The sequence below is a fragment of the Kitasatospora sp. NPDC043950 genome (assembly GCF_056435345.1).
Genome location: NZ_JBWKER010000013.1, coordinates 46,641 through 101,260, shown reverse-complemented (window position 1 = coordinate 101,260; position 54,620 = coordinate 46,641). Strand labels below are relative to the sequence as shown.

Annotated in this window: 56 protein-coding genes and 4 pseudogenes; 40 read left to right on the top strand and 20 right to left on the bottom strand. The window is 70.9% G+C overall.

Features of this window, described 5'->3' with window-relative positions; all coding sequences use genetic code 11:
• Positions 1–32 precede the first annotated feature (32 nt).
• A complete protein-coding gene (locus AC07BF_RS11905) occupies positions 33–662 on the top strand; it encodes a dienelactone hydrolase family protein (protein WP_363582902.1) in 630 nt (209 codons plus the stop codon).
• Between the two features lie 32 nt (positions 663–694).
• Here AC07BF_RS11905 and AC07BF_RS11900 read toward each other — a convergent pair whose 3' ends face one another.
• The 3 genes from AC07BF_RS11900 to AC07BF_RS11890 form a co-directional block, all read right to left on the bottom strand.
• Positions 695–1,387, bottom strand: a complete 693-nt coding sequence (locus AC07BF_RS11900; protein WP_363582900.1) for a response regulator transcription factor — start codon at positions 1,385–1,387, stop codon at positions 695–697.
• Positions 1,384–2,619 (bottom strand): sensor histidine kinase, encoded by a 1,236-nt coding sequence (locus tag AC07BF_RS11895; RefSeq protein ID WP_363582898.1) that lies wholly within the window; start codon positions 2,617–2,619, stop codon positions 1,384–1,386. The genes AC07BF_RS11900 and AC07BF_RS11895 overlap by 4 nt, the downstream gene beginning before the upstream one ends.
• Positions 2,620–2,734: 115 nt before the next feature.
• Complete coding sequence (locus AC07BF_RS11890; RefSeq protein WP_363582896.1) at positions 2,735–3,262, bottom strand: GNAT family N-acetyltransferase; 528 nt, start codon at positions 3,260–3,262, stop codon at positions 2,735–2,737.
• 148 nt (positions 3,263–3,410) lie between these two features.
• Here AC07BF_RS11890 and AC07BF_RS11885 point away from each other — a divergent pair, with 148 nt between their 5' ends.
• The 7 genes from AC07BF_RS11885 to AC07BF_RS11855 all read left to right on the top strand — a co-directional run bounded on the left by AC07BF_RS11885 (position 3,411) and on the right by AC07BF_RS11855 (position 9,106).
• A complete protein-coding gene (locus AC07BF_RS11885) occupies positions 3,411–4,181 on the top strand; it encodes an HAD family hydrolase (protein WP_363582894.1) in 771 nt (256 codons plus the stop codon).
• 124 nt (positions 4,182–4,305) lie between these two features.
• Complete coding sequence (locus AC07BF_RS11880) at positions 4,306–4,770, top strand: MarR family transcriptional regulator (RefSeq protein ID WP_363582892.1); 465 nt, start codon at positions 4,306–4,308, stop codon at positions 4,768–4,770.
• Between the two features lie 119 nt (positions 4,771–4,889).
• A complete protein-coding gene (locus AC07BF_RS11875) occupies positions 4,890–5,450 on the top strand; it encodes an RNA polymerase sigma factor (protein ID WP_350884320.1) in 561 nt (186 codons plus the stop codon).
• Positions 5,447–6,274, top strand: coding sequence for a zf-HC2 domain-containing protein (locus AC07BF_RS11870; protein ID WP_478316923.1), 828 nt, complete (start codon positions 5,447–5,449; stop codon positions 6,272–6,274). Before AC07BF_RS11875 ends, AC07BF_RS11870 begins: the two co-directional genes overlap by 4 nt.
• Before the next feature lie 32 nt (positions 6,275–6,306).
• Positions 6,307–7,119 carry an ABC transporter ATP-binding protein gene (locus tag AC07BF_RS11865; protein ID WP_350884316.1) on the top strand — a complete coding sequence of 271 codons (813 nt, stop codon included), beginning with the start codon at positions 6,307–6,309 and terminating at the stop codon, positions 7,117–7,119.
• Entirely contained in the window at positions 7,116–8,516 is a 1,401-nt protein-coding gene (locus AC07BF_RS11860) for a hypothetical protein (RefSeq protein ID WP_363582888.1), read from the top strand. Before AC07BF_RS11865 ends, AC07BF_RS11860 begins: the two co-directional genes overlap by 4 nt.
• Positions 8,513–9,106, top strand: coding sequence for a hypothetical protein (locus AC07BF_RS11855; protein ID WP_363582886.1), 594 nt, complete (start codon positions 8,513–8,515; stop codon positions 9,104–9,106). The genes AC07BF_RS11860 and AC07BF_RS11855 overlap by 4 nt, the downstream gene beginning before the upstream one ends.
• Positions 9,107–9,179: 73 nt before the next feature.
• On the opposite strand, the gene AC07BF_RS11850 is transcribed toward AC07BF_RS11855, so the two are convergent.
• Positions 9,180–10,136, bottom strand: coding sequence for an SDR family NAD(P)-dependent oxidoreductase (locus AC07BF_RS11850; RefSeq protein WP_363582884.1), 957 nt, complete (start codon positions 10,134–10,136; stop codon positions 9,180–9,182).
• Between the two features lie 138 nt (positions 10,137–10,274).
• Between AC07BF_RS11850 and AC07BF_RS11845 the strand changes: the two genes are divergently transcribed.
• Positions 10,275–10,868, top strand: coding sequence for a TetR/AcrR family transcriptional regulator (locus AC07BF_RS11845; RefSeq protein WP_363582882.1), 594 nt, complete (start codon positions 10,275–10,277; stop codon positions 10,866–10,868).
• An 86-nt stretch (positions 10,869–10,954) separates the two neighbouring features.
• Here AC07BF_RS11845 and AC07BF_RS11840 read toward each other — a convergent pair whose 3' ends face one another.
• On the bottom strand, positions 10,955–12,961 hold the full coding sequence (locus AC07BF_RS11840; RefSeq protein WP_363628761.1) for a ricin-type beta-trefoil lectin domain protein: 2,007 nt from the start codon (positions 12,959–12,961) through the stop codon (positions 10,955–10,957).
• A gap of 305 nt (positions 12,962–13,266) precedes the next feature.
• Here AC07BF_RS11840 and AC07BF_RS11835 point away from each other — a divergent pair, with 305 nt between their 5' ends.
• Positions 13,267–13,515, top strand: a complete 249-nt coding sequence (locus AC07BF_RS11835; protein ID WP_363582878.1) for a hypothetical protein — start codon at positions 13,267–13,269, stop codon at positions 13,513–13,515.
• Positions 13,516–13,549: 34 nt separating this feature from the next.
• Here AC07BF_RS11835 and AC07BF_RS11830 read toward each other — a convergent pair whose 3' ends face one another.
• Positions 13,550–14,602 carry a HEAT repeat domain-containing protein gene (locus AC07BF_RS11830; protein ID WP_363582876.1) on the bottom strand — a complete coding sequence of 351 codons (1,053 nt, stop codon included), beginning with the start codon at positions 14,600–14,602 and terminating at the stop codon, positions 13,550–13,552.
• A gap of 428 nt (positions 14,603–15,030) precedes the next feature.
• On the opposite strand from AC07BF_RS11830, the gene AC07BF_RS11825 reads away from it, so the two are divergent.
• Positions 15,031–15,753: a hypothetical protein gene (locus AC07BF_RS11825; protein WP_400805684.1), complete on the top strand. Its 723-nt coding sequence runs from the start codon at positions 15,031–15,033 to the stop codon at positions 15,751–15,753.
• 75 nt (positions 15,754–15,828) lie between these two features.
• Complete coding sequence (locus tag AC07BF_RS11820; protein WP_478316926.1) at positions 15,829–16,818, top strand: sterol desaturase family protein; 990 nt, start codon at positions 15,829–15,831, stop codon at positions 16,816–16,818.
• A 386-nt stretch (positions 16,819–17,204) separates the two neighbouring features.
• Here AC07BF_RS11820 and AC07BF_RS11815 read toward each other — a convergent pair whose 3' ends face one another.
• Positions 17,205–18,056: a LysR family transcriptional regulator gene (locus AC07BF_RS11815; RefSeq protein WP_363618904.1), complete on the bottom strand. Its 852-nt coding sequence runs from the start codon at positions 18,054–18,056 to the stop codon at positions 17,205–17,207.
• 94 nt (positions 18,057–18,150) lie between these two features.
• Here AC07BF_RS11815 and AC07BF_RS11810 point away from each other — a divergent pair, with 94 nt between their 5' ends.
• Positions 18,151–18,882: an SDR family NAD(P)-dependent oxidoreductase gene (locus AC07BF_RS11810; protein ID WP_363582868.1), complete on the top strand. Its 732-nt coding sequence runs from the start codon at positions 18,151–18,153 to the stop codon at positions 18,880–18,882.
• 103 nt (positions 18,883–18,985) lie between these two features.
• Here AC07BF_RS11810 and AC07BF_RS11805 read toward each other — a convergent pair.
• Positions 18,986–19,524: pseudogene (locus tag AC07BF_RS11805) on the bottom strand (hypothetical protein); the annotation flags it as partial.
• A 135-nt stretch (positions 19,525–19,659) separates the two neighbouring features.
• Between AC07BF_RS11805 and AC07BF_RS11800 the strand changes: the two are divergent.
• A complete protein-coding gene (locus AC07BF_RS11800; RefSeq protein ID WP_363582866.1) occupies positions 19,660–20,115 on the top strand; it encodes a hypothetical protein in 456 nt (151 codons plus the stop codon).
• 53 nt (positions 20,116–20,168) lie between these two features.
• Here the strand turns inward: AC07BF_RS11800 and AC07BF_RS11795 are convergent, their stop codons facing one another.
• On the bottom strand, positions 20,169–20,360 hold the full coding sequence (locus AC07BF_RS11795) for a DUF397 domain-containing protein (RefSeq protein ID WP_363628755.1): 192 nt from the start codon (positions 20,358–20,360) through the stop codon (positions 20,169–20,171).
• A gap of 150 nt (positions 20,361–20,510) precedes the next feature.
• On the opposite strand from AC07BF_RS11795, the gene AC07BF_RS11790 reads away from it, so the two are divergent.
• The gene (locus AC07BF_RS11790) at positions 20,511–20,888 is read left to right on the top strand and encodes a nuclear transport factor 2 family protein (protein ID WP_363582862.1); all 378 of its coding nucleotides are present in this window, start codon (positions 20,511–20,513) and stop codon (positions 20,886–20,888) included.
• A 72-nt stretch (positions 20,889–20,960) separates the two neighbouring features.
• Here the strand turns inward: AC07BF_RS11790 and AC07BF_RS11785 are convergent.
• Positions 20,961–21,110, bottom strand: a pseudogene (locus tag AC07BF_RS11785) (IS630 family transposase); the annotation flags it as partial.
• A 76-nt stretch (positions 21,111–21,186) separates the two neighbouring features.
• Here AC07BF_RS11785 and AC07BF_RS11780 point away from each other — a divergent pair.
• A pseudogene (locus tag AC07BF_RS11780) lies at positions 21,187–21,276 on the top strand (transposase); the annotation flags it as partial.
• Between the two features lie 296 nt (positions 21,277–21,572).
• Positions 21,573–22,079, top strand: coding sequence for a DUF6624 domain-containing protein (locus tag AC07BF_RS11775; protein WP_363582861.1), 507 nt, complete (start codon positions 21,573–21,575; stop codon positions 22,077–22,079).
• 53 nt (positions 22,080–22,132) lie between these two features.
• Here the strand turns inward: AC07BF_RS11775 and AC07BF_RS11770 are convergent, their stop codons facing one another.
• From AC07BF_RS11770 to AC07BF_RS11760, 3 genes are all read right to left on the bottom strand, one after another.
• Positions 22,133–22,324 (bottom strand): DUF397 domain-containing protein, encoded by a 192-nt coding sequence (locus tag AC07BF_RS11770; protein WP_363582859.1) that lies wholly within the window; start codon positions 22,322–22,324, stop codon positions 22,133–22,135.
• Between the two features lie 65 nt (positions 22,325–22,389).
• Positions 22,390–22,581, bottom strand: a complete 192-nt coding sequence (locus AC07BF_RS11765; protein WP_363582857.1) for a DUF397 domain-containing protein — start codon at positions 22,579–22,581, stop codon at positions 22,390–22,392.
• Positions 22,574–23,437 (bottom strand): helix-turn-helix domain-containing protein, encoded by an 864-nt coding sequence (locus AC07BF_RS11760; RefSeq protein ID WP_363582855.1) that lies wholly within the window; start codon positions 23,435–23,437, stop codon positions 22,574–22,576. The genes AC07BF_RS11765 and AC07BF_RS11760 overlap by 8 nt, the downstream gene beginning before the upstream one ends.
• A gap of 221 nt (positions 23,438–23,658) precedes the next feature.
• Here AC07BF_RS11760 and AC07BF_RS11755 point away from each other — a divergent pair, with 221 nt between their 5' ends.
• The 4 genes from AC07BF_RS11755 to dnaE all read left to right on the top strand — a co-directional run bounded on the left by AC07BF_RS11755 (position 23,659) and on the right by dnaE (position 29,098).
• A complete protein-coding gene (locus tag AC07BF_RS11755; RefSeq protein WP_363582853.1) occupies positions 23,659–24,018 on the top strand; it encodes an ATP-binding protein in 360 nt (119 codons plus the stop codon).
• Entirely contained in the window at positions 24,018–24,284 is a 267-nt protein-coding gene (locus tag AC07BF_RS11750) for a hypothetical protein (RefSeq protein ID WP_159398403.1), read from the top strand. Before AC07BF_RS11755 ends, AC07BF_RS11750 begins: the two co-directional genes overlap by 1 nt.
• Before the next feature lie 160 nt (positions 24,285–24,444).
• Complete coding sequence (locus tag AC07BF_RS11745; protein WP_363582851.1) at positions 24,445–25,425, top strand: hypothetical protein; 981 nt, start codon at positions 24,445–24,447, stop codon at positions 25,423–25,425.
• 139 nt (positions 25,426–25,564) lie between these two features.
• Positions 25,565–29,098: a DNA polymerase III subunit alpha gene (gene dnaE, locus AC07BF_RS11740; RefSeq protein ID WP_363582849.1), complete on the top strand. Its 3,534-nt coding sequence runs from the start codon at positions 25,565–25,567 to the stop codon at positions 29,096–29,098.
• 39 nt (positions 29,099–29,137) lie between these two features.
• Here the strand turns inward: dnaE and AC07BF_RS11735 are convergent, their stop codons facing one another.
• Positions 29,138–30,025, bottom strand: coding sequence for a LysR family transcriptional regulator (locus AC07BF_RS11735; RefSeq protein WP_350885762.1), 888 nt, complete (start codon positions 30,023–30,025; stop codon positions 29,138–29,140).
• A 72-nt stretch (positions 30,026–30,097) separates the two neighbouring features.
• Here AC07BF_RS11735 and AC07BF_RS11730 point away from each other — a divergent pair, with 72 nt between their 5' ends.
• The 6 genes from AC07BF_RS11730 to AC07BF_RS11705 all read left to right on the top strand — a co-directional run bounded on the left by AC07BF_RS11730 (position 30,098) and on the right by AC07BF_RS11705 (position 36,771).
• Positions 30,098–30,988, top strand: coding sequence for a dihydrodipicolinate synthase family protein (locus tag AC07BF_RS11730; protein ID WP_363582847.1), 891 nt, complete (start codon positions 30,098–30,100; stop codon positions 30,986–30,988).
• A gap of 101 nt (positions 30,989–31,089) precedes the next feature.
• A complete protein-coding gene (locus tag AC07BF_RS11725; protein WP_363582845.1) occupies positions 31,090–32,136 on the top strand; it encodes an aspartate-semialdehyde dehydrogenase in 1,047 nt (348 codons plus the stop codon).
• A 296-nt stretch (positions 32,137–32,432) separates the two neighbouring features.
• Positions 32,433–33,908 (top strand): NYN domain-containing protein, encoded by a 1,476-nt coding sequence (locus AC07BF_RS11720; protein WP_478333307.1) that lies wholly within the window; start codon positions 32,433–32,435, stop codon positions 33,906–33,908.
• A 112-nt stretch (positions 33,909–34,020) separates the two neighbouring features.
• Entirely contained in the window at positions 34,021–35,019 is a 999-nt protein-coding gene (locus AC07BF_RS11715; RefSeq protein WP_400811967.1) for an ABC transporter ATP-binding protein, read from the top strand.
• Complete coding sequence (locus tag AC07BF_RS11710) at positions 35,016–35,831, top strand: ABC transporter permease (protein ID WP_363582839.1); 816 nt, start codon at positions 35,016–35,018, stop codon at positions 35,829–35,831. Before AC07BF_RS11715 ends, AC07BF_RS11710 begins: the two co-directional genes overlap by 4 nt.
• A gap of 154 nt (positions 35,832–35,985) precedes the next feature.
• Positions 35,986–36,771, top strand: coding sequence for a hypothetical protein (locus AC07BF_RS11705; RefSeq protein ID WP_478333306.1), 786 nt, complete (start codon positions 35,986–35,988; stop codon positions 36,769–36,771).
• Between the two features lie 86 nt (positions 36,772–36,857).
• Here the strand turns inward: AC07BF_RS11705 and ybaK are convergent, their stop codons facing one another.
• The 3 genes from ybaK to AC07BF_RS11690 form a co-directional block, all read right to left on the bottom strand.
• Positions 36,858–37,352, bottom strand: coding sequence for a Cys-tRNA(Pro) deacylase (gene ybaK, locus AC07BF_RS11700; RefSeq protein ID WP_063347187.1), 495 nt, complete (start codon positions 37,350–37,352; stop codon positions 36,858–36,860).
• A 77-nt stretch (positions 37,353–37,429) separates the two neighbouring features.
• Positions 37,430–38,158 (bottom strand): LON peptidase substrate-binding domain-containing protein, encoded by a 729-nt coding sequence (locus AC07BF_RS11695; RefSeq protein WP_363582835.1) that lies wholly within the window; start codon positions 38,156–38,158, stop codon positions 37,430–37,432.
• A 72-nt stretch (positions 38,159–38,230) separates the two neighbouring features.
• A complete protein-coding gene (locus tag AC07BF_RS11690; protein WP_400811971.1) occupies positions 38,231–39,808 on the bottom strand; it encodes an oxidoreductase in 1,578 nt (525 codons plus the stop codon).
• A gap of 91 nt (positions 39,809–39,899) precedes the next feature.
• Here AC07BF_RS11690 and hisD point away from each other — a divergent pair, with 91 nt between their 5' ends.
• From hisD to hisF, 8 genes are read left to right on the top strand one after another with little or no spacing between them, the layout of a single operon-like run.
• The gene (gene hisD, locus AC07BF_RS11685) at positions 39,900–41,207 is read left to right on the top strand and encodes a histidinol dehydrogenase (RefSeq protein WP_363582831.1); all 1,308 of its coding nucleotides are present in this window, start codon (positions 39,900–39,902) and stop codon (positions 41,205–41,207) included.
• Positions 41,208–41,248: 41 nt separating this feature from the next.
• Positions 41,249–42,349, top strand: coding sequence for a histidinol-phosphate transaminase (locus AC07BF_RS11680; protein ID WP_478333305.1), 1,101 nt, complete (start codon positions 41,249–41,251; stop codon positions 42,347–42,349).
• A gap of 5 nt (positions 42,350–42,354) precedes the next feature.
• Complete coding sequence (hisB, locus tag AC07BF_RS11675) at positions 42,355–42,948, top strand: imidazoleglycerol-phosphate dehydratase HisB (RefSeq protein WP_063347182.1); 594 nt, start codon at positions 42,355–42,357, stop codon at positions 42,946–42,948.
• Complete coding sequence (locus AC07BF_RS11670) at positions 42,945–43,097, top strand: hypothetical protein (protein ID WP_350885740.1); 153 nt, start codon at positions 42,945–42,947, stop codon at positions 43,095–43,097. Before hisB ends, AC07BF_RS11670 begins: the two co-directional genes overlap by 4 nt.
• 30 nt (positions 43,098–43,127) lie before the next feature.
• A complete protein-coding gene (gene hisH, locus AC07BF_RS11665) occupies positions 43,128–43,763 on the top strand; it encodes an imidazole glycerol phosphate synthase subunit HisH (protein ID WP_063347181.1) in 636 nt (211 codons plus the stop codon).
• A gap of 19 nt (positions 43,764–43,782) precedes the next feature.
• Positions 43,783–44,508 carry a bifunctional 1-(5-phosphoribosyl)-5-((5-phosphoribosylamino)methylideneamino)imidazole-4-carboxamide isomerase/phosphoribosylanthranilate isomerase PriA gene (priA, locus tag AC07BF_RS11660; protein WP_350885736.1) on the top strand — a complete coding sequence of 242 codons (726 nt, stop codon included), beginning with the start codon at positions 43,783–43,785 and terminating at the stop codon, positions 44,506–44,508.
• Entirely contained in the window at positions 44,505–44,936 is a 432-nt protein-coding gene (locus AC07BF_RS11655) for a RidA family protein (protein ID WP_363582826.1), read from the top strand. The genes priA and AC07BF_RS11655 overlap by 4 nt, the downstream gene beginning before the upstream one ends.
• On the top strand, positions 44,933–45,703 hold the full coding sequence (gene hisF / locus AC07BF_RS11650; RefSeq protein WP_363582824.1) for an imidazole glycerol phosphate synthase subunit HisF: 771 nt from the start codon (positions 44,933–44,935) through the stop codon (positions 45,701–45,703). Before AC07BF_RS11655 ends, hisF begins: the two co-directional genes overlap by 4 nt.
• Positions 45,704–45,763: 60 nt before the next feature.
• Here the strand turns inward: hisF and AC07BF_RS11645 are convergent, their stop codons facing one another.
• Both AC07BF_RS11645 and AC07BF_RS11640 read right to left on the bottom strand, forming a co-directional pair.
• Positions 45,764–46,549 (bottom strand): VOC family protein, encoded by a 786-nt coding sequence (locus AC07BF_RS11645; protein WP_478333304.1) that lies wholly within the window; start codon positions 46,547–46,549, stop codon positions 45,764–45,766.
• A 132-nt stretch (positions 46,550–46,681) separates the two neighbouring features.
• Positions 46,682–47,491, bottom strand: a complete 810-nt coding sequence (locus AC07BF_RS11640) for a protein kinase family protein (RefSeq protein ID WP_478333303.1) — start codon at positions 47,489–47,491, stop codon at positions 46,682–46,684.
• Between the two features lie 604 nt (positions 47,492–48,095).
• On the opposite strand from AC07BF_RS11640, the pseudogene AC07BF_RS11635 reads away from it, so the two are divergent.
• Both AC07BF_RS11635 and AC07BF_RS11630 read left to right on the top strand, forming a co-directional pair.
• A pseudogene (locus AC07BF_RS11635) lies at positions 48,096–48,458 on the top strand (transposase); the annotation flags it as partial.
• 329 nt (positions 48,459–48,787) lie between these two features.
• Positions 48,788–49,033, top strand: a complete 246-nt coding sequence (locus AC07BF_RS11630; protein ID WP_478333302.1) for a hypothetical protein — start codon at positions 48,788–48,790, stop codon at positions 49,031–49,033.
• Between the two features lie 21 nt (positions 49,034–49,054).
• Here the strand turns inward: AC07BF_RS11630 and AC07BF_RS11625 are convergent, their stop codons facing one another.
• On the bottom strand, positions 49,055–50,293 hold the full coding sequence (locus AC07BF_RS11625) for an IS701 family transposase (RefSeq protein WP_478333317.1): 1,239 nt from the start codon (positions 50,291–50,293) through the stop codon (positions 49,055–49,057).
• A gap of 84 nt (positions 50,294–50,377) precedes the next feature.
• Between AC07BF_RS11625 and AC07BF_RS11620 the strand changes: the two genes are divergently transcribed.
• The 3 genes from AC07BF_RS11620 (at position 50,378) to AC07BF_RS11610 (ending at position 54,407) form a co-directional block, all read left to right on the top strand.
• The gene (locus tag AC07BF_RS11620) at positions 50,378–50,989 is read left to right on the top strand and encodes a hypothetical protein (RefSeq protein ID WP_478333301.1); all 612 of its coding nucleotides are present in this window, start codon (positions 50,378–50,380) and stop codon (positions 50,987–50,989) included.
• A 248-nt stretch (positions 50,990–51,237) separates the two neighbouring features.
• Positions 51,238–51,651: a hypothetical protein gene (locus AC07BF_RS11615; RefSeq protein WP_478333300.1), complete on the top strand. Its 414-nt coding sequence runs from the start codon at positions 51,238–51,240 to the stop codon at positions 51,649–51,651.
• A gap of 38 nt (positions 51,652–51,689) precedes the next feature.
• On the top strand, positions 51,690–54,407 hold the full coding sequence (locus AC07BF_RS11610; RefSeq protein ID WP_478333299.1) for a KGGVGR-motif variant AAA ATPase: 2,718 nt from the start codon (positions 51,690–51,692) through the stop codon (positions 54,405–54,407).
• Positions 54,408–54,620: the final 213 nt, after the last annotated feature.

The following is a 54,620-nucleotide window of genomic DNA, read 5'->3' as shown; positions in this document are numbered from 1 at the left end:
CGGGCCGGCCGGGGAAGTCGGGTCGCCGGATCATGCGGGATCATGGGGGAGTACCCGCCCTCAGCTGCCGAAGGACCCCGACCGTGGCCCAGATCGTCCTCTTCCACTCCGCCCTCGGGCTGCGCCCCGCCGTCCACGCCGCCGCCGACCGGCTGCGCGCCGCCGGGCACACCGTGCACACCCCGGACCTGTACGACGGGCGGACCTTCGACGACATCGAGGCCGGACTGGCGTACCAGGAGGAGGTCGGCGGCAGCGAGGAACTGCTGCGCCGGGCCGTCACCGCCGCCGCTCCGCTGTCGGACGGCGGCCTGGTCTACGCGGGCTTCTCGCTCGGCGGCTCGCTCGCGCAGAACCTCGCCCTCGCCGACGACAAGGCCCGCGGCCTGCTGCTCCTGCACGGCACCTCCGACCTGCGCGAGGACGCGGCCACCGAGATCCCGGTGCAACTGCACGTCGCCGAGCCGGACCCGTTCGAGACCGAGGACTGGCTGAACGCCTGGTACCTGGGGATGCGGCGGGCCGGGGCCGACGTCGAGGTTCACCGCTACCGGGGCGCCGGGCACCTGTTCACCGACACCGAGCTGGCCGACTGCGACGCCGAGGCGGCGGAGCGGGCCTGGGCCATCGCGCTGGACTTCCTCGGCGAGCTGGATTCCTGACCGGGAGGTGAGGGGGTCGTCGGGGCGGCCGGTCAGCCGGCGAGCCCCGGCACCACCAGGCCGGACTCGTACGCGATCACCACGGCGTGGGTCCGGTTCTGCGCGCCGAGCTTGGTCAGCACGTTCCCGACGTGCGTCTTCACCGTCTCCAGGCTCACCCTGAGCGACTCCGCGATCTCCGGGTTGGACTGGCCCGTGGCCATCGACCGCAGCACCTCCTCCTCCCGCACCGTCAACGCCGCCCGGGGCAGCGCCTCGGCGGAGTCCAGCGGGCGGGCGGAGACCATCCGGCGCAGCGCCGCCGGGAAGAGGATCGCCTCCCCGGCCGCCGCCACCCGCACCGCCTCCGCGATCTGCCGTACCGGAAGCCGCTTCAGCACGAACCCGCTCGCCCCCGCGCTGAGCGCGGCGGTGACGTAGCCGTCGTTCTCGAAGGTGGTGATCACCACGACCTTCGGCGGCGCGGCCGACTCGGCCAGCAGCTGCCGGGTGGCCTCGATCCCGTTGCGGCGCGGCATCCGTACGTCCATCAGGACCACGTCCGGCCGCAGCCGCTGCGCCTGGTCGACCGCGTCGACGCCGTCGGACGCCTCCCCGACCACCGTGATCCCCGGCTGCACCGCGAGCAGGGTGCGCAGGCCGCTGCGGGTCACCTCGTCGTCGTCCGCGATCAGGAGGGTGACGGGGGCGTTGCCCGGGGCGTCGGTGGGGTCCGGGCCGGTCATGCCGACAACCGCACGGGCAACTGCACGGCCAGCCGCCAGGCCTGGGGCCCGTCCGGCCCGGCCTCGATCTCGCCGTGCAGCAGCCGGACCCGCTCGGCCAGGCCCGGCAGGCCGTGGCCGGACGTCGGGAAGGCGCCCTGGCGCGGACCCGTCCCGGTCCGGTTGACCACGCTGAGCTCCAGGGTGTCCGGCCCGGCCGCCACCCGGACCTCGATCGGGCCGCCGGCTCCGTGCCGCAGCGCGTTCGTCAGCCCCTCCTGGAGGATCCGGTACGCCGCTCGGGAGAGCGTCCCCTGCACCTGCGCCAGCTCGCCGGACAGCTCCGGCTCCACCACCGCGCCGGCGTGCCGCAACCGGTCCAGCAGCTCGGGCAGGTCGGCCAAGGTCCGGGCCGGGGCCGCCCCCGATTCCTCCTCGCGCAGCGCACCCAGCACGTAGTCCAGGTCCTCCAGGGCGGCCCGGGTCGACTCCTCGATGCTGCGCATGGCGGCCCGCGCCGCCACCGGGTCGGCGGAGAGCACCTCGCCCGCCACCGCCGCCTGGATCGTGGCCGCCGTCAGGGTGTGCCCGATCGAGTCGTGCAACTCGTGCGCCAGCCGGTTGCGTTCGGCCAGCCGGCGCTCCCGCTCCGCCGCCATCGCCAGCCGCTCGGCCGCCGACGGCCCCAGCAGCTTCGGGGCCAGACCGCGCAGGGCGCTCGCCACCGCCGCGCACACCACCGGCGCCAGCAGCAGGCAGGCCGCCGCCACCACCCAGCTCCAGACGCCCGTCACCTGCACCGACCGGTCGGGCCAGCTCAGCCGGGCATCACCGGAGACCCAGCCGCCCGGCAGGGCCACGGCCGCGCCGAGCAGGACGAGGCTCACCAGGCCCCCCACCCAGCCCAGCGCCACGTGCAGCAGCAGCCACAGCGGGGTGCGCCAGCGGTCGGTGCCGGGGGTGTCCGCCGCCCGGGTGTCGGACACCGGATCCGGCAGCGGCACCCGCAGCAGCCGGCGGGCGCCGCCGATCAGCACCCGCCGGGTGGTGCGGGCCAGCCCGACCACGGCGAGCAGCGCCGCCCAGGCCAGCAGGGTGAGCACCGCCCGTGCGAGGTAGGGGCCGGACGGCCAGGCCATCATCGGCAGCATCGCGAACGGCAGCAGCGGCAGGCTCGCCAGCGCGCCGAGGAAGGCGAACAGCACACCCGAGTACGTGGAGCCGCGCAGCAGCGGCCGGATTCCCCTGATCATGATCACCAGTATTGCGGCGCAGCTCGTGGGGGTCCTCCCCCGATCGGGGGAGCGTTCGTTCCGGCCTTCCGGCCTCGGTCCTTCCGGCCTCGGCGTTTCTGCTCCGGCGGGAAAGCTACGGCGAGGCGGCCCCGGAGGCATCGGCGCGGCCCCGGGTGAGCAGGCGGGTCGTGCTGCCGTCGTCCTCCGTGATGTCGCGGACGTGCCGGAAGCCGATCCTGCCCAGCAACGCCAGCGAAGCGAGGTTGGCGTCGGCGACCGTCGCGTGCACCTCGGCCAGCCCCAGGGCGGTGAAGCCGTAGTCGACGATCGCGGCCGCCAGTTCGGTGCCCAGGCCGCGGCCCCACGCCTCCGGGGCCAGCGCGTAGACGATCTCGAAGCCCTCGACCACGGTGGTGGGCTTGATCTCGGCGTGCCCGACGAGGCGGCCGTCGTGCCGCACGGCCCAGACGTCGAACCGGTTCGAGGCGTAGACCTGGGTGAAGACGCGGCCGAACAGGGCCCGGTCCTCGGCCTCGGACTGCGGGCCGTCGCCCATCCACCGGGACACCTGCCGGTTCTGGAACAGCGCCACGAAGTCCTCTTCGTCCGCGAGGACGTAGGGGTCGAGCAGCAGGCGCTCGGTACGCAGGGTCGGGGTCATGTCGGGCGACGGTACGGGGGCCGTCGCCCGCCCGGCAAGCGGCTTTCGGGAGGTTGGAGCACCGGTGGCGATCGCGGTCGAACGGGTGTCGGGGGCGGCGTCGTGGGGATCACATCGCGGGCTCCGAACGGACGGATATCATCCGGGAATGGTCAACCTTCGCACCCGCACGGTGGTTTTCGATCTCGACGGCACGCTCTGCTTCGACGGGCGGACGATCGACGGTCGGATCCTGACGGCGATCGGGGAGTGCGAGCGGGCCGGGTACCGGGTGGTCTTCGCGTCGGCCAGGCCGGTTCGGGACATGCTGCCGGTGCTCGACGGCGCCTTCCCGGCCGCGATGCTGATCGGCGGGAACGGGAGCCTGGTGTCGGTCGACGGGCAGGTGCGGGCCCGGGCCGTGTTCGAACCGGCGGTGCTGGGCGGGCTGATGGCGGCGGTCGCGCGCTACGAGGCGGGCTATCTCGCGGACGGGCCCTGGGACTACGCGTACACCGGGCCGGTGGACCACCCGATCCGGGGCCGCGTCGACCAGGGCGGCCTGGCGAGCCGGGTGGAGCTGGCCGAGCTGCCCGAGGTGGTGAAGTTCCTGGTCGTCGAGGCGTCGGACATGGCGGAACTCGCCGAGGCCGGCCGGGGGCTCGGGCTGATGGTGAACCACCACCTCGACGAGGCGATCATCGACTTCGCGCCCGGTTCCACGACGAAGTGGGAGGCCCTGACGTCGATGGGCATCGGCGCGTACGCGGCCTTCGGCAACGACATCAACGACTTCGACCTGTTGCGCAACGCCGAGCGGGCGGTGCGGGTCGGCACGCATTCCGGGCTGGACGGCGTCGCCCACGTCAGCGTCGCGGCCGAACCGGAGGCGGTGGCGGCCGAGATCGCGCTGCTGGCGCGGACGGCCGAGGACCGGTAGGGCGCCGGGGTGCCTGCCGCCACAGGTGCCTGATCCGGGCGGCCGCCTTCTGAACCAGCCTTGATCTCAAGGGCGGTTGAGGTTCTACGGTGGCCGTGTTCCGGTGATCGCTCGAAGGGGGCGAATGGACATGGCAGTCCGGGAGTACTCGCAGGAGGAGCTGGCCGCCCAGCCCATCGGCGCGTGGAGCGGTGAGGCGTGCCGGCGGGTGGTCGGGGCCCTCCGTGCGCAGTTGGCGGTGGAGGACCTCACGCAGCCGCACTGGTGGACGCTCAACCACGTGGCCGGAGATCCGGGCCGGTGGACCCGGGCGGCGTTGGTCGAGCGGCTGGCGAGGTACGAGGACCTCGGGATCGACTTCGGCGGCGTCTTCGACGACCTCGTCGCCCGGGGGTGGCTGACGGAGGAGGCGGGGGCCATGACGCTGACCGAGGCGGGGGAGGCCGGCCGCCTCCGGGCGCGGGAGCGCAATCTGCGGGTGCACCGGCAGACGCACGAGGGCATCGGCGCGGCCGAGTTCGCGACCACGATCGACGTCCTGCGTCGGATGGTCGCCAACCTGGGGGGCGACGGGAACCTGCCCGACTGAAGGGTGTCGAGGTGGCCGCAGCGCGGGAAGTCGGGTAGGTCGACTTCCTGCGCTGCTCTCATGTGACGCAGGTCACGTCGAACGCAGAACCTGCGCGCGGTCGCGGGCGTCTGGCTGGTGTGAGATCACGCAGGAGAGCACTGGACGAGCTGGACGAGGAACGCCTCGTCCGGCTGATCGCCAGAAGTGACCGCGCGGCGTTCGACGAGCTGTACCGGCGCACGTCGCCGTGGCTGGCGGTGCGGTTGCGCCGTCGCTGCGCGGACGAGCAGATCGTCGCCGAGGTCATGCAGGAGACCTATCTGGCGGTGTGGCGCGCGGCCGGCGCGTTCGCCGGGAGCGCCGTCGGCGGGACGGCCGTCGGGTGGCTGTGGACGATCGCGGCGCGCCGCCTCGTCGACGCCTTCCGCCGTCGTGCCCACCACGCCGAACCGCCGGCCGCCGCCGCCGAGCGGGCCGTGGTGCCCGCGGCGGAGGAGGAGGCGCTCGCCGGGACCGTCGGCGGCGACGTGGGCGACGCCCTGCGGCGGCTGGCGCCGGAACTCCGAGACGTACTACAGGCGACGGTGCTCGACGGGCTCTCCGTCCGGGAGACCGCCGTCCTGCTCAGACTGCCCGAAGGCACGGTCAAGACCCGTGCCCGCCGGGCCCGGATCGCGATGCGGGAGGCGCTGGCATGAACGCGGAACACGCGTCGAGGCGGCTGATCGACGACTACGCGCGTGGTGACACGGCGATGGCCGCGGACACGGTGTGGGCGCTGGAGGCCCACCTGGAGACGTGCGCGCCGTGCCGGAGCCTGCTGGCGGCCTCCGTGGCCACCGAGGCGCCCGGCGTCGCCGCGCTCGTCGACACCGTCCGGGCCGGTCTGGACGCGCAGTTGGGCGTGTCCGTCGGGGCGCCCCGGCGGCGGCACCGCCCGACGTGGGTGTCGGCCTGGCTGACACCGGCCATGACCCCGTGGCTGGCGATGACCGCCGTCGTCACCCTGGTGGCGCTGCTGCTGGACGTGGCCGCGCCGGCGAAGGTCTTCGGCGGCGCCTCGATGGTGGCGCTGATCGCGCCCGTGCTGCCGCTGTGCGGTGTCGCCGCATCGTGGTCGCGCGGTCTGGACCCGGCGTACGAACTGACCGCCTCGACCGCCCGGGCCGGCCTGGCCCTGCTGCTCAGGCGCACCACCGCGGTCCTCGTGGTGGTCGTGCCCGGGCTCCTGCTGGGGGGATGGCTGACCGGGAACACGACGGTCGCGCAGTGGCTGCTGCCCTCTCTGGCCTTCACCTCCACCGCCCTGGCGCTGGGCAGCGTGGTCGGCGTGACCCGCGCCGCCGTGGGGCTGGTGGCCGCGTGGGGCGCCGCCGTCGTGGTGCCCGCGTTCGTCACCGGCCGCATCCCCGCCGTCCTCGAACTCGCCCTGCACCGCGACCAGTTGCCCGTGTGGGGGCTGCTCCTCGCGCTCGGCATCTGCGCCGTGATCACCCGCAGGGACGCGTACTCAACGCTGTGAAACCCATGTCCACCCTGGAAAGGGACCATCGCATGACGTATACGGCGAGCGCGGCCGACACCGCGCCGAAGACCTACGCCTGGGAGATCCGGGCCAGCGGCCTGAGGGTGCGCGTCGGACGGAGCAAGATGGCCGTCGACGGGCTCGACCTGTCCCTGGGCATCGGCGCCCACGGGCTCCTCGGGCCCAACGGGGCGGGCAAGACCACCCTGATCCGGACGCTGGCCACCGTGCTGCGCCCCACCGAGGGCGAACTGGAGATGCTCGGCACCTCCCTGGGGGGCAGGGTGGGCGACCACCGGGCCCTGCGCCGCCAGATCGGCTACCTGCCGCAGGACTTCGGCTACTACAAGCGCTTCACGGTGCGCGAGTTCGTCGAGTACATGGCCTGGCTGAAGGAGGTGCCGAAGGCGGACATCCCCGGGGCCGTGCAACGGGCCGTGGAACGGGTGGGCCTGGCGGACCGCGCCGACCACCGGATGAAGACCCTGTCCGGCGGCATGGTGCGGCGGGCCGGCATCGCCCAGGCCATCGTCAACTCCCCCGCGGTGCTGCTGCTGGACGAGCCGACGGCCGGCCTGGACCCGGCGCAGCGGCTGCGCTTCCGCGAGCTGTTGCAGGACCTGGGCCGCGACACCTGCGTGGTCGTCTCCACCCACCTGGTCGAGGACGTCGCGGCCGCCTGCTCCGACGTGGTGCTGTTCGCCGACGGCCGCCTCGTCTTCCAGGGCACGCCGGACGAGTTGGGTGCGGCAGGCAGCCCCGACCACCCGGGCGACAGCCCCCTGGAGCGCGGCTACTCGGCGCTGCTCCGCAACTCCGGGCAGCAGGGGAGCGCCTGGTGAACGGACGTGTGCTGCGAACCGAACTGAAGCGCTCCGCCGCCCCGTGGGCCGGAGTCGTCGTCCTGGGCGGCAGCCTGGCGGTCTTCTTCCCGTTCGACGCGTTCTGGTGGCACGGCACCGCGGGGTGGACGGCCCAGTGGACCACCATGGCCATGTGGACCCGGTCCCTGTTGTCCTTCTGGTGGCCGTTCGTGGTCGGCATCGGGGCGGTGTACGGGCTGCGCGAACCCCGCTCGGGGATGACCGAGCTGCTGTCGACCACGCCGCTGCCGGCCTGGCGCCGTGCGGCGCTGCCGACCGGTGCGATCGCGCTCGCGCTGGCGGCGGGCTTCGGCCTGCTCGTCCTGGCGGGCGGAATCCAGGTGGCGCTCGGTCCGACCACCTACACCCCCCTCGGGTGGCTGCCGATCTCACTGGTGGCGGTACTGGCCCTGGTCGCGGGCGCCGTGTTCGGCATGGGTGTCGCGCGGGCGCTGCCCTCCGTCCTCACCCCGCCGGCGCTGGTGGTGGTCGTCCTCGTGGCGACGGGCCTGCTCCTGCGCGTGAACAGTGAAGGGGCGGTACCGACGGGCAGGGTGTCGAACCGCTTCGCCCAGCTGAACCCGGCGACCGCGGAGCCGCGGCAGATGCTGCTGACCCTGGCCGGCTCCGTCCACCTCGGCCAGACGCTCTGGCTGCTCGGCCTGCTCGCCACCGGCTTCGCGCTGCTGGTGGCCGTGACCCGCCGGGCCCGGCTGCTCGCGGTGACTCCCGTCCTGGCCGGCCTGGCCCTGGCCCTGCTGGTCATCCCGGCCGCTGCGCGCGACACCTACGTCGTCGACAAGGCCGCCGCGACGCTGGTGTGCGACGGGCCGGTGTGCGTGACGCAGGCGAGCCGTTCGCGCCTGGCCGAGCTCGCGTTGCGCAGCAAGGACGCGATGCGCGTGCTGCACGACGTCCTGGGCGACAAGGCGCCGACCTCGGTGCGCGAGGACACCGCGCTGCACGAGCTCGCCGAGGCGCGCGAACTCTCCGCAGACGTGCTGCTGGTCGACTTCAACGATCGGATGCTCGCCGACGCGACAGGTGAGAAGCTGACCCGCGCGCTGATCGGCAGGGGCCTGGCACCGAGCTGCTACCCGGACAACGACCGGGAGGGCGGGGGGAGCTACGACGTCCTCGGCCAGAGCCTCGCCGTGAGCTGGGCCCTCCACGACCCCCAGCTCCAACCGCTGAAGGAGAAGGGCACCGACGCGTACGCGATCAAGCTCTGGGCGGAGGCCGACGCCGCGTGGCAGAAGCTGATGGCGCTGCCACCGGCCGAGCAGCGCTCGCAGATCGTCGAGCTGCACGCCGCCGCCCTCTCCTGCGCGGGGTACAAGCAGATGCAGAAGCTGGCCGGGGAGGCGTCGCAGTGAGGTGGCTGATGCTGTACGCGCGTTCACGGCAGGTGCCCACGTCGGCCGCCGCGGTCACGTTCATCGCGCTGGTGGTGTGGGCCTTCAACCGGGGCGGCGGTACGGGTGCGGCGGATGCGGCGGACTCGATCAACCCGGTCGCGTACTTCGTGCTCGCCGCGGGCGTGGCGGCCGGCTCCGTCGGGCTCGGCGGGCAGGACCCCGCACTGGACAGGACGGCCGCGATCCGGTGGGCGCCCCGCCGGGCGGCGCACGCGCTGCTGATCGGCGCGGTCGCCGGTGCGGCGCTGCTGGCGGTCCAGGCGGCGGGGCCGAAGTTCGCCCCCACCGAGGTCGTCGTCCGGGACAGCGCGGGCCTGGTCGGCCTGGCCGGGCTCGGGGTGGTGCTGTGCGGGGCGCACCTCGCCTGGACCCTGCCGACCGGCTGGCTCGCGATCACCGTCCTCGTCCCGCCGATGCCGCCCAACGTCGTGGGGAAGTCGCTCGGCTGGATGGTCTACCCGGCCGGCACGGAGGCGTCCACCTGGGCCGCGGTGGCCTTGCTGGTGACCGGCGCCGGGGCCTACGCCCTGGCGGGACCGCGCAGGTAACGGGCCCGCCCCGCGCTCCGCTTCCCCTCGGCGAGTCGGGGGAGCGGAGCGCGGGGCGTTCTGCCGCGGACCGTCAGTCGCGGCTGCCCAGGGTGTCGTGCGAGACCTGCCAGAGCAGGGCGGCCGCCTCGGGGTCGAGGGCGTAGTCGGCGACGCCGCTGCGGGCGCTGAGTTCGCCGCGGACGGCTTCGTTGCAGTCCTCGAAGTAGCGGCCGCTGACGCCCGCCAGCAGCGGTGAGGCCGCGAGCAGGACGGAGGTCGCCGCGCCCTGCTCGGTGGTCTTCCACAGCAGCTCTGCGCCGTTGGCGGCCTGGGCGCGCAGCCGGTCGAGCTCCTCCTCGGAGACGTGGCGCTGGAGGGCGGTCCGGATGCCGCCGGGCATCAGGGCGTTGACGGTGATGCCGTCCGCCGCCCAGCGCTTGGCGGCCTCGACCGCGAACAGGACGTTGGCGGTCTTGGACTGGCCGTAGGCGGACCAGGGCTCGTAGGCGCGCTCGCGGAAGTGGATGTCCTCGAAGACGACCGGGGAGCGGTGGTGGGCGCTGGAGCTGACGGACACCACGCGGGCGCCGCCGTCCCGGGCCAGGGCCGCGTGCAGGCCGGTGGCCAGCGCGAAGTGCCCGAGGTGGTTGGTGGCGAACTGGAGCTCCCAGCCCTCCGGCGTGCGGAGCTCGGGCGAGGCCATCACGCCGGCGTTGTTGACCAGGATGTGCAGGGGCCCGTCCCAGGCGGCGACGAACGCGGCGACGGAGGCTTGGTCGGCGAGGTCCAGCGGCGCGACCCGGACGTCCTTGTTGCCGGTGGTCGCGGTGATGTCCTCGGCGGTGCGGGCGCCGGCGTCGAGGTTGCGGACCGCGAGGGTGACCTGCGCGCCCGCCGAGGCGAGGGCGCGTGCGGTCTCGACGCCGATGCCGGAGGCGCCGCCGGTGACGACGGCGCGGCGGCCGGTCAGGTCGGTGCCGGAGACGACCTCGGCGGCGGTGGACTCGGCGCCGAAGGGGGTGGTGAGGCGCGGGGTGTTGGCGTTCATGATCTTCCCGTCTGGCTGGGTGACCGGAGCTGGGGGTGCGCGGGAGGGGGCGGCCGGTAGAGTGGAAACCGGAGGGCCCTCCGCATGTCTCCAGGCTAAGCGGAGCATCCTCCGTTTGCAACCCGAGGAGGACCAGCCGTGACCACCGCCGACCCCCGGCCGCTGCGCGCCGACGCGCGCCGCAACCGCGACCGACTGATCGAAGTGGCCGCGCGGGCCTTCGCCCAGGACGGGCCGGACGCGACGCTCGGGGCGATCGCCAAGGAGGCCGGCGTGGGCATCGGCACCCTCTACCGGCACTTCGCCACCCGCGAGGAACTCGTCGAGGCGGTCTACCGCAGCGAACTCGCCAAGCTGTGCGACTCCGCCGCGGAACTGCTGGACGGCAGGGGGCCCGACGCCGCGCTGCGCGCCTGGATGGACGGCTTCGTCCGCTACATGACCACCAAGCGCGGGATGTCCGACGCGCTGCGCGCGCTCATAGCCTCCGGCAACGACCCCTTCTCGCACAGCCGCGCGATGCTGACCGCCGCGATCACCCAACTCCTGCGGGCCGGGGCCGAGTCGGGCGCGCTGCGCGCCGACGTCGAACCGGAGGACGTGCTGTTCAGCCTCAGCGGCCTGTCCATGGCCGCGACCACCCCCGAGCACCACGCCCGGATGGAACGCCTCCTCGACCTCCTGATGGACGGCCTGCGCTACCACGCCGCCTCCGGGCGGGGAGCCCGCTGAGAACGGCGAAGGGGGCCGTCCGTGCGGCCGGCGCCCTTCGCCGTGACTCCGGCCTGGCCTGATACGGGCCGGCCTGGCCTGGTCGGTCAGAGGAGCTGGAAGGACCACTCCTGCTTCCAGCCGCCCTCACAGCTCCACACCCCGAGCTGCTTGAAGTCGGAGTCGTGGGTGAGGCAGTCGTCGTCGCCGATCTGGATCCGGTACTTGCCGTTGCCGAGGCCGACGAACTCCCACTTCTGGTTGGAGGTGTTGCCCCACGCCTGCTGCTCGGCGACGTAGGTCTCGGGGTTCTCGGTGAGGTTGTACCCGAGGTCGTTGACGATCCGGTAGCGGTCCCCGCCCAGCGGCTTGATCGTCCAGGTGGACCCCTTGTACCCCAGGATCCCGCCCACGATCGGGGCGCCCCAGGTCGAGGTCTCGGTGGGGGCCGAGGCGCCCAGGCCGTTGGAGAGCTTCAGGAACAGCGGCCGCTCGGTCGGGACGGTCGGCTTGGTGTCCGGCTTCGGGTCCGGCTTCGGCTTGGGGTCCGGCTTGGGCTTGGGGTCCGGCTTCGTCGGGTTGGTCGGATCGGTCGGGGTGATCACGCCGCCGGACGCGGACTCCAGAACCCACGCCTGCTGCCAGCCCGACTTGCACGTCCACACGCCGAGCTGCTTGAAGTCGGCGTCGTGGGCGAGGCAGTCGTCGTCGGAGATCCGGATCTGGTACTTGCCGTTGCCGACTCCGACGAGCTCCCACTTCTGCTTCGAGGAGTTGCTCCACGGCTGGAGTTCGGCCATGTAGTTGCTGTTCTCGGTGAGTTCCAGCCCGTACGAGCTGGTGATCCGGTAGCGACCGCCGCCGACCGGGGTGAGCTTCCACTTGGACTCGTTGCCACCCCGGATCCCGGCGACGACCGACGCGCCGGCGGAGCCGTTGACCGGGACGGCACCCAGGCCGTTGTCGAGCTTCAGGGTCACGTCGGCGCCGTTGCTGCCGCCGCCTCCGCCGGGCGTGGGCGGGTTGGTGGTCGGCGGGGTGCCGCCCCAGGCCCAGTTCTGGTTGGGCGCGTCCCGCTTGTCCTCGGAGCCGCAGGCCCAGGCCGCCACGGTGCTGCCGTTGGCGGTCTGGCCGTTGAAGTCGTCGATGCAGACGTCCTTGGACCGGTCGTCCATGTCCGCCATGTGCCGGAAACCGCCGCTGGCCGACATGTTCCAGCGCTGACCGGGGATCTCCAGGCAGTCCCAGACCTGGAGCTTGGTCCCGTTCGCGGTCTTGTTGGCCTCCAGGTCGAGGCACTTGCCGTTGGCGGCCTGGAGCTTGTACCCGTTGTAGGTCCACTTCTGGGCGTCGCTGCCGTTGCACTCCCACATCTGCACGGGGGTGCCGTTCGCGTTGCCGTTGCCGTTGACGTCCAGGCAGGCGTGGTAGCCGGGGCTGGAGTCGGGGGTCAGGCTGCCGGTCCTGGTGCCGTAGCCGGACCGCGCGGGGAAGTGGATGGTGCGCACGTCGCCGTCGCACTTGTAGGGCCGTGCGGTGCCCGCCCGGCAGGTCCACGGCTCCTTCTTGACGGTGTCGCCGTCATTGCCGATGAACGCCCAGTTCATGTAACCGCCGTCGCCGCGGTTGCGGATGGTCGAGTCCCCCTGGAAGACCCAGATCCGGAATATGTCGTAGCCGGAGGGCTCCTTCTTCTCCTTGTCCATGAAATGGTTGAGCTTGTAGGTGGTGTCGATCAACACCCCCTTCATGTCGGACTTGTACTCGTTCTTGAACCACTCGGTGTCATACAGGTCGGTGCCCACGGTCTTGAACACCATGACGTTGAACCCGGGAAACTTCGCGCTCAACTTCGACGCGGTGCTCTGGGTGAACTCCGCGTTGTCCAGCTTGTTGAGGTTGGCGGCGTTGCGCATGAGCCTGATCGTGTCGAAGGCGGAGCCGATCAGCGCGGTCATGCAGTTGCCGCCGCCCACCGAGGCCGGGGTTCCGCAGGTCTTGTCCGCGTGGAGGGGTGACTCCGCGGCCTGGGCCTGCACGGTCAGGCCGGCGACCCCGGCGACTGCGGCGATTCCGCAGGCCAGAGCGCGTTTGAGGCGGGACAGGGGTTTCATGTCAGATCCATCTTTCTACTCGGCAAAGATGGATCGTAGACATCGGAATCCTCCGCCCCGCGACTCCATACGGAATCCATATGGCGAGATCGAGAGTCTTGACGCCTTTTTACGCCACCCCGGCCGGTGGGTTTTCGGATGAACCCGAATGCCGGATGACCCGTCAACCGGCTTCCGGTGGCGGAGGTGGAGTTCGGGGCATCAGGACATCGGGCGCCACCTGTCGGTGGGCAGAGTCTAGGGTGGGAGCCGCGGCCACGCCGGTGATCACCGGTGGCCGCAGCGGGGTTGCTGTAGCCCGTGTCATGACGACGAACGTGGATACCGAAGGTTGGAGGACCCGCGAAGTGTCAGCATCGCCAGAGTTCCGTGGCTTCGACTTGGTGCGGCGTGGTTACGAACGCCAGCAGGTCGACCTCTATCTCAGGGCCCTGTCCGAAGCCGGTTCGCCGCCACCCCCGCCGGCGTTCGAGATCGTGCGGCGGGGCTACGACCGTGAGCAGGTCGACGCGCGCATCGCGGACCTCCTGAGCGGCAGGGGCACCAAGGGCTAGACCCGAAGTCTCGGCTCCCGAAAGGGGCGAGGTGTCAGTCGGGCTGGATTCTCGGCAGGTCGGTCGAGACCAGTTCGGCAGCGCGCGCGGGGTCGCCGTCCGCGCGGGTGAGCAGCGCCTCGATGTCGTAGCCCGTCGGCTCCGAGGCGGCGTGGATGTCGAGGGAGCGGCCCCAGCCGCAGCGTTCCATCGAGACGGCGGCGTCCAGGTCGGGGCGGAGCCGGTGGAGCGTGCAGACCAGTTCCCAGGCGAAGGCGTCGAGGCGGGCCCGCCGGACCGGGTTGCAGGCGTTCACGGCGTCGGTGGTCCAGTCGTCTCCGGGCTCGTACTCCGGGAGGGGCGGCAGGAGTTCGGGGTCGTCCGTGATCGGCTCCGCGCTGAACGTGAGGGCGTGTGCGCCCTCGGGGCTGCCGATCAGTTCGGCGAGGAGCGGGACGACGCGGGGGTCGTGCCGACTGGCCAGTCCGTGGATCGCTTCCATGCGGGTCTCGTCGTGCTCGTCGGCCGTCCGCGCCCAGAGCGCGGCCCGGATCGCGGGGCTGTCCGCCGCGGACTGGACGCCGAGGGTGAACGTCGCCCAGTCGCGGACGTGCGGGTTCTGGTCCTGGGTCAGCCTGATGAGGGTGTGGATGTCCGGCCCGTCCGGCAGGCCGGTGAGGACCTCCGCGAACGAGCGGGCCACCCCCTCGCGGACCTCGGCGTCAGGATGCCCGGCGAGGGCGACGAGGACGGGGACGGCGCGCGGGTCGTGCGTCTGCTCGATCGCGCGCGCCAGGGCCCGCAGCACGTGGTCGTCGGTCTCCCGCTGCGCGAGGGCGACCAGTGCGGTGGCCGTCCCGGCGCGGGTTGCCTCGTGGTGATAGCTGGTGTCGCGCAGCAGGTCGCAGCCCGCTGTGCGCTCGATCGGATCGGTCGAACCGATCAGCTCCAGGCCGAGCGGCAGCGCCGCCTCGTCGGCGGCCGCCCGCCACAGCAGCGGTGAGTACTCGTTCCAGCCGTCGTGGTCGTCCGGATCGTCCGAGGCGGTGATGGCGCGCATTGCCGACAGTGCCCGCGTGACCAGTTCCGCCACGGTGTCCGTTTCCATGCGGGCATTCTGGTGCACGAAACCGCGAGTGCGCGCGGGAATTGTCGGCCCGACCGCGCTTCCGGTCCACGGACGCGTCGACGCCGGCGGGCGTGTGCGGGTGTCGCAGGTGCCCTCGGGAAGGATCTTGACGTGGTCATGAGCAGGGGTGATCATAGCGGAGCGCCGCGCAACGCCGATGTGCAAGAAGGTCGTTGAAGGCGCTCGGCCTGGGTCGTCAGGGGATTTCCCGGACAGGGCCCATCCCTTTCGAAGGGTCGGCGGTGCGGAAGCCGGCCGGCTGCGGAGTCGGCCTTGACGAAAGGGAGTTGGTGGACGTTACGAGGTTGTGGGTCCGTTGGTGCCGATCCGTTCGCTCGGTCGCGGCCTTCCCGGTGAGATGGTTCGGCCATGGCCGGGCTCCGGCCGCCGCCCCTCCGGTGGCGCCGATGCTGCTTGCCGCCGCCCGGAACAACTCGTCCTGGTGCGAGGCGATGTGTCGGGCGCACGGGTTCTCCGGAGAGATCTCCGACGTCGCGTGGGTGAATCTGAAGAAGAGTCTCACGTACTACCCGAACCTGGTGATCCTGAGCCCGTCGATGTCCGGCTCGGAGGTTCTCGACGTACTGCGGGAGGCGCCGCTGGGGCCGCTTTTCGTCAAGGACAGTTTCGCCAACGCCGACCTCCTCCCGGGGAACTATCGCATTCTCATCGAGGCGGAGTGGATCCACCGGCCGGCCGCAGCCGCGGCCCCGGCGCAGGTGGCGTCACGGGACGGCGCCGACCAGCGGTGGCGGCGTATCACCGGCACCGATGAGCTGCGGACGTGGGAGCGGGCATGGGCGGGCGGCGACACGTCGGTGAACACGTTCCCCGAAACCCTTCTGCTCGATGACGGCGTGATCTTCCTCGGGGGATTCTCGGGCGACGGCCTGGTGGCGGGAGCCGTGCTCCACCTGAGCCATGGTGTGGCGGGGGTGTCGAACGTCTTCGGACCCTCGGGGGAATCTTCCCGGACATGGGCCGGTCTCATCTCCTGTGCTCACGAAGAGGCACCGGGAATCGACCTGGTCGGGTACGAGCGGGACGCGGAGCTGGCGGCTGCCGAGGCAAACGGATTCTCGCCGTTGGGGCCGGTCCGGATATGGCAGCAGATCCCCGGAAGCCAGTAGATACCTGCCCGTCCCGCGCGGAGGGGTGCAGAAGAAGCCTGAAGAAGTCCGAAGAAGTCCACGGGGAGATCAGGAATGAATTCAACGACGGAAACAGAACTCGGCGGCGCGCGGAGAACCCTGCGTTTCACCATCCGCTATCTCAGCTATCCGATCCTCATGGTGCTGACACTCGGGGCATCCATCACCCTGGTCGACACCTCGTTCCCGCAGTGGGCCATCGTGCCGATGGTCACCCTCTTCGCCTCGGTGTACGTGGCCGTCCTGGAGCGGGTCCAGCCGTTCTACGAGGGCTGGAACCGCTCGCGCAAGGACGTCGTCTCGGACGCCACCTCCAGTCTGGTGGCCCTGCTGGTGGTCGCCCGGCTGATCGAGCCGCTGTTCCTCTCGGTCCTGTTCGCCGGATCCGTCCTGCTTTCCGAAGAGCTGGACAGCACATTGTGGCCGACGAGTTGGCCTCCCGTCGCCCAGGCCGCGCTGGCGCTCCTGGTGGGAGAGTTCTTCTACTACTGGATGCATCGCTGGATTCACGGTTCGCGGGTCTTCTGGCGCTTCCACGCGGTGCACCACAGCTCGGAGCGGCTCTACTGGCTCAACTCCGCCCGGTTCCACCCCATCGACTTCTTCCTCGACGACGTGGCGATCGTCTTCCCGCTGGCCCTGACCGGGTGGACGCTGCACAGCCTCTCCGGCCTGATCATCCTCCTCACCTTCTACAACTGCCACGGCGTCACCATGCACTCCAACATGGACGTCCGTCTGGGCCCGCTGAACTACCTGGTGCCCGGACCGGAAGGGCACCGTTGGCACCACTCCAGGGACCTGAGCGAAGCCAACAAGAACTTCGGCGGCAAGGTCGTCCTGTGGGATCTGCTGTTCGGGACCTTCTACCTGCCCGCTGACCGGATGCCGCCCGAGGACATCGGCCTGGCCGACCAGGTCCGGCTGCCGGACTCCTACCTCGGCCTGCTGCTGGCTCCCTTCCGCTGGTCCAAACTTCCGCTGCGCAAGGCCGAAGCGGCTTCCGGCGCCGTCCTGGTCGAGGAAAAGGCGGGCAGCGCCTGATCCCGCGGCGGGCGGCGCGTGAGCGGCACTGGGGAGCGGTGGTCGAACCCGCCGGCTTCGGCTGCTTGGCGGCGGGTGGTGGGTTGTTCCCCGTTGGTTGTTCGGCGCAGGAAGTCGGGCCGGCCGACTTCCTGCGCGTGGGGCGTCTCGCGATCCGTCACCTGTTCGGGGCCCCCGCAATGGCCGGTGCAAGAGGCCACTTGGGCCGGGGAAAACGCAACTTCGACAGGCGTCGCGGAGGCGGCTGCCTTCACCCCTGGTCCTCGGCGATCGCCCACGGTCGCACGGGAGTTCCACCGGCTGGGACTTCCGCTGGTCGTGACGGCGATGTCCAGTGACGGTCGAGCCGGGCCACGACAGGTGGAACCCGGCCGGGCAGGTCGGAACTACCGGAGACGTGTCGCCGTCCGGACGAAGTCGGCGACGGCCCTGGACCGGCTGTGCGGTGGCCAGGCGATCACGGTGGTGACCTTCGGCGCGTCCAGCACGGGCACGGCCGCGAGGTCACCGTGCAGTCGGGCTCGGCACGACTCCGGTGAGACCGCGCAAGCCCGGCCGAGCGCGACGAGCTGCAACAGCTGCGCGTGGTCGCGGACCTGGGGGCCGGGGCCGGGTGGGTAGGTGCCGTCGGGGTTGGGCCAGCGTGGCAGGGGCAGGCCCGGCAGCCCGGTGATGTCGGCCATGTGCACGTGGTCCCGGGCGGTGAGCGGATGCCCGGCCGGCAGGACCACCACCTGGCCCTCCGTGCCGAGTTCTTCGGTGTGGAGCCTGGCCGTCGAGTCGAACGGCCGGTGCAGCAGCGCCACGTCGGCCCGGCCTTCGAGCAGAAATCGTGCCTGCTCGGCCGGTCCGCACAGGATGACGTCGACGGGGACCGCGCCGGGTTCGGCGGCGTACGCGTCGAGGAGTTCCGCCAGCAGTTCGCTGGACGCGCTGGCCTTCGTGACCAGGACCAGGCCGGGGCGGCCGGTGGGGGAAGCGGCGGCGCGGCGGGTCCGACGCTCGGCGGCGTCGACCGCCTCCAGGGCCGCCCGGCCCTCGACCAGCAGGACCGAGCCGGCCTCCGTCAGCGTGACGGTGCGGCTGGTCCGATCCAGCAGCGCTGCCCCGAGCCGTCGTTCGAGCTGCTGGATCGCCCGCGACAGCGGCGGTTGCGCGATCCCGAGGCGCTGCGCGGCGCGCCCGAAGTGCAGCTCTTCAGCGACGGCGACGAAGTAGCGCAGTTCCCGGGTCTCCATCCGGCCACGGTACTCCGGATCAATACCCAGACGGTATCGATTCCCACCCGATCGGTCTTGGACCCCGACCGGGGGCCGGCGGCAGCATGGCCCCATGAGCGAACGAACGACTGCGCTGGTCACCGGCGCGAACAAGGGAATCGGCTACGAGATTGCTGCGGGCCTGGGCGCCCTCGGCTGGAGCGTCGGCGTCGGCGCCCGCGACGACCAGCGCCGTGAGGCCGCGGTGGAGAGGCTGCGCGCCGCCGGCGTTGACGCGTTCGGCGTACCGCTGGACGTGACCGACGACGCGAGCGCGACCGCCGCCGCCCGGCTGATCGAGGAACGGGCCGGGCGCCTCGACGTGCTCGTCAACAACGCCGCCATCACCGGCGGCATGCCGCAGGAGCCCACCCGGGTCGACCCCGCCACCATCCGGACGGTCGTGGAGACCAACGTGATCGGCGTCATCCGCGTCACCAACGCGATGATGCCGCTGCTGCGCCGCTCCGCCTCACCGCGGATCGTGAACATGTCCAGCAGCGTCGGCTCCCTCACCCGCCAGTCAGGAGCCGCTGCCGAGCAGACGGCGGGTCCGGTGGCCGTGGCGTACGCGCCGTCGAAGACGTTCCTGAACGCCGTCACCCTCCAGTACGCCCGGGAGTTGAGCGGCACGAACATCCTGATCAACGCCGGCTGCCCCGGCTACGTCGCGACCGACCTCAACGGCTTCCGCGGCGTGCGCACCCCCGAACAGGGCGCGGCGATCGCGATCAAGCTCGCGACCCTGCCGGACGACGGCCCGACCGGCCAGTTCTTCGAGGACGCCGGCGTAGTGCCCTGGTGATGCGCACGGCGGCCTCACCCGCCGGGGTGAGGCCGCCTCGCCCGCGCCATCCGGGGCTCCGTTGGTTGTTCGGCACAGGAAGTCGGGCTGGCCGACTTCCTGCGTGATCGAAGGCGATCAGGGATCGCTTGACGGGTTGGCCGGTCTTGTCGTTGAACCAGATCGCGGCGGTGAGCGCCAGGACACACGCCAGGTGACGCTCGGTGAGGTCGTGCTCGAAGTCGTGGCCGTAGTAGTTCTTGTCGCCGATGATCGTCTGCCTCGGATGGGCGGCGACGACGTCGGGTGCGGCATCGAGCATGCCGTGCAGGGACTCGCGTTCGTCGGACTTCGCGCGGGTGAGTGCGAACAGGACCGGCAGTCCGCCCAGATCATGTGCTTGATCAGCTCGGATGCGTTGCGGAGCCGCTTGTTGTACCCGGACTGCTGGGGCAGGTGCGGGAACAGGCGGCGGAAGTCCGGCGAAGCCTTCAGCTGGTCGTCGATCCTTACGTGGAGCGCCGTTGCGAGGGTGTCCAATTCTGCCTTCGCACACCTACATTGGACGCCCTCGCGCCATCTCCGCAGACGATCCCTTGGACTCGGTTGGCGTGCGGTCAGTCGGGTGTCGGCGACTGTCCGGTCGAAGCCGAGGTTCTCCATCCCCCCTGCGGGGGATTTGAGTTGGACCTTGCGCATGATTCGGCGGGGCGGACCGCGGGACAGCATGGGGCCATGGTCACGTTTGGGACACCGACAGCCGCTGCGGCCTCCGAGAGTCAGTCTCCTGCCCGTTGGGTGGTCCGAGTCGCGCACATTGCGGCACTCACCGCGGTGCCGTCCGGGATCTGGCGGATCGCGATGGGGGTCGGCATACCGGTGGGATTCAACACCACGGGATTGGACATCCCCGGCTGGTTCAGCGCCATGTGCATCGCGATGAGCTTGGGTACCGAAGGGCTCACATTGCTCACCCTTGGGCTGGTCAAGCCCTGGGGCGAGGTGGTGCCGGGCTGGATCCCGCTGATCGGAGGGAAGCGTGTCGCGCCGCTGGCGGCGGTGATTCCGGCGTTGCTCGGCGCGGCCGTTCTGATGCTGTTGACGATCCCCCGGGCGGGCGGCTTCGGAGGGGCACAGGGAGCCCCGACCGGGGCGGCGCTCGTCGTGATGGACGCCTGTTACGCCCCACTGCTGCTGTGGGGGCCGCTGCTCGCGGTCGTCACGATCTCCTACTACCGGCGGCGCCTGGACTGAGCAGGCGCAGTCAGCCTCGTTGCGGCCAACCCGGATCCCTTGGACTCATTCATCTAGACGTGGTGGTCGAACTCGCCGGCTTTGGCGGCCTGGAGGAAGGCGGCGAAGTGGGCGGGGGTGGTGGGGAGGGTGAGGTGGCCCTGGTCGGACTCGCGGAGTTCGACCAGACCGTCGGCGGTGCGGATCTCCACGCACTCGTTGTTCGCGGCGCTGTAGCTGGACTTTTGCCAGTTGGTGCCGGTCATCTGGGGCTCCGTTGGTTGTTCGGCGCAGGAAGTCGGGCTGGCCGACTTCCTGCGCTGTGGTGTGTCCAGTGCTGTGACCGGGATGGTCCGACGTGATCGGAAGGCGGCTCGCGGGGCGAGCGCACGCGCAACGGCTGGTATTACTGGGGCATGCAGGAAGAGACGGCACGCTCCGCGATCGACACGTTCATCTCCGCGTTCAACGCCTCGGACGACAGCTATGTGACTGCCCTGCTCTCCCAGGCCCTGACCTCAGACGTGGTCTTCTGGGGGCCGTTGGGGCGCAGCGAAGGAATCGCGGCGGTCGAGCAGTTCGTGCTGGACATCCGGCGCCACCCGGCGGGGGCCGGCACGATGGCGCGCTGCTCGGCGGTGGACATGCCTGGCGAGTGGGCCCGGTACCAGTGGGTCTTCACCACGCCGGATGGGGGCCCCCGCCTGGCGGGAACGGACGTCGTCCATCTGCGGCGGAGCCTCATCGACCAGGTCATCGTCTTCGCGGGGGAGATCGAGCCGTCCGCCTCCTGAGCCGTCCTTCTGCCGCTGTCCTTCTCGTGAACCTGTCTCTTTCGGCACTCCGGGGCCGCGGTTCGCGGTCGGTCAGGCTGCGGCGTCGAGGGGGCGTCCGCCCCAGCGGATGCCCTTCTCGCCGCGGATGCGGGCGCGTTCCTTGCGGTGGGCGGCGAGTACGTCGGGGTGGCGGGCGTTGGCGTTGCGCCGGCGCAGGTAGCGGTGCAGTGCCTGGGTTTGATGACAGGCCCAGCCACCGTGCCTCCAGCGGTCGAAGGGACGTCACCGCACATCCAACCGCCACGACCACGTCCGAACGGGAGTGCCCTGGCGTGATCTGCCCGAGCGTTTCGGGAGCTGGAAGACCGTTTACGAGCGGCATCGGCGCTGGTCCGCAGACGACCTGGGCAAAGTCCACCTGGCGGGGGAAGGCGGCTGCCGGCCGCTGGCCCTACTGATCACGCCGGGCCAGTGGATCGACTGAAGCACTTCCGCGCCGTCGCGGCGCGCTATGAGAAGCGCGCCTACGTCTTTCACGGGACTGTCGGTGTTGCGTCGATCCGGCTCCGGATCCGCGGATAGATCAAGTATCCCAACATTCGGACGCGTCTGTCACCGTCCTCCGGGAGGAGATTTTGTCATGATTTGCGCACCTAAGGTTGCGGATGACCAGCGAAAACCTCGATCTGACGTGGAGTAGGGATGGCATCCGACATCGCCGCAGTGGCCGCAGAGCTCACTGCCATGGTTGCGGCAGATCACCAGGCCGCGCGCCAGGCGAACAGCGATGACCCGGCGGAGCAGTTGGCGTGGCGCCGCTTGACCGCGCAGCACGCGGATCGTCTCGGCGAGATCATGGACGCGCACGGGTGGCCGACCGCGGAGCTGGTCGGCGAGGACGCCGCTCGGGCTGCGTGGCTGATCGCGCAGCACGCCGACCGTCAGCTCGACATTCAGCGGCGCGCGCTGGGGCTGATGGAGCAGGCGGTGGCCAGCGGTGCTGCCAGCCCGCGCGATCTCGCCTTCCTGCGTGATCGCACGCTTGTGAACGAAGGGCAGAAGCAGATCTACGGCACGCAGATCGCCGGCGTGAAGGACGGCTCGCCGATCCCGTGGCCCTGCGAGGATCCCGAGCACATGGACGAGCGCCGTGCAGAAGTCGGCATCCCGGCGTTCGCTGAGTACGTCGCTCAGTTCTCGCAGGCCTGAGTCGCTCTGGGCATTCGGCGGACCACGCTCGCGCCTGATCCGCCGGACAGGCCCTAGGCGTGGTGGTCGAACTCGCCGGATTTGGCGGCCTGGAGGAAGGCGGTGAAGTGGGCGGGGGTGGTGGGGATGATGAGGTGGCCCTGGTCGGACTCGCGGACTTCGACCAGGCCGTCGGCGGTGCGGATCTCCATGCACTCGTTGGAAGCCCCGCTGTAGCTGGACTTCTGCCAGTTGGTGTCGGTCATCTGGGGTCCCGTTGGTTGTTCGGCGCAGGAAGTCGGGTTGGCCGACTTCCTGCGCTGTGGTGTGTCTAGGCGTGGTGGTCGAACTCGCCGGTCTTGGCGGCTTGGAGGAAGGCGGCGAAGTGGGCGGGGGTGGTGGGGATGATGAGGTGGCCCTCGTCGGACTCGCGGACTTCGACCAAGCCGTCGATGGTGCGGACCTCGACACACTCATTGGTCGCGCCGCTGTAGCTGGACTTCTGCCACTTCGACTCAGGCATAGCTGTCTTCCACTTCTTTCTTGACTGATCGGATGAGGTCCCGCGACTTCTCCTCGGAGAGCGCAAGGGAGTCCATGCGAGCGAAGATCGCCCGATGTTTGGCCAGGTCTGCTGGGGACTCGAAGAACAGGACGCCTTGGGCGACATCCATCTGGACGGTATCCAACTCGGGAATGGGACCCTTCGCGAACGTGAGGTTCTCGGAGGCTCCAGGGAAGGTGGCGACAGCGAAGGGCACTACGCGGATTGAGATCCCGCTGTGCTCGGAGTCTTCGACGAGCGCGTCCAACTGCTCGGAGAGCACCTTGGGTCCGCCGAACTGCATTCGCAGCGCGGCTTCGTGGATGAATGCCTGAAGTGGAGTCTTGCCCGAGCGGACGATCTGCTGTCGTTGCACCCGGAACGCGGTTCGGACGTCGATGTCCGGGCGGGACAGCGGGGGATAGACCCGTGTGAAGACTGCGGAGGCGTAGGCGCCGGTCTGCAACAAGCCGGGGATGTAGGTGGTCGTACAGGTGGCGAGTGCTGTCGAGTAGCCTTCGATCTCCGCGACCTCGATAAAGTCCGTTGTCAGGACCTCGCGGTACTCCTCCCACCAGCCTCTCCCGCGCTCCGCGATTATTTCGGCGAGGGCGTCGATCAGTGGGCGGTTGGCGCAGTTGCAGGCTGCGGCGATGATGCTGAGGCGGTCGACACTGATGCCGATCCGTCCAGATTCCATCTGGGTTACCTGGGCTGGACTCATGCCGACGATACGGCCGAGTTCTGAGCCGCCGTAGCCAGCCTGCTCGCGCATCCTCCGTAGCTCGGTGCCAAGCCTGCGCTGGCGGAGTGTCGGGTTGGAGCGTGGAGGCATGGGTTCCTTCCGAAGGTGCAGTCCGGCCAAGTGTGCCGCGCTCGTCGAGCGCCGGTCCACCAGTTACCACCATAGGGGGAACTTCCCGAGAGTGTAGAAATTTGGATACTCAGCTGCGCTATGGTCAATGTCACAGCGATCCGACGGACCGTCAGTGGTGCTCGCTGGCCAGCGTGTCCGCCGTTTCCTCTCCTTCACCATCACGCCTCGGGAGAACTCCCATGCGTCACCTCAACACGCCCTCGCTCGCCATCGCCCGCCAGTCCCTCCGGGACGCGATGGGTCGTTGCGGGTACTCGCCCTCGGCCACTGCGGACGCCGAACTCGCGCTCGTCGAAATGCTCGTGAACGCCTGGCGGCACGGCGGCACCCCCGCGCCGCTCGTCCTCATCCTCGCCGTCGGCCCCACCCTCCGGGTGTCCGTCAGCGACGAGAGCCCGGACCTCCCCAAGAAGCAGGAGCCGGCACCCCTCGCCCAGTCCGGTCGGGGCCTCCAACTCATCGAAGGACTCACCCACCGCTGGGGCGTGGACCCCCAGGAACGCGGCAAAATGGTGTGGTTCGAGCTGGACGCCGCCTGATGTCCTTCCCCCTCCCGCGCCGTCGCCCCATGCTGCCGACCGACCCCCGGATCCGGCACTACACCGACGACCACATCCACACGCTCCTCGCCGAAGTCCAGGAGCGTGGCCGGAGGTTCGGCCTGATCTGGCCCTCGGCCACCACCGACAAGACCATCGACGGCCGCATCCTCGTCCGCTTCAACGCCGCCCCCGCCTCCACTCTCCTCAACCTCCTCTCCCTCCTCCTCGCCGCCGAACGAGGCGACGACTCGTGCGTTTCCTGATCGCCACCGCCTTCGCCGTCCTCCTCGCCCTGGCGATCGCCACCGTCGTCCTGGGCGTCATCACCGCCCTCCGCGCGACCCCGCCCGACGACACCTAACCCCCACCCCCACCCCCAGCCCCCGCCGCCCAGCCGTCGGGGGCTGAGGGACGATTGGGCACGTGGCACAGCGGAGATACGAGTACGCCCCGGCAGGCACCCTGCCCGGGCTGTTGCAGCGCGGCCGGGGCCTGGGCGCGCGGATGGCGGCGGAGGACCCGGCGGCAGCCGCCGACCTGGTCTACGGGTGCATCCGCTGGGACTGGCGCTGGGACCGGCAGGTGGACGACCGGCACCTCTACCTGGCGCGGCTCGTCCGGGACCTGGAACTGCCGGTCGGACCGATCGTCGAACTGCTGACCGGGGACGAGGACACCTGCCTGCGGGCCACCGGAGTCCTGGAGCTGCTGGCGCTCGGCGGCTCCGCCGAGGCCCGGGACGCACTCCGCACCCACGTCCGCGAGGGCGAGCACCGGGTGGCCGTCCTGGAGTCGGTGGCCGTGGTCTGGCCGCCCCAGTGGTGGGAGGACCTGGCGGCCGGGCAGGACGTCCGTGACGGGCAGGACGTACGCCGGCGGCGTGGCCCCCGCGGCTCGACGGACCCGGCCCCCGAGCGGGACAGCGCGAGCCCGCCCGCCCTGCTGCCGGAGCACGGCGGCGGCGCGAGTGATCCGTCCATGGCGACGGGCGAGCTGGAGCGGCAGTGGGCGGCCCAGGAGTGGTGCGGCCCGATGCGCACCGCCCGGGGCCTGGCCCGGTTCGGCCCCGAAGCGGCCGGGGCCGCGTCGCTGCTGCGCCGCTTCTGGCTGTGGACGCCGCACTCCTCCGAGCGCCCCGCCTACCTGGAGGCACTGGCCGCCGTCGCCCCCGCCGGGCTGGCCGAGGTGTACACCGAGTGCCTCTGGGACTGCGAGGCCGACGCCCGCCTCCTGGCCGTCGCGCACGCCCCCGACCGCCCCCACGTCCGGGAACGCCTCGCCCACCTGCGGGACGACCCGATGGAGGTACCGGAGGTCCGCGAGGCCGCCGGGGCGCGACTCGCCGGGCTGAGCTCGGGAGGCTCCGAGCCGGAGGGAGCCGCCTCCGAAGGGGAGCTAGAGTAGACGCGTGAACGTGTGAGTGATGGTCCGGACCCCACGAGGTGGTCCGGGCCACATCCGTTTCCAGGCACCTTCCGTGACCTGCGCGTACCTGCGCGTTCGCCGGCCCACCAGACCCGCACTCGCCTCCGGAGGCCCCGCCTTGAGCGATCAGCCGTTCGCGCATCTGCACGTCCACACCGAGTACTCGATGCTGGACGGTGCCGCCCGGCTGAAGCAGATGTTCAAGGAGGTCGAGCGGCTGGGCCAGACCCACGTCGCGATGACCGACCACGGGAACATGTACGGCGCCGCCGAGTTCCACAAGCAGGCGACCGCCGCCGGGATCACCCCGGTGATCGGCATCGAGGCGTACGTCGCGCCGGAGTCCCGCTCCAACACCAAGCGCATCCTGTGGGGCCAGCCGCACCAGAAGCGGGACGACGTCTCCGCCTCCGGCGCCTACACCCACAAGACCATCTGGGCCCGTAACAAGGAGGGCCTGCACAACCTCTTCAAGCTGACCTCGCGCTCCTACGCCGAGGGCTGGCTGGTGAAGTGGCCCCGGATGGACAAGGAGCTGATCTCCGACCTGTCCGGCGGCCTGATGGCCACCACCGGCTGCCCGTCCGGCGAGGTGCAGACCCGGCTGCGCCTGGGCCAGTTCGACGAGGCGGTGAAGTCGGCCGCCGACTACCAGGACATCTTCGGCAAGGAGAACTACTTCCTGGAGCTGATGGACCACGGCCTCGACATCGAGAAGCGGGTCCGCGACGGGCTGCTGGAGATCAGCAAGAAGCTGAACATCCCCCCGGTCGTCACCAACGACTCGCACTACACCACCGAGGCCGACGCCGGGGCGCACGACCTGCTGCTCTGCGTGCAGACCGGCAAGAACCTCTCCGACCCGGACCGCTTCCGCTTCGACGGCACCGGCTACTACATCAAGTCGGCCGCCGAGATGTACGCCCTGGACTCCTCGGACGCCTGGCAGGAGGGCTGCCGCAACAGCCAGCTCCTCGTCGCCTCCCGGGTCGACACCGAGGGCATGTTCAAGTTCCGCAACCTCATGCCGCGCTTCCCGATCCCGGAGGGCTTCGAGTCCGAGGCGGACTTCTTCAAGTCCCAGGTGTGGAAGGGCATGGACTGGCGCTTCCCGGGCGGGTACGACGAGGAGCACAAGAAGCTCGCCGAGTACGAGATGGACACCATCATCCAGATGGGGTTCCCGGCGTACTTCCTCGTGGTCGCCGACTTCATCATGTGGGCCAAGGAGCAGGGCATCGCGGTGGGCCCCGGCCGTGGTTCGGCGGCCGGCTCGCTGGTCGCGTACGCGATGGGCATCACCGACCTCGACCCCATCCCGCACGGCCTGATCTTCGAGCGCTTCCTCAACCCCGAGCGCATCTCCATGCCCGATGTCGACATCGACTTCGACGAGCGCCGGCGCGGTGACGTGATCCGGTACGTGACCGAGAAGTGGGGATCCGACAAGGTCGCCATGATCGTCACGTACGGCACCATCAAGGCGAAGGCCGCCATCAAGGACTCCTCGCGCGTCCTCGGCTACCCGTACGCGATGGGCGACCGGATCACCAAGGCGATGCCGCCGGACGTGATGGGCAAGGGCATCCCGCTGTCCGGCATCACGGACAGCAGCCACCCGCGCTACAGCGAGGCCGGCGAGATCCGGGGGCTGTACGAGACCGACCCGGACGTGAAGAAGGTCATCGACACCGCGCGCGGCATCGAGGGCCTGATCCGCCAGCCCGGCGTGCACGCGGCCGGCGTCATCATGTCCGCCGAGCCGCTGACCGACCACATCCCGGTCTGGACCCGGCACACCGACGGCGTCACCATCACGCAGTTCGACTACCCCACCTGCGAGGGCCTCGGCCTTCTCAAGATGGACTTCCTCGGCCTGCGCAACCTGACGATCATGGACGACGCCGTCAAGGCGATCGAGAAGAACAAGGGCATCAAGATCAACCTGCTTGATCTGCCCCTGGACGACAAGCCGACCTACGAACTGCTGGCGCGCGGCGACACGCTCGGCGTCTTCCAGCTCGACGGCGGCCCCATGCGCTCGCTGCTGCGGCTGATGAAGCCCGACAACTTCGAAGACATCTCCGCCGTCCTCGCGCTGTACCGACCGGGCCCGATGGGCGTCAACTCGCACACCAACTACGCGCTGCGCAAGAACGGCCAGCAGGAGATCACCCCGATCCACCCGGAGCTGGAGAAGCCCCTGGAGGAGATCCTCAAGCCGACGTACGGCCTGATCGTCTACCAGGAGCAGGTGCAGAAGGCCGCCCAGATCCTCGCCGGCTACTCGCTCGGCCAGGCCGACCTGCTGCGCCGGGCCATGGGCAAGAAGAAGAAGGAGATCCTGGAGGCCGAGTTCGTGCCCTTCCAGAAGGGCTGCCGGGACCACGGCTACTCGGACGCGGCGATCCAGGCGGTGTGGGACGTCCTGGTCCCCTTCTCCGGCTACGCGTTCAACAAGGCGCACACCGCCGGGTACGGGCTGGTCTCGTACTGGACGGCCTACCTCAAGGCGAACTACCCGGCCGAGTACATGTCCGGCCTGCTGACGTCCGTCAAGGACGACAAGGACAAGTCGGCGATCTACCTCAACGAGTGCCGCAAGATGGGCATCCAGGTGCTGCCGCCGGACGTCAACGAGTCGGACTCGGACTTCACCCCGCACGGTGACACGCTCGTCCGGTTCGGCCTCACCGCGATCCGCAACGTCGGCGGCCCCGTCGTCGACTCGATGATCCGCACCCGCAAGTCGAAGGGGAAGTTCAGCTCCTTCCCGGACTTCCTCGACAAGGTGGAGTCGGTGGTCTGCAACAAGCGGACCGTCGAATCGCTGATCAAGGCGGGCTCCTTCGACTCGCTCGGGCACACCCGCAAGGGCCTCAGCGCGCAGTTCGAGCCGATGATCGACAACGTCGTCGGGGTCAAGCGCAAGGAGGCCGAGGGCCAGTTCGACCTGTTCGGCGGGGACGCCGTCTCCGACGAGCCCAGCTTCGGCCTCGACGTCGTCTTCTCCGAGGAGGAGTGGGAGAAGTCCTTCCTGCTCACCCAGGAGCGCGAGATGCTCGGCCTGTACGTCTCCTCGCACCCGCTGCACGGCATCGAGCACGTGCTCGCCGACAAGGCGGACTGCGCGGTGGCCGACCTCGCCGAACGGCCCGACGGCACCATCGTCACCATCGGCGGCATCATCTCGGGCCTCCAGCGCAAGATGACCAAGCAGGGCAACGCCTGGGCGATCGCGACCGTCGAGGACCTCGCGGGCTCGATCGACTGCATGTTCTTCCCCGCCAGCTACCAGCTGGTCTCGGCCCAACTCGTCGAGGACGCCGTGGTGTTCGTGCGCGGCAAGCTGGACAAGCGGGAGGACGTGCCGCGACTGATGGGGATGGAGCTGTCCGTCCCGGACCTGTCGAACGCGCACGCCGAGGCGCCGATCGTCATCAACATCCCGAGCGTGAAGATCACCCCGCCGCTGATCGCCCGGCTCGGCGAGGTGCTGGGCAGCCACCGGGGCACCACGGAGGTCCGGGTGCGGCTGGAGGGCCGGAACAAGACGACCGTGCTGCGGCTGGACCGGCACCGGGTGAAGTCGGACCCGGCGCTGTTCGGGGACCTCAAGCAGCTGCTCGGGCCGAGCTGCCTGGCGGGCTGAGCCGGTGACCGATCCCCCCGGGGGTGCGCCCCCGGGGGATCAGCCGTGCCCGCCCAGGCCCGGGGGGACGGCCGTGTGCAGGGCGGAGACGAAGGCCGAGATGGCCGGGTGCGAGCCGGCGCCCGCGCGGAAGGCTGCCCGGGTGCGGCGGTACATCGGCAGCCGGGTGAGGACCACGCCGGGCGGGGGCTGCGCGGCGCCCAGCTGCGGGACCAGGGCCACGCCCTGGCCGGCCGCCACCAGGGCCAGGACGGTCGCGAAGTCGTCGATCTGGTGCCGGATCCGGGGCGCGAACCCGGCGGACTCGCAGGCCCGGACGGCCATGCTGTGGCAGAGCGTGCCCGGCGGGGCCATGATCCACGGCGCGCCGCGCTGCTCGGCGACGGTGCCCGGGGCGCGGGCCGCCAGGTACATCGGCTCGGTGAACACCGGACGGGTCACCGCCAGGCCCGGCTCCGGATCGGCCGGGACCAGGTCGTACTCGTGGACCAGCGCGACGTCCAGCTCGCCCGCGCGCAGTGCCGCCGCGACGCCCGCCGGATCCACCTCGGTCACCATCGGCTCCAGGCCCGGATGCCAGGCGGCCAGCTCGCCCAGCACCGCCGGGATGATCGCGCGGGCCGCCGACGGATAGGTGCCGATCCGCAGGGGGCCGGCCAAGCCCCGCCGGGCGTGGGCGAGTTCGGCGCCCGCCTGCTCCAGCAGGGCGAGCACCGCCTCGGCGTGCCGGACGAGGTTGCGCCCGGCCGGAGTGAGCGCGACCCGCCGCCCGGTGCGCTCCAGCAGCGGGACGCCCGCCTCCTTCTCCAGGACGGACAGCTGCTGGGACACCGCCGAAGGGCTGAAGGAGAGCGCCTCGGCGACGGCGGCGATGGTGCCGAGGTGGGCGAGTTCGCGCAGCAGGCGCAGGCGTCGGACGTCGAGCATCGGCTCAGCTTACGAGAAGCATCACGAATGTGAACTGGACCTGGGTGATCGGCGGGCCGCAGGATCGTGGCCATGGAACTCACCGGCATCCACGTCCCCCTGATCACGCCCTTCGCCGCGGACGGCACGGTCGCGCTGGACGCCCTCGCCGTGCTCGCCGCCGAACTGCTGGAGGCCGGCGCGGCCGGGCTGGTCGCCCTCGGGACCACCGGCGAGCCCGCCGCGCTGAGCGAGGACGAGCGCTGGGCCGTGGTCGAGACCGCCGCGGCCGCCTGCGCCGCCCGCGGGGCCCTCCTGACCGTCGGCGCGCACGGCGGCGACACCCGCTCCACCGCCGAGTCGCTGGCCGCGCTCGGCAAGCGGGTGCCGCAGGCCGCGGCCGCGCTGGTCACCGTCCCGGCGTTCCTGCGGCCGGGCGAGGCCGGGACGGTCGCGCACTTCCGGGCGCTCGCCGGGAGCAGCCCGCTGCCGCTGGTCGTCTACCACATCCCGTACCGCACCGGGCAGCAGCTGTCCGCCGCCGCGCTGCTCGAACTCGCCGCGCTGGACGGCGTGGCGGGCGTCAAGTACGCGACCGGGGGAGTGGACCAGACGGCGGTGGAACTGCTCGCCGCCGCCCCCGCCGACTTCGCGGTGCTGACCGGGGAGGACGCCTTCCTGTCGCCGCTGCTGGCGCTCGGCGCGGCCGGCGGCATCCTCGCCTCCGCCCATCTGGCCACCGCCCGGTTCGTCGAGCTGACGCGGGCCTGGCAGGCCGGGGACGCCGCCCGGGCCCGGGCGCTCGGGCACCGGCTCACCGGGCTGGCGCTGGCCGCCTTCGCCGCGCCGAACCCGACGGTGATCAAGGGCGTGCTGCACGCCCAGGGCCGGATCCCCACCCCGGACGTCCGGCTGCCGCTGCTGCCGGCCGGGGAGGCGGAGGTCGAGGCCGCGCTGAAGCTGGTGAGTGGTCTGGACCACTAGCGCTCTCTCACACCGTGGAACACCAGGCCGCCGCACCCGCGTGACAAGGCATGATGGGCAGAGTGCGGCTGTAGACAGCACCATCCAGAGGAGTAGTCGGAATGAAGATCGGCATTGTCGGGGCCACCGGCCAGGTCGGCGGAGTGGTCCGCGAGATCCTGGCGGAGCGCGCTGGTCGTGAAGGCGGACTGGGCCCGGTCGAGCAGCTGCGGCTGTTCGCCTCGGCCCGCTCGGCCGGACGCACCCTGCCGTGGCAGGGCACCGAGGTCACCGTCGAGGACGCGGCCACGGCCGACTACACGGGCCTGGACATCGTGATCTTCTCGGCCGGCGGCTCCACCTCCAAGGCCCTCGCCCCCAAGGCCGCCGCGGCCGGCGCCGTCGTCATCGACAACTCCTCCGCCTGGCGCCGCGACCCCGACGTCCCGCTGGTCGTCTCCGAGGTCAACCCCGGCGCCATCGCCGACCGGCCCAAGGGCATCATCGCCAACCCGAACTGCACCACCATGGCCGCCATGCCCGTGCTGCGCCCGCTGCACGAGGAGGCCGGCCTCGCCGCGCTCGTCGTCTCCACCTACCAGGCCGTCTCCGGCAGCGGCGTGGCCGGCGTGGCCGAACTCCAGGACCAGGCCGCCAAGGTCGTCGACGGCGCCGCCGCGCTCGCCCACGACGGCTCCGCCGTCGAGTTCCCCGAGCCCAAGGTCTACCAGCGCCCGATCGCCTTCAACGTGGTGCCGCTGGCCGGCTCCATCGTCGAGGACGGCTCCAACGAGACCGACGAGGAGCAGAAGCTCCGCCACGAGAGCCGCAAGATCCTCGGCATCCCGGACCTCAAGGTCGCCGGCACCTGCGTGCGCGTCCCGGTCTTCTCCGGCCACTCGCTCCAGATCAACGCCCGCTTCGAGCGCCCGATCAGCCCCGAGCGCGCCGCCGAACTGCTCGCCGCCGCCCCCGGCGTCGAGCTGTCCGACATCCCCACCCCGCTCCAGGCCGCCGGCCGGGACCCGAGCTACGTCGGCCGCATCCGGGCCGACGAGACCGTCGAGCACGGCCTGTCGCTGTTCGTGTCCAACGACAACCTGCGCAAGGGCGCCGCGCTCAACGCCGTCCAACTGGCCGAGCTGGTCGCCGCCGAGCTCAAGGGCTGACACCCGGCCCCGCCGGGCCGCGGACGCTCGCACCCCGCGGCGAGCGCCCGCTCGCACCCCCCGGCGTGACCAAGGGCGGGCCCCGTCGTTGAACGGGGCCCGCCTTTGCGTTCCGTTGGGCTTGCCGTTGCGGTACCGCGACATCCGTCGAGGTTCGGCGCGCGAACCAGGGGGAAAAGGTGACCCAACGATCGGGCGGCCACGGGGGCCCCTCACCCCACCACGCCCGGACGACGGGCGGATCCGCGCCCACCCGGCCCGACCCCCACACGAGGGCGAGTGGAAAGAGGTGCGCGATGGACCGCTGTGTCGTCCTGGTGGATGCCGGATACCTGCTGGGCGCCGCCGCCAGCCTGCTCGCCGGTGACCCGTCCCGTTCCAGAGTCACCGTCGACCACACCGCGCTGATCACCGCGCTGCGCGAACGCGCCGAGGCCGAGACCGGACTGCCGCTGCTGCGCATCTACTGGTTCGACGCCGCCCCCGACCGGCGCCCGATGCCCGAACACCGCCGGCTGCGCGTCCTGCCCCGCGTCACCGTGCGGCTCGGCGCCCTCACCCGCGCCGAAGGGCGCTGGGTGCAGAAGGGCGTCGACGCCGCCATGCACGCCGAACTCTCCGAACTCGCCCGCAACCGGGCCTGCGCCGACGTCGTCCTGATCACCGGCGACGGCGACCTGCTGCCCGGCATGATGACCGCCAAGGAACACGGCGTGGCCGTCCACCTGTGGGCGCTCCAGGCCGCCGACGGCGACTTCAACCAGTCCGAGGACCTGGTCGGCGAGGCCGACGAGCGAAGAGTGCTCGACCGCGAGTGGATCGAGGGCTCCTTCAGCCTCCGGGAGAACGCCAGCGTCTTCCCCGCGCCCGGCGCCCGCCAGGAGATCGCCAAGATCCTCGCCGCCCCGCCCGTCGGCCCGCCCGTGGCGGCACCCGCCGCGGCGCCGGTCGTGGCGCCCCCGGTCGTCCAGCCGGCCGCCGTGCCCGCTGCCGCCGTGCCCGCTGCCGTCGGGGCCTCCGCCGTCGGGGCCGTCCCGGGCGCCGTCCCAGGGACCGTTCCAGGGGCGGTTCCAGCGGCGGGGCGGCCCCAGTCGGCCGCCGCGCTCAAGGTCGTCCCCACCCCCAAGGACCTCGCCGGGCGCACCCCCGCCGTCGCCTCGGCCGTCAACGGGCACGGCGGCACCGGACTCGCGAACGGCCACGGCGGCACCGGGCTCGTCAACGGGCACGGCGCCAACGGGCACGGCGCCAACGGACAGGGCGCCAACGGGCTCCTGAACGGGCAGGCGAACGGGCACGGCACCAACGGACAGGCCGTCGGCTCGACGGGCGCCGCCGGACAGGCTGGCCCCGTCCTGCGCTGGTCCTCCGACCGCGGCTGGGTCGACCGCCCCGCCCCCGAACCCGCCGTCACCGCCGGCGACAGCCTCCCCACCCTCGCCCACCTCACCACCGCCGAACAGCGCTGGGCCGACCGCGAGGAGGACATCACCTCCATCGGCGGCGACGCCCACGAAGTCGGCCAGGTCTTCGCCCGCCGCTGGAGCGAACGGTTGGGCGACGTCGAACGGCTCACCGTGCTCTGGCCCGACTACCCCCGCATCCCGCACCGGGTCGACGGCGAACTCCTCCGCTACGCCGCCCGCTTCGGACTGCTCGCGCACAAGGACGACCAGATCGACGAACACGACCGCTACGCCATCCGGGCCGGATTCTGGAAGGAACTGGCGGTGCGGGTGCCCGGCGGATCGATGGTGGTCGTGGACGACTGACGGGCGCACGGCCCGGGTTGGACCCGGCGGGACCCGCCGGGCCGCGCGCCGGTTTTCGGTGATCAGGCCCCCTTGTCCGGTTCGCCCGTGCGAACGCGTAAAGTCTTCGGTCGTGAACGAGTCGGCAGGGCGAGCACCCCAGAACACCCCGCCGTGCGTCGCCGTGCGCGACCTCGTGAGGACCTATCGCACCGGGCGCGGAGCCGGCGCCACCGAGATCCGGGCCAACGACGGAATCAGCCTCACCGTCCGCCAGGGCGAGATCTTCGGACTGCTCGGACCCAACGGGGCCGGCAAGTCCACCCTCGTCCGCCAGCTCACCGGCCTGCTGCGGCCGGACTCCGGATCCGTCGAACTCCTCGGCCACGACATCGTCCGCCACCCCGAACGGGCCGCCCGGCTGCTCGGCTACCTCGGCCAGGAATCCAGCGCCCTCGACGAACTGACCGTCGCGCTCGCCGCCGAGACCACCGGACGGCTGCGCGGCCTCACCCGGGCCCAGGCCCGCGCCGAAAGCGCCGACGTCCTCACCGAACTCGGGCTCGAACCCCTCGCCCAGCGGCCGCTCGCCAAGCTCTCCGGCGGTCAGCGCCGGCTCGCCTGCGTCGCCGCGGCCCTCGTCGGGGAACGGCCGCTGCTCGTCCTCGACGAACCCACCACCGGCATGGACCCCGTCGCCCGGCGGGCCGTCTGGACCGCCGTCGACCGGCGCCGCACCGAACGCGGCGCCACCGTCCTGCTGGTCACCCACAACGTCATCGAGGCCGAGACCGTGCTCGACCGGGTCGCCGTCATCGACGACGGGCAGGTCATCGCCTGCGACACCCCCGGCGGACTCAAGGCCCTCGTCGACGGCGACGTCCGGCTCGACCTGGTCTGGCGGGACGAGGCGCCGCTCGCCGTCCCCGCCGTCGCCGAACTCGCCGAACGGGCCGAACGCACCGGCCGCCGCTGGACCGTCCGCACCACCCCCGAACAGGCCCGCGAACTGGTCGCCGCCGTCACCACCGGCCCGGCCTTCGCCGCCCTCGACGACTTCACCCTCGCCACCCCGAGCCTTGAGGACGCCTACCTCAAGCTCGGGGGCCGCCACGGAGGACTGGCCAAGTGACGCTGCTCTCGGTGCCGCCGCAGGCCGCCGCCCCCGCGACCGGTGGCACCCCCGCCCCGCTCGCCCCCGCGGCCCGGCTGCTGCCCGCCCTCGCCGCCGTCTACCGGGCCCAGCTCGCCCGGGCCCGGGTGGCGCGGATCCCGCTGCTGTTCGTCGCCACCTTCCAGTCCGTCGGCATCCTCGTGATGATGCGGGGCGTGGTGGACGCCGGGCAGACCTCGGCCGCGCGGTCCGTGGTCGCCGGGTCCAGCGTGCTGGTGGTGGCGTTCGTCGCCCTCAACCTGCTCGCCCAGTACTTCGGGAAGCTGCGGGCCACCGGCGGACTCGACCACTACGCGACGCTGCCCGTACCCGCCGCCTCCGTGGTGCTCGGCGCGGCCGGCGCCTACGCCTCGTTCACGCTGCCCGGGACGGTCCTCACCGCGGCCTTCGGCGCCGTGATGTTCGGGCTGCCGCTCGGGCAGCTGTGGGTGCTGCTGGCCGTCGTCCCGCTCGCCGGAGCCGCCCTGTCCGGGCTCGGGGCCGCCTGCGGGCTGCTCGCGCCCCGCCAGGAGATCGCCACCATGCTCGGGCAGCTCGGCATGTCGGCGGCCCTGCTGCTCGGCGTGCTGCCCGTCGACCACCTCCCGCAGCCCGTCCTGTGGCTGCGCGACCTGCTGCCCTCCACGTACGGCGTCGAGGCCTTCGCCCGGACCTTCGAACCCGACCCGGACTGGGCGCTGATCGCGGGCGACCTCGCCGTCTGCGCGGGCGTCGGCGTGGTGTCGCTGGCGATCGCCACCTGGGCCTACCGGCGGGCCGTCTCCCGGTAGGGGGTGTCCCGGCGTGTCCCGGGGGCCGGCTCCGGGAGGTGCGGGGCTCGGACTCCGCGCGGTGCGGGGGCCGGCTCCGCGAGGTGCGGGGTTCAGGTTCCGCCAGGTACGGGCGACGGCTCGTCCCGGCCGCGATCGTGAAACGATGGGGTCCGTGACCGTACCGAACACGCCTCCGGACCCCACCCGCGCCGCCGCGGACGCGGTGCCGGACATCACCCCCGATCCGTACGCGCCGCCGCCCGCCCCCGACGCCGGGACCCCGCCGCCGGACGGCCTCGCGGTCGCGCAGTCGCCGGGCCCCACGCTCAAGGAGCGGCTGCTGCCCGAGCTGCGGCTCGGCGCGGGCACGGTACTGGCCTGCATCGCGGTCGGACTGGTGATGGCGGGGTTGTGGGTCTGGCTCGCGCCCAAGGTGCCGCTGGTCGTCGACGGCGACCGCATCCTCTACGCCGACCCCGAGGGCGAACAGCGGGCGGGGGCCGACGCGGTCTTCGCCCTGATCGCGCTCGGCGCCGGCCTCCTGACCGCGCTCGGGGCCTTCCTGGCCACCCGGCAGCGCGGCGGCGGCATCGCGGTCGCGCTCGGACTGGTGGTCGGCGGACTGCTCGGCTCGGTCGGCGCCTGGCGGCTCGGGCGGTGGCTCGGCCCCAGCAACGACCTGATCGCCGAAGCCCGGCGGGTCGGCAACGGCGGGCACTTCGACGCGAGCATCGACCTCGGCGCGCTGGGGGCGTTGCTGGTGTGGCCGATGGCGGCGATGGTGGTGCTGCTGGCGCTGTCGGCGGCGTTCGGCAAGCGCGAGGAGGACCCGCCGCCGTACTGGGCCGGGCCGTACGGGGCGGCCGTGCCGCAGGCCCCTGCGGACGGCGCTGCGCGGCCGAACGACGGTGCTCGGCCGGAGGACGCCGCGCGGCCGGGGGAGCGCGGGCAGGGCTGACCGCGTGGGCCCGGGCCCATCTGCGGGTGGGCCCGTCGGCCGGGGTCAGCGGGGGGGCAGCGGGGGTCAGCCGGGGTCAGCCGGGGTCAGCGGGCGATCGGTGCGGTGCGGGCACCGGTCAGGGTGACCAGGTCGGCCGGGGCGAGTTCGACCTCCAGGCCGCGGCGCCCGCCGGAGACGTAGACGGTGGGGTGGGTGAGCGCGCTGGCGTCGACCACGGTCCGCAGCGGGCGGCGCTGGCCGAGCGGGGAGATGCCGCCGAGGACGTAGCCGCTGCTGCGCTCGGCGGCGGCCGGGTCGGCCATGGCGGCGCGCTTGCCGCCGACGGCGGCGGCGAGGGCCTTGAGGTCGAGCTGCCCGGCGACCGGGACCACGCCGACGGTGAGCACGCCGTCCACGTCGGCGACCAGGGTCTTGAAGACCCGCTCGGCGGCGACGCCCAGGACCTCGGCGGCCTCGCCGCCGTAGGAGGCGGCGGCCGGGTCGTGCTCGTAGGCGTGCACGGTGAACGGGACGGCGGCGGTCTCCAGGGCGACGGTGGCGGGGGTGCCCTGCCCGCCCTTCTTCGGCTTCTTCGCCATGTGGGGCTCCTTCTTCGCCGTGCGGGTTCCCCCGGACTTACGTGCGGGTGTCCCGGATTACGTGCGGGTTTTCCGGATCAGTTGGGGCTGAACGACTGGCGGGTGAGGTCGACGGCGGGCAGCGACGGCAGCCAGCTGAGCACGGAGCTCTCGCGGCGCAGCAGGTCGAGTTCGGTGCGCAGCCGCTGGGCGGTGTCGGGGCAGGCCAGCAGCTGCTGCTTGACCGGGGTCTCGAACACCGAGGCGGCGGCGACCAGGTAGGAGAGCACCTGCGGGTCGTCCGGGAGCTCCTGGCGCCCGACGGTGCTGGCCTCGCGGGCCCCGGCGAGGCGCTTCTGGTAGACCCGGAAGGCCCGCTCGACCTCGGCGGCGAGGGCGCCGGAGCCTTCGCCGGGCTGTTCCTCGACGAGTTCGGCCTCGCCGGTCAGGTACGGGCCGGAGACGTCCGCCGAGCGGAGCCGGAACCGGGTGGTGCCGGTGACCAGCAGCTCGTAGCGGCCGTCCGGCTGCTCCTGGACGGAGGCGACGTCGGCGACGCAGCCGATGTGGAACATCGCCTCCAGCGGGTCCCCGGTGGCGGTGCCGAGGCCGTCGAGCGGCCCGGCCGGGCCCTCATCGGGGCGGACCGGGGCGACCTCGCGGCCGTCCTTGATGGCGAGCACGCCGAAGCGGCGCGGCGTGTCGGCCGGTAGTTGGAGCAGGTCGGCGACGAGACGGCGGTAGCGCTCCTCGAAGACGTTCAGGGGCAGCACGAGGCCCGGGTAGAGCACGTTGTTCAGCGGGAAGAGCGGCAGCCGTTCTGTCACGGCGGACAGCGTAGTTCCCCGCGCGGTCGCGGCGCGTCGGGGTTGTGCCCGCGGGCGGGCCCGCCGGGTCGGTCAGCCCCGTTGCAGCATGCGGGTGGCGCCGGCCACGACGGTGGTGGCGAGCAGCCAGCCGACGATCACCAGCCCGGCGGAGACGTACTGGCTGAGGCCCCCGGGGTTCCAGCCCTGCTGGCCGAGTTCGACGACCGGGACCAGCTGGCTGAGCGTGTACAGCACCGGGTTCCAGTGCGGGTGCTCGTCGGCCTTCAGCGGCTCCAGCGGGTGGGTGGCGAACCACACGCTGCCCAGCGCCCAGGCGAGCAGCAGCCACAGGCCGGCCCGGCCGGGGCGGTAGCCGTAGCCGACGGTGGCGTCCTGGACCCGGCCCCAGATCCGGGCGGGCAGCGGGAGGGTCCGGTGGCGGCGGCGCTGCTTGGCGTACAGCACCTCGCGGGCGTCGTCGTCGGCGCCGTCGCGGCGCAGGGCGGCGGCGAGCTGCTCGTAGGACTCGGGCTGGAAGTCCACCGAGGAGCCCTCCAGCCAGGCGATCCGCTGCTGGACGCTGAAGGGGCCGACCGGGCGCAGCACCTCGTAGACGAAGCCGGTCAGGCCCAGGTGGCGCCCGCGCGGCCAGGCGTCCGGGGTGTCGACGAGGTTGCCGACCCGGGCGCGGGAGAGCGAGACGGTGCCGGTGGGGCGGATCCGGCAGGTGAACCGCAGCTCGGGGGTGTGGATGCGGCGCAGCGAGAGCTCGTCGTCACCCTCCAGGTGGAACTCGCCGGAGATCAGGCAGGCGCTCTCGAAGCGGGCGTCGGAGAGCCGGACCCGGCCGTAGGCGCGGAACGGGGTGCTGGGGGCGCCGGGCGGCGGGTTCTGGCCGTAGCCGGAGCCGTAGTAGCTGCGGGAGCCGAACCAGCCGCCGTCGGCGGAGCTGGTCAGGTAGAGGGTGTGGCCGACGGTGAGCCGGACGGCGTTGAGGCAGGTGCGGTTCTGCGGGACGGCGTGCAGCTGGGCGCCGCGCAGCGACAGTCGCCCGCCTATCCGCGCCGTGCGCAGGCTCAACTCGCCCTCCACGTCCACGCGTTCGGCCTCGAAGTCCTGGTGGACGGCCAGGCCGTCGGCGGACAGCGCGCGGCCGTAGCGGTCGCCGCCCAGGACGGTCTGGTTGAGCAGCAGGTCGGTGCCGACCTTGGCGTCGGTGAGCCGTACGCCCTCGGGTATCCGGCAGCGGGCCAGGTGGAGGTCGCCGGTGGTGGTGAGCCGGGAGGCCTCCAGGCGGGGGATCAGGCAGGTGACGAAGCGCAGCGTCGAGGCCGAGGCCTCCGAGATGAGGATCTTGCGCTCGAAACGGCACTCGCGGAGTTCGACGTAGTGGCCGATGGCGCCGCCGGCCAGGTTGAGCGCGCCGGTGACCAGCACGCCGTTGAGCCGCAGCGAGGCGACCCGCCCGGTGGCGGCGGCCGGGCCGGCCAGCAGCAGATGGGCGAGCACCCTGGCCCGGACGGTGCGCCCGGGGCCCCAGGCGGCGTCCCCGAAGGGGTCGTCGGTGGCGGCGTCGCCACTCCGCCGGTCGAAGACGTTGCCGCGACGGAAGGCCTCCCAGAGCTCACGCTCCGTGTCGGTCCAGCCCTCCGGGGCGTGCTCCAGCATGGTTTTCCCCGTCCCCCCGGTCGTCTCGCCTTTCGTATCACGGACTGAAATGCGGGGCCAGGGGTTCCGGCCACTCCTTACACTGGGTGGCGTGATCTCTCGAATCGACCTCCGCGGCTCGCTGGACGACCCGCGTGACCTGCTGCCCCGTGCCGAGTTCGACGTGGCGGCCGCCCTGGAGAAGGTGCGGCCGATCGCCGAGGACGTACGCCATCGCGGGGTCGCGGCCGTGATCGAGATCACCGAGCGCTTCGACGGCGTCCGGCTGGAGTCGACCCGCGTCCCGGCCGAGCAGCTGACCGAGGCCCTGGAGACGCTGGACCCGAAGGTGCGGGCCGCGCTGGAGGAGTCGATCCGCCGGGCCCGCGCCGTGCACGCCGACCAGCGCCGCACCGAGCACACCACCCGGGTGGTGCCGGGCGGCACCGTCACCCAGCGCTGGGTGCCCGTGGAGCGCGTCGGCCTCTACGTGCCGGGCGGGCTGGCGGTCTACCCGTCCTCCGTGGTGATGAACGTGGTGCCGGCCCAGGAGGCGGGCGTCCAGGGCATCGCGGTGACGTCCCCGCCGCAGAAGGAGTTCGACGGCCGCGTCCACCCGACCATCCTGGCGGCCTGCGCGCTGCTCGGCGTGGACGAGGTGTACTCCGTCGGCGGCGCCCAGGCCGTGGCGATGTTCGCGCTGGGCACCGAGGAGTGCGCGCCGGTCAACATGGTCACCGGCCCCGGCAACATCTACGTGGCCGCCGCCAAGCGCCTGTTCGCCGGCCGGATCGGCATCGACTCGGAGGCCGGCCCGACCGAGATCGCCGTCCTCGCCGACGACAGCGCGCTGCCGTCCGACGTGGCCGCCGACCTGATCAGCCAGGCCGAGCACGGACCGACGTCCGGCTCGGTGCTCGTCACCGACTCGCCGGCGCTGGCCGACGCGGTCGAGGCGGAACTCGCCGTCCAGGTCGCCAGGACCAAGCACAGCGAGCGGGTCGCCGAGGCACTGGGCGGCCGGCAGTCCGGGATCATCCTGGTCGACGACCTGGAGCAGGGCCTCGCCGTGGTCAACGCCTACGCGGCCGAGCACCTGGAGATCCAGACCCGGGACCCGCACGCGGCGGCCGCCAAGGTCGTCAACGCGGGCGCCGTCTTCATCGGCCGCTGGACGCCGGTCTCGCTGGGCGACTACGCGGCCGGCTCCAACCACGTGCTGCCCACCGGCGGCTGCGCCTGCCACTCGTCCGGCCTGTCCGTGCAGACCTTCCTGCGCGGCGTCCAGGTCGTCGAGTACGACCGGGACGCGCTCGCGGACGTCGCCGCGCACGTGGTCAACCTCGCCAACGCCGAGGACCTGCCCGGGCACGGCGACGCGATCAAGGCGCGCTTCGACTGGACGGTGCCGGGATCGTGACTCCTGTGACTCCTGTTACTTCTGAGGTGGGTGCGACGCGGGTGACTCGGATCGACGACCTCCCCATCCGCGACGAGCTGCGCGGCCAGTCCCCGTACGGCGCGCCGCAGCTGGACGTGCCCGTCCAGCTGAACACCAACGAGAACCCGTACCCGCTCCCCGAGGAGTTGGTCGTCCGGATCGCCGAGCGCGTCGCCGAGGCCGCCCGCAACCTCAACCGCTACCCCGACCGGGACGCCGTCGAACTGCGCGAAGGCCTCGCCGCGTACCTCGGCCGGACCACCGGCTTCGCCGTCACCCGGCAGCAGGTCTGGGCCGCCAACGGCTCCAACGAGGTGCTCCAGCAGCTGCTGCAGACCTTCGGCGGCCCCGGCCGCAGCGCGCTCGGCTTCGAGCCCTCCTACTCGATGCACGCGCTGATCTCCCGGGGCACCGGCACCGAGTGGATCTCCGGCCCGCGCAACGACGACTTCACCATCGACCTGGACGCCGCCCTCGGCGCGATCGCCGAGCACCGGCCGAACGTGGTCTTCATCTGCTCGCCGAACAACCCGACCGGCACCGCCGTCGCCGCCGACACCGTGCTGCGGCTGTACGAGGCCGCGCAGGCCGCCGGGCCCAGCCTGGTCGTCGTCGACGAGGCCTACGTCGAGTTCTCGCACCGGGCCTCGCTGCTGCCGCTCATCGAGGGCCGCCCCAACCTGGTGGTCTCCCGCACCATGTCCAAGGCCTTCGGCGCGGCCGGGCTGCGCCTGGGCTACCTGGCCGCCGACCCGGCCGTGGTGGACGCGGTGCAGCTGGTCCGCCTGCCGTACCACCTGTCGTCCGTCACCCAGGCCACCGCGCTGGCCTGCCTGGAGCACACCGACACCCTGCTCGGGTACGTCGGCCGGCTCAAGGAGGAGCGCGACCGGCTGGTCGACGCGCTGCGCGGGCTCGGCCTGGAGGTCACCGACTCGGACGCCAACTTCGTCCAGTTCGGCCGCTTCGCCGACACCCACGCCGTCTGGCAGGCCATCCTCGACCAGGGCGTCCTGGTCCGTGACAACGGCGTCCCCGGGTGGCTGCGCGTCACCGCCGGCACGCCCGCAGAGAACGACGCCTTCCTGGACGCCGTTCGAACAGTGATCAAGGAGCTGTAACCCGTATGTCCCGCATCGGACGCGTCGAACGCACCACCAAGGAGACCGCGGTCCTGGTCGAGATCGACCTCGACGGCACCGGGAAGACCGACATCTCCACGGGCGTCGGGTTCTACGACCACATGCTCGACCAGCTCGGCCGCCACGGTCTCTTCGACCTCACCGTCAAGACCGACGGCGACCTGCACATCGACACCCACCACACCATCGAGGACACCGCCCTCGCGCTCGGCGCCGCCTTCAAGCAGGCGCTCGGCGACAAGGTCGGCATCTACCGCTTCGGCAACTGCACGGTGCCGCTGGACGAATCGCTCGCCCAGGTCACCGTGGACCTCTCCGGCCGGCCGTACCTGGTGCACACCGAGCCCGAGCACATGGCGCCGATGATCGGCTCGTACGACACCACGATGACCCGGCACATCCTGGAGTCCTTCGTGGCCCAGGCGCAGGTCGCCCTGCACGTCCACGTGCCGTACGGGCGCAACGCCCACCACATCGTGGAATGCCAGTTCAAGGCGCTGGCCCGAGCCCTGCGCTACGCCGCCGAGCGCGACCCGCGCGCGGCCGGAATCCTCCCCTCGACCAAGGGTGCACTGTGAGCAAGGCGGCCCTCGCCCTCATCTTCGTCGGCCTCTTCCTGGCCGGCGGCGTGATCTCGTTCTGGAAGCAGAAGCTGCCCAAGGGCGTCATCCTGGTGCTCGCGTTCGGCTCGGTCATGTGCCTGGCCTCCGGCATCATGCGTCTGTAGACCCGCAGCAGAGAGACTGGACACCTGAACATGGGCAAGAACGTCGTCGTCCTCGACTACGGGTCGGGCAACCTCCGCTCCGCGCAGCGCGCGCTCGAACGGACCGGGGCGGACGTCACCGTCACCTCCGACTACGACACCGCGATGAACGCGGACGGCCTGCTCGTCCCCGGCGTCGGCGCCTTCGAGGCCTGCATGCGCGGCCTGAAGTCCGTCCGGGGCGACTGGATCATCGGCCGCCGGCTCGCCGGGGGCCGCCCCGTCATGGGCATCTGCGTCGGCATGCAGATCCTCTTCGAGAAGGGGGTCGAGCACGGCGTGGAGACGGCCGGCTGCGACGAGTGGCCCGGCGTCGTCGAGCCGCTGGACGCCCCCGTCATCCCGCACATGGGCTGGAACACCGTGGACGTGCCCGAGGGCAGCCGGATGTTCGCCGGCCTCGACCCGCAGAGCCGCTTCTACTTCGTGCACTCCTACGGCGTGCGGCACTGGGAGCTGGAGACCCACAGCGCACGGATCCACGCCCCGCTCGTCACCTGGGCCACCCACGGGCAGCCCTTCGTCGCCGCCATCGAGAACGGCCCGCTCTGGGCCACCCAGTTCCACCCCGAGAAGTCCGGCGACGCCGGCGCCGCCCTCCTGACCAACTGGGTCAACACCCTCTGAGCTTGGAAGAGTTGTGACTATGAGCCGCCTCGAACTGCTTCCCGCCGTCGACGTCCGGGACGGCCAGGCCGTCCGCCTGGTCAAGGGCGCGTCCGGCACCGAGACCTCCTTCGGTGAACCCCTCGCCGCCGCCCTCGCCTGGCAGAACGCCGGCGCCGAGTGGCTGCACCTGGTCGACCTCGACGCCGCCTTCGGCACCGGCACCAACTACGAGCTGCTGCGCGAGGTCACCGGCCGCCTCGACATCAAGGTCGAGCTGTCCGGCGGCATCCGCGACGACGAGTCGCTCGCCAACGCGCTCGCCACCGGCTGCACCCGGGTCAACCTCGGCACCGCCGCCCTGGAAGCCCCCGAGTGGGTCGCCAAGGCCATCGCCGAGCACGGCGACAAGATCGCCGTCGGCCTGGACGTCGTCGGCACCACCCTGCGCGGCCGCGGCTGGACCCGCGACGGCGGCCAGCTCTTCGAGGTGCTGGAGCGGCTCAACCAGGAGGGCTGCGCCCGCTACGTCGTCACCGACGTCAACCGGGACGGCACCCTGACCGGCCCCAACCTGCAACTGCTGCGCGACGTCTGCGCCGCCACCGACCGCCCCGTCGTCGCCTCCGGCGGCGTCTCCTCGCTCGACGACCTGCGCGCCATCGCCGGCCTGGTCGGTGCGGGTGTCGAGGGCGCCATCGTGGGCAAGGCACTCTACGAGCAGAAGTTCACCCTCGAAGAGGCCCTGGAGGCGGTTTCAGGATGACGGAACGTCGGATCGTGCGTGGCAGGGTCGGCGGATTCTCCCCCTGGGAGGACCAGTTCGGCTACTCGCGGGCGGTCGCCGCGGGAGACCACGTGCATGTGGCCGGCTCCACCGCCTGGGTGAACGGCCGGATCGAGCACGAGGGAGACCCCTACCGGCAGACCCTCGCCGCGTTCGGCGTCGGCCTCAGCGCCCTCGCCGCGTACGGTCTGACGGCGGACGACGTGGTCCGCACCCGGATGTACATCACCCACGCCCGCGACGCCGACGAGGTGGGCCGCGCCCACCACCAACTCTTCGACGCCGCCCGCCCGGCGGCCACCATGGTGGTGGTCGACGGGCTGATCGACTCCCGGATGATGGTCGAGGTCGAGCTCGACGCCTATCGTGCCGGGCTGGCAAAGACCCTGGAAGGCAACCAGCCGTGACCCTCGCCGTACGTGTCATCCCCTGCCTGGACGTCGACGCCGGGCGGGTGGTCAAGGGCGTCAACTTCCAGAACCTGCGCGACGCCGGCGACCCGGTCGAGATGGCCAAGCTCTACGATGCCGAGGGCGCCGACGAGTTGACCTTCCTCGACATCACCGCCTCCTCCGGCGACCGGGAAACCACCTACGACGTGGTCCGCCGCACCGCCGAACAGGTCTTCATCCCGCTCACCGTCGGCGGCGGAATCCGCGCCGTCGAGGATGTCGACAAGCTGCTGCGGGCCGGCGCCGACAAGGTCGGCGTCAACACCGCCGCCATCGCCCGGCCGGAACTGGTCCGTGAGATCGCCCAGCGGTTCGGGCGGCAGGTCCTGGTGCTGTCCGTGGACGCCCGGCGCTGCCCTCCCGGCACCGAGACCGCGTCCGGCTACGAGGTCACCACCCACGGCGGGCGCAAGGGCACCGGCCTCGACGCCGTCGAATGGGCCGGGCGCGCGGCCGAACTCGGCGCCGGCGAGATCCTGCTCAACTCGATGGACGCCGACGGCACCAAGGACGGGTACGACCTGGAGATGATCCGGGCCGTCCGCAAGGCCGTCTCCGTGCCCGTCATCGCCTCCGGCGGCGCCGGCAAGCTCGCCGACTTCGCGCCGGCCGTCGAGGCGGGTGCGGACGCGGTGCTCGCCGCGAGCGTCTTCCACTTCGGGGACCTGCGGATCGGGCAGGTCAAGGACGCGCTGCGGGAGGCCGGGCACCCGGTGCGGTGACCGTCCGTACTACCGCGAGAGGGCCCGCTGCGCACCGGCGCAGCGGGCCCTCTCGCGTGCTCAGGACTGTTCGCGGGGCTCGCCCTTGATCAGCGCGAACGGCGTGCCATGCGGGTCCACGACCCAGGCGATCCGGCCGACGTTCGGCACGTCCTCGGGCCCCATCACCACCGTGCCGCCGGCCGCCTTCGCCTTCGCGATCAGCGCGTCCACGTCGCCGGCGGCGAAGTACGGCGTCCAGGCGGAGGGCTCCTGCGGGGACATGGTCGGGGCGATGCCGCCGAAGGCCGTGGCCTGCTGGTCGCCCTCGGAGGTCGAGATCACCCGGTAGTCCATGCCCGGAGCCGGCTCGAACTTCTCCACCCGCCAGCCGAACAGCGCCTGGTAGAAGCCGAACCCGGCGCTCTGGTCCGAAGTGTGCAGCTCGGACCAGACCAGCGCGCCGTCCTCCGACACCACGTCCAGACCGGTGGTCGTGCCCGGTTGCCAGACCGCGAACCTGGCCCCCTGCGGGTCGGCGAACTGGGCGAACCACCCCTCGCCCATGACGTCCATCGGCGGGACCAGGACCGAACCGCCCGCCTGCTCGGCGGCCTGCGCGGTGGCGTTCACGTCGGCCGTACGGAAGTACGTCGTCCAGGTCGGCTGGTCACCCTCGTCGAGCGGGCCGACGGCGCCGACCGTCCTGCCGCCCAACTGGAAGAAGCCGTAGCCGCCCGCCTCCGGGCCGCCGGACCGGAACGTCCAGCCGAAGACCTTGCCGTAGAACTCGGCCGTGGCGGGGATGTCCGGGCTGCCGAGGTCGATCCAGCAGGGCGCGCCGGCCGGAAAGTCGGTGGTGAGCATGAGGTGGTGCCCCTTCGACGGAAGACGTGACCAGGCCGGTTCCGTCGGGCGCGCGCACGCACCCACCCCGGCCCTCTGCGAGTCTGCACCCGCCCACTGACATCCGCAGCCGGGGAGCGCGGCCGGGAGACCTCAGCCGCGCCCCCGGAAACGGGCCCACAGCTGAGCTGCCCGGTTCAGGCCATCGGTCCACGGGTCCGGATCGTCTCCGGCGATCTCGGCCCTCAGCCGGGCCTGAGCCTGCGCGAAGACGTCCACCACCGCCGGATCGCCGGGCCGCCACGCCGGGACCCTGGCGGCCCACGCTTCCGCCGCAGCCGGGCTGTGGCCGCCCGCAGCGATCAACCAGATCACCCACAGGGCCGGGTCGATCCAGGGCGCTCCCCGGGTGGCCCATGCCCAGTCGACCAGCAGCGCATGGTCTTCGCGGATCAGGACGTTCTCGTTGTTCAGGTCCGTGTGCAGCAGATAGCCGCCGGCGAGGCGGGACAGCACCTCGGGATCGTCCACGTAGGCGGCCCATCGCTGCTCGGCCCGGCGTAGCTCGATCGGCGGACACGGGGTACGGCCGAGCCGGCTGAGGACGTCGACCATCAGCTCCAAGTCCCCGGTTTCCCGGTAGTCGGCGTGGCGGGCTTCGACGTGCTCGAACGCGACAAGGCTCCAGCCGTCGACGTCGAGGTGCCAGAGGACGGTGGGGGCGAGGCCTTTCACGTAGGGGTTGACCTCCCTCTCACGTCGCTGTGTCCACACGCGTGGGTGACTCAGCTGCATCCCCTTGACGAAGACGGCGCCCCTGGCGGTGCTGAGCTTGGCGGCGATCTCCGAGTTGAAACCGGCCGAGACGGTCTGCGCGGCAAGGACCGGCGTCCCGAGGCGGGCGGCGACGGCCCGGTGCACGGAGTCGGGCAGGTCTGCCCAGTGAATGCGGGTGGTGGTCACGGCCCACAGGTTCCCAGCTCCAGCCCGGCGGCCGACGGCACCGCAGCGAGGGCAACCGCCGTTTGAGCGTTCGCTCTGGCCGGTGAGGATGCGGCCCTGACCGAGAGCGCATGGGGCTGGGCGCGAAGCACAGCGAGGCCGACCGGGATTTGACACGCTCAAGACGACACATAGCCCGGAAGATCACGATCCGTAGCTAGTAGGTAGTTGACCTTGATCTGCGCCCAGCGACCCGGACGGTCAGCAGCAACGCGTAGCGGGCTGCTGCGCGCCGCCGACGGTGCCTGCTGAAGGTGCACCGGATTGCCGTTACTTGCCGTGACTGGAACCGGTTCAGAATCCTGGGGACCACTTGGGGAGTTCTTTGGGACCGCCCGCGATGAGCGCCCATGGGCGAAAACGGGAGCCCATGCACGAACTTGACGTTGATGGAGCGCCACTCGGGATTGACCGCTCGTGGGAAGAGCTGCCTACCGCGCATCACAACATGATGGAGTCCCGCCGAGTGGTGTTGCAGGGATCTTGGTGTAACCCCAGGCCTGGTCATGAAGGAGCCATCGCGCAACTCTCCGAGGAGGCATGCTCGTTGAGTGAGAGGTGTGCGATGGCCTTGTCCCAGTCCGACCTACTCCGCCTTATGGAGTCACTGCGTACGGCGGACGGAATCGAGTTGATCAGGGCCCTGGCCCAGCGGCTCCTGCAGGAGCTGATCGAGGCCGAGGCGACCGCCCGGATCGGGGCCGAACCCGGTGAGCGCACCGGCGCCCGTACGACCTGGCGCAACGGCCACCGTGACAAGACCCTGACCACGCAGGCCGGCGACCTGGAACTGGCCATCCTCAAAGTCCGCACCGGCAGCTTCTTCCCCAGCCTGCTGGAACGCCGGAGCCGCATCGACCAGGCCCTCTACGCGGTCAAAATGGAGGCCTACGTCCTGGGCGTGTCCACCTGCTCGGTCGACGACCTCGATCCGGAAGGACTCCTGGCAGCTGCGGCCCGCGGCACTTCTGGAGGAGCCGGAACTGCCTTCCGGTGACTCCGCGGTCACGGCGGTCGGCTCGCATGAGGAGATCACGAGGAGTCTGAAGACTCTGTGGCGGGACTGGCAGGACGAGGCGGCGGGCGGCTGGGGCCCGCCGAGCGAGCGCACCTACATCTCCTACCACCTCACGCACGGGATGCGTCCCAACTGCAAGGGCTACGCCCAGGCTCGGTCCGCCGCGGACGAGTTGGTCGCCTCCTGGGAGGACCGTACTGGCTGCGGCGAAGGGGGCAGATCCCGCGCCGAAGCGCCTGGTGACCGTACACCTGACGGAGATCGTTGAGGACCCGTCGCACCGGTACGAGTGCGGGTTCCTCCGTGACCTCGACGACTGGACCATGGACGTGTTCGTCACCTGCCTCACCGCCGCCGACTGGGGCCGGTGCACCCTCGCCCTGAAGGTCCCCGCTCTCGTTGCCCGCCGGCTCCTCGCCTTGCGCTCCTCCGACCTCGTATGCGAACCCGACACCGCCACCACGGAGACGCCGACTGGTGGTTAGTACTCCAGCTGTAGATCACGATCATGCGCGGCTCGCGGCTTGGCGCCTGTAGTGGCTGGCCTGGGAACGAGCTTGATGACGACGCCTCCAGCAGGACCAGCGAAGCCAGTGATCGGCCTCATGGACGGGTCGGAAGATGAGGGCGATGAGGAGTCGCTGGATTTCGTTGCAGGTCAGCGGTATGAGGACATCCGGTCCGGGTCTGAGGCGGTGCTCGTCGGCGCGCACGACGGCCAGGAAGGCGTGGGCGAGCATGGCCAGGGTGACCCAGCGGGACCAGGACGTGTAGCGGCGGAGCTGGTGCTCGTCCAGTCCGGCCAGCCCCTTTCCGGACTGGAACGCCTCTTCGACCCTCCACCTGGATCCCGCGACCCGCACCAGGGCTGCCAGGGGGACCGGCTCGGGTGAGTAGCAGCGGTAGTAGGCGAGTTCGCCGCTGGTGCGGTTGCGGCGGATCAGCAGGTGGCGGTGGCCGGGGGCGGTGCTGGGCAGGTCGATGTGGGCCCAGTCGTAGAAGCGGTGTCCTTTGGCTCCGGCTCCGGCGGACAGCTTCTGCCAGGCCCGATTGGGGAGCTTCTTGGCCAAGATGTCCGCGCGGAGCTTCCCGGCCGCGGTGGTGACCTCGTGGGTGCGGGCCACCGCGAGGACGTACCCGGTGGCGCGGTCCTCCAGAGCGGCGCGCAGTGTGGGGTTGCCGCCGTAGACCTCGTCCCCGGCCACCCAGGGGGCGTGGTGGCCGGAGTCCAGGAATCGGGTGATCATGCGGGCGGCCAGTTCGGGCTTGGTGGCGAACGCGGTGTCCGGGTCGAGTCCGGCGGCCTGGCAGCGGTCGGGTTGGTCGGTCCACGAGCGCGGGATGTAGAGCTCGCGGTCCAGTGCAGCGTGTCCGTGCCGGCCTGCGTAGGCGAGGTAGACGGCGACTTGGGCGTTTTCGATCCTGCCCGCGGTGCCGGTGTACTGGCGCTGGACGCCAACGGTGTGGATGCCCTTCTTCACGTCTCCGGTCTCGTCGACCACGAGCACCGCCTGGTCGTCGTGCAGGTGCTCGACCACGTAGTCCCGCAGGTCGTCACGGACGGCGTCGGCGTCCCACTTCGCGCGGCTCAGCAGGTGCTGCATGGCGTCCGGAGTGGCCTCGCCAGCCCATTCGGCGATGGTCCAGCAGTTCTTCCGCGGCAGGTCCGCGAGCAGTCCCAGCAACAGGTGCCGTATCCGGCGACGGGGCTCGACCCGGGCGAACCTGCCCGCGATGCGGTCCATCAGGCCCTCGAACGCTTCCTGCCAGCGGGCAGCGTCTACGCTGTGACCTGCGGCCACCGCGTGATCGTTTGTCTTCACACACTGATGATCAACGGTGGCCGCGCCTGCCAGCGCCACAGGGCGGAACGGCTCGTCGAAGGAAACGCAGTGCTGGGATTGCTGGGCTTCTACGACGAACTCGACAACCGCTGCGGCCAGCCGAACGGATCGATCCGCGATGCCGTCCAGCCCGTCGGCGAGCCGGACGAGGCGGATCTGGTGGCCTACCTGGACGCCGGCCACGTCCTGATCGACGTCATGGAATCCGGAGACGACGTCATCAATGGCAGCGCCCACCGGCACTCTTCCGGATGCTCCTCCCCGGTGACTGACGGGGCATGGCTGTGGCGCCAGGACTTCCCGCACTACGTGGAAACGCACCACGTTGCGCTGCCCGAGGCGTTCATCGAACACGTCCGCAGCCTGAACTATCAGATGCCCAGCATCATCGTCGCGCAGTTCGCTCCACACTACGACGAGACCATGCCCCTGGTCGGCTGGGCCTCGGCTACTCCGTGGCGATCGACGGCGACCACGCTCGTACCTGAACCGCGAGCAGTGACCAGCAAAGCCCGGTTCGACGCGGCGATGCTGGACCAGGACCGGAACCAGCCGCACGGTAGCTGGGGCAAGCGGCGCAAACCACGGAAAGCGTAGGCACCAGCAGCCCAAGAACGATCTACAGCTGGAGTATTAGTGAGGTCGACGTGCTGGCGGCGAGTGCAGCGGCGACCCGTTGCCCGCGATGCAGAGCAGCCAGGTCGGCTATGCACAGCGGACCTGGTCGATCAGCTGGGTATCCTGCTCATCGGCTGCAGCTCCACAGTCGATGAGCAGGTGAGTCTCTTTCAGATGTTTGATCACATCGGTGTCTGGCCAACAGCTCCGGTGCGATGATGTGTGGCATGGTGCTTCACGTCGGGGTGGCGGCGCTCCGTAGACGGCGGATGCAGTTGCGGGACAGCGCGAGCAAGGTAGCGGACGACGGAGATACGGTCACCTCCTGCCTCCTTCTCTTCTATGCGGCGGAGTGCGCGCTCAAGGAGAGGGTGCTGGCGCGTCGGGGCCTTCGGGACACTTCGCATCTCGAGCCGACACACGATCTCTGGAAGTTGGCGAAGGATCTAGGTCTGCCGCAGCGTCTGGGTGCTGCTCTAAAGGGGATGAAGAACTGTCGCGCTGTTGGACAGCCCGGAGTGAACGTGGCCCTAGCCGATCTGCACCAGGCCTGGCGTTATGGTGTGAAACTGCATGTCGAGGACGAGAAGAAGGCCCGTGACCTGCTGGACGAGCTCATCTCATGGTGCGAACAGGACTAGGGGGCCGATTCGTGGCAGAACCTGGAAAGCTGGAAATCATGGACAGCGGAATCATGCCTCCTGGCCACCTCTTCAGCTGGGTCGATGTGGATGAGCATTTGACCAGGCTGGCTTTGGCAGGGGAGTGGCCAGACTGGCTCGTCGCCGCAGACGGCTGGTGGGACTGTCTGGAACTGGTCACCACGACCAGCGTCGATCCAGAAACAGTGAAACGCTGGCTGGACGAAGCGTTCGGTACCGGATCGGCGGGGTGGGCTGACGGCGACCTATTGCTCGGCCTTGACGATCCTCGGACCACCAAGTTCACCGGACTGCGGGTCGAGCTCAGCGTCGACGTTGAACAACTTGGTGCGGCCAGGAAGCGCGTCCCGTTGCTTCGGGAGAAGCACATCACCCGCCAGTTGGCAGAACCTCTTCAGCGGCCTGATCTGCCAACATTTGCTGACGATGTGCAGATCATGGCATTCCACTCCTTCAAGGGTGGGGTCGGGCGTACGGTACACGCCGTGGCAGTCGCCGACAGGCTGGCACGAAGCGGCGGGAAGGTCCTGTTGATCGACGCCGATCTGGAAGCTCCTGGCATCACCTGGATGCATAAGGAACAGGGCGGGCAGTGCGACTTCACCTACGAGGACTTCATCACTCTTCTCCAGGGTGGGGAGAACAACGACTCTAAGGCAGCGGTCGACATCGCAGCTGCTTACCTGCCCAATCAGCAGGCTGGCCACTACGCGAGTGGCGGGAGTATCACTGTTATGCCGTCGAGCCGTCGCGTGACGTTGGCCCCGCCCCGGATCGAGCCAGCGGACCTTCTTTCCCCTGGGCGGTCGGCATACTTCGTCACGGAGGCTCTGGCGGCCCTGGGAGCACGGCTCGGAGCGGACACGGTCGTCGTCGACCTCAGAGCCGGCGCCTCCGAACTCTCTGCACCGGTGCTCCTTGACCCTAGGGTGCAGCGCGTCTTCGTAACTACGCTGAGTCATCAATCTCTCGCGGGAACAGAGTTGATGGTACGACAGCTTGGCGGAAAGGCGCCTACTGTGCAGGGTACTGACCCTGCAACGTCGGTCATTGTCACCCAATACCGGATGGACACTCACACGGTTCAGGCCGATGCTGCGCGCAGCATGCTTTCGGCGGCTCTCGGAAGTGCGCTCCGTGGACCAGCGGGGACTGGCGGAGACGGCACGGAATCCGTTGATGCGGCGCTGCTTGCCCAGCCGGTACTAAGCCCCTTCAAGGAGGAGCTCCTCGCCCTTCCTTCTTCCTGGGACGCGGTACTGGACGTGATTTCGTCGTGTGGAGTCGCGGACGGACTCGAGTCTCTCCTTCCGACGCCCGGACCCCGCACTGCTGGTGGACCTATGCCCGGGGTGGCGGTGGAATACGGTCGACTGCGGCGCAACCTCGCCCGGACCGCCGAGAACCTCGTCTACGCGGAGCAGAGCGGACTCTCTTCGGCTGGTGGCTTTCTCGTAACGGAACCTCTCCGTCGCCTGCTCGCTGACCATCGGACCGAGCTGCCACAGGCTCTAGTGGTGGGGGCGAAGGGAGCTGGTAAGACATTTATGTACGCGAAGGCATGTGCGGCGCGGACATGGCAGACGTTTGCGGCGCAGTCCGGGATCGGTGGTGTCACGGTTGAAGCGCCCATTGTTCCTGTTCTGGAGTCAGCGAACCTGGAGCACAGGGATCTCGAGCCACAGGACTTGCGTGATGCTTTCGCGTCGGTGCACGGGGACGTGCCACGGCGGGATGTCATCGCATCGAGTATCTCGGACAAAGTGAAGGCTGGTCTGGGCAGGCTCGGCGGTCAGGACGAACTCGGTTGGCGAAGTCTGTGGTTGGAATGCATGGCCATGGCCTGCGGACTGGAGGTCTCCGAACGGCGGACTCCGGAAGAGGCATTGATCGATCTCGGCCGACGGGCTAAGGCGGTCTTCGTGATCGACGGCCTCGAGGACCTTCTGCAAAACCTGGACAGCGATGCGAAGCGCACTGCACTGAGGGTTCTGCTGATCGATGTTCTGGGATGGCTTCGATCGCTACGCGGCCGGCCCTTCGGGCTCGTGGTCTTCGTCCGGCGTGACCTTGTTACCGGAGCGGTTCGGCAGAACAGTGCACAACTCCTCGGCAGGTACGATCACTACGCCTTGCATTGGAGTAAAGAAGAGGCGCTGCGTCTTGCGCTCTGGGTGGCTGCACATGCCGAAGCACTACCTGAACCCGTTCCACTCCCCGGGATCACTGATCTCTCGGAGGACGAGTTGATTGACAGTCTCATCCAGGTGTGGGGCTGGAAGATGGGCAGTGCGAGGTCTCGCGAGGCGCGCTCTCACCTATGGGTCCCTGCAGCACTCGGGGACTTCAATGGCCAGGTGCAGGCGCGAGACGTGGTCATGTTTCTTGCAACTGCCGCCAAGAACTCGGAGCAGTACAACGACACGGTGGACGATCGCGTGCTCGTCCCCACTGCAATGCGTAAGGCCTTGCTCGAATGCAGCAAGAACAAGATTGCTTCAGTGGGGGAGGAGGACAAGGAAATTGGTCGATTGTTGGTGCACATGCAGGGGCTCGGCCACTCTGTCCTTGTTCCGTTCGAACTCGAGCAGGTCGAGCTGACTGTTGCGGAGGCGGACCTGCTTCTCGATTCCGGGGTTTTCAGTAAGGGTTCAGACGGACGCTACTGGGTACCTGAGATCTATCGGCATGGTCTTGGGTTCAACAGTGAGCGCCGTGCGCGTGTGCTCTGGTAGCAGGCGAGGTTGGTTGACGGCTTTGGCCAGGCGGTCGATGTTGGCGACGGCGAGGTTGCCGATGCCGCGTTTGACCAGTGGCCAGATGCCTTTCTTCGGGTTTCGGGAGGGGGGGGGGGGCGGGGGGGGGAGAAGGGGGGGGGGGGGGGTGGTCTTTTCCGGCGTTTTTTTCCCTCTTTTCTCTCCGAAGGGGAAAAGAGACTCAAACAAGGG

Bases quoted from the DNA above. Each gene is read 5' to 3' on its own strand.
- AC07BF_RS11795 (WP_363628755.1), bottom strand. From the start codon at position 20,360: ATGACCGGCACCAACTGGCAAAAGTCCAGCTACAGCGCCGCGAACAAC.
- AC07BF_RS11815 (WP_363618904.1), bottom strand. From the start codon at position 18,056: ATGGAGACCCGGGAACTGCGCTACTTCGTCGCCGTCGCTGAAGAGCTG.
- AC07BF_RS11755 (WP_363582853.1), top strand. From the start codon at position 23,659: ATGCGTCACCTCAACACGCCCTCGCTCGCCATCGCCCGCCAGTCCCTC.
- AC07BF_RS11725 (WP_363582845.1), top strand. From the start codon at position 31,090: ATGAAGATCGGCATTGTCGGGGCCACCGGCCAGGTCGGCGGAGTGGTC.
- AC07BF_RS11750 (WP_159398403.1), top strand. From the start codon at position 24,018: ATGTCCTTCCCCCTCCCGCGCCGTCGCCCCATGCTGCCGACCGACCCC.
- AC07BF_RS11840 (WP_363628761.1), bottom strand. From the start codon at position 12,961: ATGAAACCCCTGTCCCGCCTCAAACGCGCTCTGGCCTGCGGAATCGCC.
- AC07BF_RS11615 (WP_478333300.1), top strand. From the start codon at position 51,238: ATGGTGCTTCACGTCGGGGTGGCGGCGCTCCGTAGACGGCGGATGCAG.
- AC07BF_RS11825 (WP_400805684.1), top strand. From the start codon at position 15,031: ATGCTGCTTGCCGCCGCCCGGAACAACTCGTCCTGGTGCGAGGCGATG.
- AC07BF_RS11655 (WP_363582826.1), top strand. From the start codon at position 44,505: ATGACGGAACGTCGGATCGTGCGTGGCAGGGTCGGCGGATTCTCCCCC.
- AC07BF_RS11835 (WP_363582878.1), top strand. From the start codon at position 13,267: ATGACGACGAACGTGGATACCGAAGGTTGGAGGACCCGCGAAGTGTCA.
- AC07BF_RS11905 (WP_363582902.1), top strand. From the start codon at position 33: ATGCGGGATCATGGGGGAGTACCCGCCCTCAGCTGCCGAAGGACCCCG.
- ybaK (WP_063347187.1), bottom strand. From the start codon at position 37,352: ATGGCGAAGAAGCCGAAGAAGGGCGGGCAGGGCACCCCCGCCACCGTC.
- AC07BF_RS11730 (WP_363582847.1), top strand. From the start codon at position 30,098: ATGGAACTCACCGGCATCCACGTCCCCCTGATCACGCCCTTCGCCGCG.
- priA (WP_350885736.1), top strand. From the start codon at position 43,783: ATGAGCCGCCTCGAACTGCTTCCCGCCGTCGACGTCCGGGACGGCCAG.
- AC07BF_RS11765 (WP_363582857.1), bottom strand. From the start codon at position 22,581: ATGCCTGAGTCGAAGTGGCAGAAGTCCAGCTACAGCGGCGCGACCAAT.
- AC07BF_RS11850 (WP_363582884.1), bottom strand. From the start codon at position 10,136: ATGAACGCCAACACCCCGCGCCTCACCACCCCCTTCGGCGCCGAGTCC.
- AC07BF_RS11880 (WP_363582892.1), top strand. From the start codon at position 4,306: ATGGACATGGCAGTCCGGGAGTACTCGCAGGAGGAGCTGGCCGCCCAG.
- hisH (WP_063347181.1), top strand. From the start codon at position 43,128: ATGGGCAAGAACGTCGTCGTCCTCGACTACGGGTCGGGCAACCTCCGC.
- AC07BF_RS11735 (WP_350885762.1), bottom strand. From the start codon at position 30,025: ATGCTCGACGTCCGACGCCTGCGCCTGCTGCGCGAACTCGCCCACCTC.
- AC07BF_RS11790 (WP_363582862.1), top strand. From the start codon at position 20,511: ATGCAGGAAGAGACGGCACGCTCCGCGATCGACACGTTCATCTCCGCG.
- AC07BF_RS11900 (WP_363582900.1), bottom strand. From the start codon at position 1,387: ATGACCGGCCCGGACCCCACCGACGCCCCGGGCAACGCCCCCGTCACC.
- AC07BF_RS11720 (WP_478333307.1), top strand. From the start codon at position 32,433: ATGGACCGCTGTGTCGTCCTGGTGGATGCCGGATACCTGCTGGGCGCC.
- hisB (WP_063347182.1), top strand. From the start codon at position 42,355: ATGTCCCGCATCGGACGCGTCGAACGCACCACCAAGGAGACCGCGGTC.
- AC07BF_RS11610 (WP_478333299.1), top strand. From the start codon at position 51,690: ATGGACAGCGGAATCATGCCTCCTGGCCACCTCTTCAGCTGGGTCGAT.
- AC07BF_RS11760 (WP_363582855.1), bottom strand. From the start codon at position 23,437: ATGCCTCCACGCTCCAACCCGACACTCCGCCAGCGCAGGCTTGGCACC.
- AC07BF_RS11775 (WP_363582861.1), top strand. From the start codon at position 21,573: ATGGCATCCGACATCGCCGCAGTGGCCGCAGAGCTCACTGCCATGGTT.
- AC07BF_RS11770 (WP_363582859.1), bottom strand. From the start codon at position 22,324: ATGACCGACACCAACTGGCAGAAGTCCAGCTACAGCGGGGCTTCCAAC.
- AC07BF_RS11865 (WP_350884316.1), top strand. From the start codon at position 6,307: ATGACGTATACGGCGAGCGCGGCCGACACCGCGCCGAAGACCTACGCC.
- AC07BF_RS11885 (WP_363582894.1), top strand. From the start codon at position 3,411: ATGGTCAACCTTCGCACCCGCACGGTGGTTTTCGATCTCGACGGCACG.
- AC07BF_RS11620 (WP_478333301.1), top strand. From the start codon at position 50,378: ATGATCAACGGTGGCCGCGCCTGCCAGCGCCACAGGGCGGAACGGCTC.
- AC07BF_RS11690 (WP_400811971.1), bottom strand. From the start codon at position 39,808: ATGCTGGAGCACGCCCCGGAGGGCTGGACCGACACGGAGCGTGAGCTC.
- AC07BF_RS11890 (WP_363582896.1), bottom strand. From the start codon at position 3,262: ATGACCCCGACCCTGCGTACCGAGCGCCTGCTGCTCGACCCCTACGTC.
- AC07BF_RS11645 (WP_478333304.1), bottom strand. From the start codon at position 46,549: ATGCTCACCACCGACTTTCCGGCCGGCGCGCCCTGCTGGATCGACCTC.
- AC07BF_RS11895 (WP_363582898.1), bottom strand. From the start codon at position 2,619: ATGATCAGGGGAATCCGGCCGCTGCTGCGCGGCTCCACGTACTCGGGT.
- AC07BF_RS11810 (WP_363582868.1), top strand. From the start codon at position 18,151: ATGAGCGAACGAACGACTGCGCTGGTCACCGGCGCGAACAAGGGAATC.
- AC07BF_RS11820 (WP_478316926.1), top strand. From the start codon at position 15,829: ATGAATTCAACGACGGAAACAGAACTCGGCGGCGCGCGGAGAACCCTG.
- AC07BF_RS11870 (WP_478316923.1), top strand. From the start codon at position 5,447: ATGAACGCGGAACACGCGTCGAGGCGGCTGATCGACGACTACGCGCGT.
- AC07BF_RS11830 (WP_363582876.1), bottom strand. From the start codon at position 14,602: ATGGAAACGGACACCGTGGCGGAACTGGTCACGCGGGCACTGTCGGCA.
- AC07BF_RS11625 (WP_478333317.1), bottom strand. From the start codon at position 50,293: ATGGACCGCATCGCGGGCAGGTTCGCCCGGGTCGAGCCCCGTCGCCGG.